The sequence below is a fragment of the Kitasatospora sp. NPDC038210 genome, from assembly GCF_055600605.1.
In genome coordinates, this window is sequence record NZ_JBVJYK010000018.1 from 55,860 (window position 1) to 112,234 (window position 56,375).

The window sequence follows — 56,375 nt, forward strand, 5'->3', positions numbered from 1 at the left end:
GCCTTGCCGAGGATGGGCACGATCTCGTCCGCCCCCTTGCGGGTGAAGCGGTCCAGGAACGCACACCACAGAATCGGCGCGTCTCCGGCCAGCACGGCGGACACAGCCTTGTCGAACTCGGGCCGCTTCACGTCCGACCACGCCGACAGGTTGTCCACCCAGACTTCCCGGACCCGCTTCCCGTTCTTGGCTGCCCATGCCCGGCCCAGTTCCTCCTGGGTCTGCACGGACAGAAGATCGCGCGGGTCCTCCGTGCGGATCCTCTTGGACTTGCGCAGGTAGAGGTCGACCTCTTCCAGGTCGGGCGTCGGGGCTGTGCGGTGCATTGGCCGAGTCTCCCATATCGAACAAACGGGCAGGTCAGGTGGCATCCTTAGGTGTCCACTCGACTGACCAGTACGACCTCGGCATGGAGTACGTCGGCTACGTCGAGCCCGACGGCTACGACCGGGTGGTGTTCCGCGGTGACCCGGGCACCCGCGAGTTCATCGCGTTCTGGCTGTCCGCCGGCCGGGTGCTCGCGAGGATGAACGTCAACGTCTGGGACGTCACCGACCCGATCCGCGAACTGTTCCGCTCGGGGCGGGTGGTGGACGCCGACGCGCTGGCCGACCCGAAGGTCCCGCTCGGCGAGGTCTGAGACACAGCAAGAGCCCTGCTCGTCGAGCAGCCAACCAGGGCCCCGTCCGTTCACCGCTGAGGGATGCACACGGACGGGGCCGGTTCGGCGGTCAGGGCTCCATCCGGCGGGGCCGCGCGGACCGGAGTTGGACAGCACGCGGTCGACACCGACTGGTCAGCGGACCGGCAGCCTCTCTCAACCAACTTGCGCCGGAGTCAGGGGCTCCCGGGGCTCGCCCCGGAAGGGACTGCTCGGCGTGCCACTGCCGGTGCCGGCCCGCGACCGACGGAATCCCCGCCTGCGGGCCGATGACCTGCCGTCCGGCCAACGTCTCGTTCCCCGCACCGCACGAGCGCCCGCATTCACGGATATCCGTGAACCGATGCGGACGTCACGTCCGCCCCTCCTGGAGGTGCGCGAGGAGCCGGGCCGCCGCCCGGTCCAGACTCAGTCGCTCCGAGCGGCCACGACGCCGGTGCGTCAGAACGAGGGCACCCGTGACGACGGGACCGTCCGTGACGGGGATCGCGAGCGCGCTGACCTCGGGATCGGCCAGACCCTCGCTGCGGCTGATCCGCGACGCACGGATCCCCGGAAGAGCGCGGCGGAACTCGGCGACCGCCTCGGAGTCGCGGCGGGCGAGCTCGTCGAGCAGCCCGCTGCGCTCCGCCTCGTCGGTGAAAGCCAGCAGCAGGCGGCCCGCGGCGGTGCGCAGGAGCGGCCGGGCCATGTGCTCGTCGGCGAGCGGCAGGAGGCGGGGTATCTCGTCCTCGCCGCCGCGCGCGAGGTGCACGGCGTCGAGCCCGACCCGCACCGTGAGCAGCACGGGGGTACCCGCGACGCGGCTCAGTTCGTTGAGCTCGGGCTGGCTGATCCGCGGGACGACCCGGCCGGCGATGAGGTTGAGGACGTGCGGAGCGGGCCCGAGCCGGAACCGCCGGTGCTGTTCCAGCAGAAAACCGGTCGCGACAAGTCCGTTGACCAGATCCTGCACCGAACTCGCCGGGGCCTCGGCCGCCTGCGCCGACTCGGCCACGGTCACCCCGCCCGGCGCCCGCGCGGCAGCCTCCAGGATCCACACGACCCGGTCCACCGTACGGTGACGCCGCCGTCGGCCGTGCTCGCTCATCCCGCCCGCCCTGTCCTCGTCGAACGTCGCCGGCCCATCGCGCCGGCACGACCCGCCGATTCTCCCCCACCACCCGAGGAGCCTGAACCCGCTCCTGGTCCACGCCGTCACGTCCAGGATCGTGCGAACGCACGGCGCCGCGCCAAGCTCTACCGTGCCGCGAAGGCTCCGACCTTGAAGTCGGTGCCGCAGACGCTGAAGACGCCGCCCGGCGAGCCGTTCGCCTTCATCACGTTCACCGTGGTGCCCACGTCCTTGGGCAGCGCGACCTTGACGTGGGACGCCTGCACCGGGCAGGTGTAACGGGCCGACGTGGTGCCCTCGCTGTTCACGTCGTTGTACAGCACGTCCGCCACCACCGCGGCGCCCGCCGGGACGTCGACCGCTCCCGAGCCGTCCTTGGAGTTGTCCCCCGAGACCGGGCTCGCCTTGCCCTGGTCGTCGTCGGCGACCACGGTCGTCGGGCCGACGATGGTGCAGGGGGCACCCGAGCTGTTGGTGATCTTGAGGGTGGCTGCGGCAGCCTGCGCGTCACTGGCGTGACCCGAGGACTGGAGGAACGTCACCGAGGTGTTCTTGGTCGTACAGGCCGCGGTGACGCCGCCCCCGCCGGTGCCGGAGGACGGGCTGCCTCCACCGCTCGTGCTCGCCTTGCCCCCGGACGATGCCGAGGCCGCAGCCGACTTCGAGGCCGGAGCCGGCGCCGAGGTCGAGGCCGCAGCCGGCGCCGGTGCCGAGGTGGAACCCGACGGGGCGGCGGTTGATGCGCTGGTGCCGGCGGCGCCACTGTCCTGCGTGCCGCTGCCGTCGTTGCAGGCGGTCAGCGACAGGGCGAGCGTGGCGACGGCGCCGACGGCGAGCAGGGCGGGACGGGTGGTGGTGCGCATGGCTGGTTCCCCCGGTTCTCGTTCGTGGGTCGCGATCCTGCACGAGGTCGTTTCCCCTTACACGAACGAGGGTGTTGCGGCGCGCTGGCAGATCACTAACGAGCGCGGCGGCGGCGCTAACGCGTGGCTAACGCTCCCGGATCCTGGCGTGTGCCGCCGCGTGCCGACGCCGCAGTTCGGGCAGTGCGTCCTGGTCGGCGATGTGCAGCAGGGCATCGAGCGCGGTGACGGCGCCCGCGTCGTAGCCGGTCTGCTCGGCCTCAAGCGCGGCCTGCGCGAGGCAGCTCCGCCCGGCCGCGGTGTCGCCGAGCCCGGCGAGCGCCTCGCCCTGCCAGGTACGCAGGAGCACGCGCCGGGCGACCGCCTCGTGCTCGGGGCCGAGGCCGAGCGCCACCTCGGCCGCCTCGTACGCCTGCCGGTGGCGGCCCGCGCCGAGGTGGATGCGGGCCAGGTGCTGGAGCGCGAGCATCCGGGTGTGCGCGTCGTCGGCCTCGGTGGCGAGGGCGAGGGCTCGGGTGCAGGCTGTCTCGGCGGCGCCGGGTTCGTCGTCGGGGAGGGCTGCGGCGAGGTTGACCAGGGCTGTGGCCTCGCCGAGTACGTCGCCTGCGCGGGCCGCGAGTTCGGGTGCGACGCGCAGGTGCCGGAGGGCCTCGGCGGTGCGGCCCTCCTCGGCGAGCACCCAGCCGAGCAGGGTCAGGACGCGGGCCTCCGCATAGGGGTCGGCGCAGGCGCGGGCGTCGGCGAGGGCGGCCTCCAGGGTGGGCGCCCAGTCGGCGAGGACCCGCCAGACCACGAACGGCCACTGGGTCACGGCGATCCGCCAGGCCCGCTCGGGCCGGCCCTCGGCGCGGGCCGCAGCTGCGATCAGGGCGAGGTCGTCCCGTTCGGCGGCGAACCAGCCGAGCGCCTCCTCGCGGCTGGTGAAGTCCCGCACTGCGGGCGGCTGCCGAAAGTCGTCGGGCTGTACGAAGGCGGGCTCCCCGCCGGGTTCCGCGGCCTCGGATGCGGACAGCGCGGTCGCCACGCAGTGGTCGTACAGGCGCAGCCGGGCCGCGGTACGGGCGGCCGGGTCCTGGCTCTGGCCACGCGCGTAGAGCCGGACCAGATCGTGCAGGACGTAGCAGCCGGGGGCGGTCTCGGTGAGCAGGTGCGCGGCGACCAGGCGGTCGAGGGCGCGGGCCGCATCCGGCGGGGTCGTGCCGGCGAGCGCAGCGGCGCTGAACCGGTCGACGTGTGTGCCGGGGTGATGGCCGAGCGCAGTGAACAGCCGCGCTGCGTCAGCGGGGAGGTGGGCGGTGGTGAGCCGCAGCGCCGAGGCGACGCCGATGTCCTCGGCGGCGAGCAGCGCGAGCCGCTGGCGCTCGTCGGCGAGCCGGTCGGCGAAGGAGGCGAGGTTGAGGTCGGGGAGCTCCACGAGCCGAGCGGCGGCGACCCGCAGCGCGAGGGGCAGACCGCCGCACAACTCGGCTGTACGGCGGGCCGCTTGGGGCTCGGCGGCGGTGCGGTGCTCGCCGAGGACACGGGCGAGCAGGGCCACGCTGTCGTCGGTGGCGAGGACATCGAGGGCGACGACGCGGGCGGCGTCGGAGGCGACGAGACCGGTGAGGCGGGCACGGCTGGTGACGACGGTGACGCAGCCGGGTCCCGTGGGCAGCAGCGGGCGCACCTGGGCGGAGGTACGGGCGTTGTCGAGGACGACGAGCAGGTGCAGTTCGGCGGTGAGCGAGCGGAACAGGGCACCGGCGGCGTCCGCCGACTCGGGCATCCGGCACGGTGGAACGCCGAGAGCGACGAGGAACTCCCGCAGCAGCTCGGCCGGTTCGGGGTCCGAGGTGTCGCTGAACCCGCGCAGATCTGCGTAGAGCGTCCCGTCGGGGAAGTCGGAGCGCCGGACGGCCGCCCAGTGCACGGCCAGTGCGGTCTTGCCGACCCCGGCCGGGCCGGTGACCACGACGACCGGCCCGTCAGGCCCGGCCGCAGCTGCGGTCAGCGCGGCGCTCTCAACGGTGCGGCCGTGGAATCCACGCGGGGTACGAGGCAGCAGATTGGGCCTGGCCTGCATCGGTTCCAGGGCGGGTCGGGGCGCATCGGCCCGGACCTCGGGGGCGCGGTCGGGGCCGAGGGCGCGGGTGAAGGCGGCGGTCAGCTCGGCGCCCGGAGCGACGCCGAGCTCGTCGGCGAGGACCTGGCGGGCGCGGTGGTAGGCGTCCAGGGCCTCCGAGGAACGCCCCGCGTGATGCAGCGCCTCGACCAGCCGGGCGGCCAGCGGCTCGCGCAGCGGATGGGCCCCGGTCTCCGGCCGCAACAGTTGGACAGCACGCTCGTGCTCACCGCCCACGACGTACGTGTCGGCGAGCAGCTCGACCGCGGCGAGCCGCGCCTCGTCCAAGGTGTGCGCGGCGGAGCGCAGCAGCGGCGACGGATAGGCGCCGGCCAGCGCGGGGCCCTGCCACAGGGCGAGTGCCTCGGTGAGCAGCGCGGCCCTGTCCCCGGGGTCGGCGGCGCGGCGGGCAAGCGCCACAAGACCCTCGAAGCGGTGTGCGTCGAGCAGCGTCTCCGGCAGTTCCAGGTGGTACGCGGCGCCGCGCGTGCTCAGCTCGACGCCGTACGCCGACGCGTCGACCCCCGCCAACAGCGCCCGCAGGCGCGAGACATGCCCTTGGATGACAGTGCGTGCGTGCAGCGGGGGTTCATCGTCCCACAGCGCCTCGGTGAGCGTGTCCACGGAGACCGCGACATTGGCCCGCAGCAACAGCATCGCGAGCAGGCTGCGCCGCTTGGCGGGCCCGAGCGGCAACGGCCCGTCGCTCCCGCTGACCGACACGGGGCCGAGGACCTGGAACTCCATGAACCGAACCCTATCTTCCGGGGGCTACTGGGCATCGGGACGTCGAACCGTACGGATACCGCGCTGCCGCGTCACCGACCAGGTCGGGCCGGTCGCCGGCGGAGCCGATGGCACGAGGGATCAGGGCCCGGCGGTGGCTTCGACGCACCGGGCCGGGTGGCGCACCCAGTAGGTGTCGTCACTGCCTTCGTCGCGCCAGGACACAGCCGAGTGGTGGCGAGGCGGACAGGCGGAGCGGATCGTCAGGTCAACCGATCGCGGCGGACATGGCATCGGCGAGGCGGTGCACCGAGGGCACCAGGAGATCCGCCCGACGACGGTGATGTCCTCGGCCCCCGTGCCGGACCGGGGTCGCCGAGAGTGCGCAGCAGCCGGAAGACTATCCCGCCGGTGGACGACCGAGGCATCGGCTCGGCCATGGTCAGCGTGCTCGAAGTCATCCCGGGATGCTCGTTCCCCGCACCGCACGAGCGCCCGCGTTCACGGATATCCGTGAACCGATGCGGACGTCACGTCCACCCCTCCTGCTCGAAGAGCCAGAGCCCGACCTGGCCAGGGCCCGTGCCGCTATCGCACAATAGGTGCGACAGCGGAACACATGTACGACAGCGTGGTGTTCCGCGGTGCCCCGGCCACCCGCGAGTTCATCGCGTTCTGGCCGTCCGCCGGCCGGGTGCTCGCGGGGATGAACGTCAACGTCTGGGACGTCACCGACCCGATCCGCGAACTGGTCCGCTCGGGGCGGGTGGTGGACGCCGACGCGCTGGCCGACCCGAAGGTCCCGCTCGGCGAGCTGTAGCCGTCCGGCGTCACGACCACCCGTGCACCCCGGCGTCCCGGTGCGGTCAGCCCACCGGGACGCCGGGGTTCACCACGCCCCGGCCTCCGGTGACGGTGTTGCCCGCGCCGATCGTCACCGGGCACTTCACCGCGTCGTAGTTCGTCACGTCGATCGCGTAGCGGTCCGCTCCGGTGGCGCCGGTGAGGTCGGAGCGGTTGCCCCGGAAGACCGTGCCGCAGCCCCAGCCCGGCTGGACGCTGTGGGTCTGGTAGCCGTCGTCGGTGGTGCGCCTGCCGGTGTTGTTCTCGATGACGTAGCCGTTGCCCTTCACGTCGACCCAGGAGTCGTCGTAGTTGCGGCCGGTGAGGCCGTCGCCGTCGAAGGAGTTGCCGGAGACCAGGCCGCCGGTGGTGCCCTCCTTGAGGTCGACGTTCTCGGCGCCGATGTTCGGGCCGAAGGTGTTGCCGGTGATCTGCACGTGGTCGCTGCGGTCGGAGAGGGTGCCGGCGGTGCCGACGTACACGCCCTCGCCCAGGCCGTCCCGGTTCAGACCGGTGTCGTGGATGCGGGAGTTGCGCAGCGTGCCGTAGCTGCTGGAGTTGCGGAAGTGCACGCCCTCCATGGTGGTGTGGTGGACCGTCACGCCGTCGATCACCACGTGGTTCGCGGCGTCCGCCATGATGCCCTTCTGCGCGCCGGTGACGGTCAGGCCCTGGACGGTCCAGTAGCTCGCGCCGTCGAGGTGGAGGCCGTAGCCGCCGCCGGTGGGGGTGGTGAGCACGGCCTTGGCGGAGCCGGTGAGGGTGATCCGGGCGTCGGCGGTGCCGGGCACGGTGGCCTTGAAGCTGCCGGAGTAGGTGCCGTCGGCGAGCTGGATGGTCCGCCCGGGCACGGCGGCCGCGAGCGCGGCCTGGAGCTGCTTGGCGGTGCCGACCTTGACGACGGTCGCGGCCGGGGCGGCCGTCGCACCGGGGGCGGTGCCGACGGCGAGGGCGGCGACGGTGGCGACGGCGGTGAGGGTGGCGCCGAGGGCGCGGGGGAACGTCGGCTTCATGGACGGTGCTCCTTGCGGGACAGATGGTGACAGGAACATGCCGTCGATCACACTGGACTGGACCATTCCGAAGCGTCAAGGGTGCCGCCGTCGGGCGATACTGGGATCCGGGGGAGCCTCGGACGGCTTCGGGAAACCATCGGGCGGGGGCAGGGAGGCACGGTGGGCGGGACGGCCGGATTCGCCGTGGTGGTGTTCGGTGCGCTGGGCGGCGTCGTCGCCTACCTCGCCGGAGTGGTCGGGCTGCGCGAGCAACGCCGGCTGCGCCGGGTCGGCGTCCCCGCCTCGGCCCTGGTGCGCGCCCGCATCCGGGGGCCGGAGGACCACGCCCTGCCGCCGCGTCCGCTGCTGCAGTTCGAGACGACCGACGGCCGGGTGGTCGAGATCTTCTCCCCCGTCCCCTCCACCACCCGCCACCCGCTGCCGGACGGCCGCTACGTGCCCGTCCGCTACGATCCGGCCGACCCCCGCCAGGTGCTGGTCGACGGCCGGGAGCGGACGGGCCTGGAGTACGGGTTCCTCGCCCTGGGGGTGCTGGCCGTCCTGGGCTCGATCACCCTCGCCGCCACGGCGCTCTAGGCGGTCGGCGCGCTGCGCCTCCCGGGACGGGCCCTACGGGCGCTCCCGGCCCGCGCGGAGCCCGGCCGGGGTGAGGCCGGTGTGCAGGCGCATGGTGCGGGTGAGGTGGCTCTGGTCGGCGAAACCGCACAGCTGGGCGATGGCGGCGATCGGGGTGTCGGTGGTGAGCAGCGCCCGGCGGGCCCGTTCGAGGCGCAGCCGGACCAGGTACCGGTGCGGGGACTGCCCGGTGGAGGCCCGGAAGGCCCGGGTGAAGTGGGAGGGGCTGACGCCCGCGACGGCGGCGAGTTCGGTCAGTGAGAGCCGGCCGTCCAGGTAGCCGTTCATGTGGTCGACGACCCGGTTCAACCGCTTGGGGGTGAGCCCACCCTCGCGCTCCGGCAGGCGCGTGCCCCGGGTGGCGGCGGTGCGGATCAGGTGGGCGGCGAGCGCCTGCAGCATCGACTGGGCGTAGAGCGGGTCGGCGGGCTGCGGGCCCTCGTACTCGGCGACCAGGCGCTCCACCAGCATGCCCAGGAACGGGTCGGTGAGGTGGTAGCGCGGGGCCAGCTCCAGCGGGCCCGGCAGGTCGCTCTCGGTGGCGAGCTTCTCCAGCCAGGCCGGTTCGAGGGCGACCAGCATCAGCTCGGCATCCTGCTCCCAGCACGGCCGGGAGGCCCAGCCGGCCGGGTTGACCAGTGCCTGGCCGCGGTGGAAGCGCTCGCGACGGGGGCTGCCGTCGGCGCTCCAGCTGAGGTCGGCCGGGTTGCCGGTGTGCACCACCACGACGTGCCGGGTCGGGCCGTCGGCGTTCTCGGCGGCGGCGCCGGCCCGTTCCAGGCCGCGCTCGACCACGCCCTCGTCCAGGTCGGCGCCGCTTCCGGAGAGCCGGAGCAGGTGGGGCTTGATCGCCGAGCCGGCGGACGGCACGAGAGGTGTGCTCGGTGCGGTCGCGGTCGGATCGGTGGGCCGTGCGGGTGTCGCCATGCTCCCGATTCTGGTCCGTCCGGGTGAGGAATGCCGAACGGGCGAGGCCGGAATCCGGCCCCCCGGCCGAGGTCGTGAGCGGTTCGTTCCAGGGCCCGTCGGATTGTTCAATCCCCGGGCGGCCCCCGCGACGGACAGTGGTCGGGCAGACGTCCCACCGAGCTGGGACAACCCCCTCCACCGGCAAGGAGCCGTAGATCATGAGCAACAACCACTCCCTGGCGGGCAAGGTCGTCCTGGTCGGCGCCGGCGCCAAGAACCTCGGCGGACTGATCAGCCGCAACGCGGGCGCGGACGGCGCCAAGGTCGTCGTGCACTACCACTCGGACGGCACCGCGCCGGACGCCGAGGCGACAGTCGCCGCGGTCAAGGCGGCCGGCGGCGAGGCGGTCGCCGTCCAGGGCGACCTGACGGACGTCGCCGACGTGGAGCGGGTCTTCGCCGTCGCGCAGGAGACCTTCGGCGGGATCGACGTCGCGGTCAACACGGCCGGCATGGTGCTGCGCAAGCCGATCGTGGAGACCACCGAGGCCGAGTACGACGTGATGCACGCGGTGAACGCCAAGGCGGCGTACTTCTTCATCCGCGAGGCGGGCAAGCGGCTGAACGACGGCGGCAAGGTCATCACCATCGTGACCTCGCTGCTGGCCGCCTTCACCGACGGCTACTCCACCTACGCGGGCGCCAAGGCCCCGGTGGAGCACTACACCCGGGCCGCGGCCAAGGAGTTCGCCGCCCGCGGCATCTCGGTCAACAACATCGCGCCGGGCCCGATGGACACGCCGTTCTTCTACGGCCAGGAGACCCCGGAGCGGGTCGCCTTCCACAAGTCCCAGGCGATGGGCAACGACCTGACCAAGATCGAGGACATCGCGCCGATCGTCACCTTCCTGGCCACCGAGGGCCGGTGGATCACCGGCCAGACCCTCTTCGCCAACGGCGGCTACACCACGCGCTGACCCTCCGGCCCGCGATCGGGCCCGCCGTGCCCCGGCCTCTCACCCGGCCGCGGGCAGGGCGGGCCCGGTTGCCGTCGCCGCCTTCAGCGCCGTCGTGGCCGTCTCCTGGCCGTCCTGGCCGCTGTGGCCGTCCTGGCCGTTGGGGTCGTTGGGGCCGTCCTGGCCGCTGTGGCCGTTGGGGCCGCCCTCCCGGGCCGCGCCACCGCCCAACGCCTCGACCAGCCGCCGGGCCCGGGTGTCCTCGTCGAGCAGCGCCCGCACCAGCGGGCCGGGGGCCGCGCCCGCCAGGTAGGCCTCGACGGAGCGCGGATCGGCCGGGAGGGCGACCGTCCCGGCGGTGAGAGCCGCACGGGCACGGGCGTAGTCCAGCCCGACCCAGGCGAGCAGCTCGCCGCCGGTGTCGTCCACGTCCGGCTGCGGCCGGTGGCCCAGGACTTCGTGGACGGCGAGGAGGGCCAGCAGGACGTGCTCGGTGCCCGGCGTCCGGCGGCCGAGGCGCAGCGCCTGGTCGTCCGTCTCCCGCCGGATCCAGTCCGCGGACGGCGCCGCCGGGCCGGCCGTACCGGGCTTCAACAGCCGCTTCCAGAGCGGGAGTCGGTGCGTCCGGCGGCCGAGCAGGGCGTCCCGGGTGGGGTGCAGCAGCGGGTCCAGCGCGTCGGAGGCGCCGTCCGGGGCCGTGGCCTCCGGCGCGGGCGGTGCCGTCGGCGCCGGTGGTGCCTGCGGTGCGGCCTTCGACCCGGGGTGCGCCGCGTCCAGCCGGTCCCGGACGGCCTGCGGCGCGACGCCCGCCGCGCGGAGCAGTTCGGCGGCGCGGGTGCGGTCGTCGGCCAGCAGGGCGCGCAGGACGTGCTCCGCGGTGAGCTGCCGCTCGCCGCTGCGCCGCACCGCCGTGACCGCGGCGGACAGTGCGCGGGCCGCGGCGCCGGTCAGGACGAGGTCCGGGGCCCTGGTCGAGCCCAGGACCTCCCCGGCCGGCACCCCGGCGTCGGCCTCGTCGTCCGCGGCCCAGCCCCCGCCGCGCTCGCGGTCACGCAACAGGGTGCGCAGCTCGCTCTCGGTGGCCCCGGCAGCAGCGAGGGCCGCACCGGCCGGGCCGCTCGACCCCACCACCGCGGCCAACAGGTGCTCCGTACCGAGCCGGCCGCCGCCCGTCGTGCCGAGCGTGCGCCAGTCCGCTTCCAGCGTGGTCTCCATCAGGCCCTCCCCGCACAGGTGGCTTTGCCCACACCATACGCTTGCTTTGCCTTCTCTTTGTAGTGGGCCGCCCGCCCGGACGGGCACGGCATCGGGAGCCAGCGGCGGAAGCATCGGCGACGCAGCGTTGTTGGAAAGCGGGAGAACCCGCGCCGGCGAAAAGGGGTGAGCACCGTGGCCGACACGCTCCCCGGGCCCGAGCAGGTACCCGACGGCGGCACGACCGGCCCTGACGGCGGAGCCGCCGAGGCGCTGGACGCCTACTCGCGGATCGTCACCACCGTCGCCGCCGCGGTGACTCCGCGCGTCGCCGCCCTCCAGGTGCCCCGGCGCGGCCGGGGCGGCTGGTTCAGCACCGCGCTCGGCTCGGCGGTGGTCTTCACCGACAACGGCTTCCTGCTGACCAACGCCCACGTCGTCGGCCACGCCGACGCCGGGACCCTGGCCTTCGCCGACGGCACCACCTCCCCCTTCCACACCATCGGCGCCGACCCGCTCTCCGACCTGGCCGTGCTGCGCGCCGACGGCCCGACCCCCACCCCGGTGCGGCTCGGCGAGGCCACCGCCCTGCGGGTCGGGCAGCTCGTCGTCGCCGTCGGCAACCCGCTCGGGCTCGCCGGGACGGTCACGGCGGGCGTGGTCAGCGCCCTCGGCCGCTCGCTCCCGGCCCGCTCCGACACCGCCGTGCGCGTCATCGACAACGTCATCCAGACTGATGCCGCCCTCAACCCCGGCAACTCCGGCGGCGCACTGACCACCGCGACCGGCGAGGTCGTGGGCGTCACCACGGCCGTGGCTGGCAACGGGCTCGGCCTGGCCGTCCCGATCGACGCCACCAGTCGGCAGATCATCGCCACCCTGCTCACCGACGGCCGGATCCGCCGCGCCTACCTGGGCCTCGCCGGCGTGCCCGCCCCGCTGCCGCCCACCCTGCGCCGGCGCACCGGGCAGCAGACCGGCCTGCGGATCGTCGAGGTCGTCCCCGGCGCCCCCGCCGACCGCGCCGGACTGCACGAGGGCGACCTGCTGCTCACCGCCGCCGGCGAACCGATGACCAGCGCCCGCACCCTGCAGCACCTGATGCTGGCCGACGGCATCGGCCGCCCCCTCGCCCTGACGGTGCTGCGCGGCGCGGCCCTGGTCGACGTGATCGCCGTCCCGACCGAACTGCCCTCGGACGACTAGCCCGTGGTCCGAGCGCGACCACGGTGGACTCGACGACGGCGGGTCCGAGGCGTGGACGGCGCCGTCTCACGGGTGGTCGCGCGCATGCGAGAGGTCGGGATCGCCGAGCCCGAACCGATGGGCGTCGAAGCCGTCCGCGCCCGGGACGAGGGCCACCCCGCCCCGGTCGCCCCCGGGGTACTCCTGCACGACGCCTCCTACGCCGACCAGTGGCTTCCCCAGGTGGAGCCGGCCGAGCCGGCCGACGCTGCGGTCTGCGTCTTCACCCCCAACGTGGTCACCGACCCGCACGGCACCTCCCCGGACTACCTCGGCCGGTTCACCTATCGGGCCTGAGGGCCTTCGACCGGGGCTGCCACCGCCACTCGTCGAGGCAGCCGGGCAGGGCGCGCGGAGCGGATCGCCGGGCCGCCCCTGACGGGTGGCCCCGGTCCGAACGTGCGGCCCGCTCCGCGCACCCCGTTTCCTGCGTTCCACCGGTTCGTCGGGGGCTCCGGAGTACCGGCCGGAGCCCCCGGCCTTGCGGTGGGGTCCGCCGCCGGCGCACGGGGGGGCCGGCGGCGGACCGTTCGGGAGCGCCTCAGGGCCGGTGGTCGAGGCGCAGCGTCGACACCCGTACGGTCCGCCGTGGCAGCGCCGCGGGCAGGGCGACCAGCAGGGCGGTGGCGGTGAACACGGCGTAGTGCGCGCTCTCCGGCCAGGGGCCGGACCAGCCGAGTTCGGCGTGGCGGTGCTCGGCGAAGGCGTTGCAGCAGAGCCAGGCGGCCAGGCCGACCACCGGCGCGGCCCGGGGCCGGGAGAAGCCGCCGACCAGACCGCACAGCGCCACGTACGCCACGAAGGCGAGGCCGCCGGAGTGCAGTTCGCCGAGCCCGCCGAGGCCGAGCGCCAGCAGGCCGCCCGCGAGCAGGGCGACCGTGCCCGAGGTGCCGACCGACAGCCGCTCCAGCACGGGGCGGAAGCGGTCGGCACCCGGGCGCGCCGCGTACATCCGCACCGCGGACTACCGCTTCGCCGCGAGGAGTTCGGGCGTCGGGCCGACCGGCAGGTGCCAGCGGGCGCGGCGTTCCCGCGCCTCCAGCTCGTGCAGGTCGTGGAGCAGTGCGGGCACCGGGACGGTCAGCACCGGGCAGCCCGCCCGCCGCGCGCAGTACGCGGACACCGGGCGCCGGAGCCGGCGGCGCAGCAGGCCACCGCTCTGCCCGAGGACCAGCAGGTCGCCGGGCCGGTCGGCGACGTCGATGAGGGCCGGGCCGGTCTCGCCGCGGATCACCACCGGGCGCAGCGGCACCGCGGGGTCGTTGCCGCCGAAGGCCTCGTCGAGGGCCCGGTGCAGGCGCTGTTCGGCGGCGTCCCGGACGGCCGCGAGCAGCGGCGGGCAGGGCGAGCGGCGGTAGCCGTGCTCACCGCCCGGGGGCTCCCAGGCCAGCACGGGCAGGAGTTCCGCGCCCCGCTCACGGGCCTCGGTCACCGCCCGGTGCAGCGCCGCCAGACTGCCCAGCGACCCGCTGACCCCGACCACCACCCTGGGTGTCCCGCCGTCCTCGTGCCGCTCGATGCCGTGCATGACCCGTCCTCGTGTCGTGGTGGCCGCACCCGTGTCCCGGCGGCCGTACTCGTTCACCCAACCGCCGGTCCGGGCGCCCACCGGCACTTCTTGATGGCTCCCTGACGCCCGGTGCGGCGATCCCAACGCACTCCATACGGCGAGGGGCCGGGGTGGCGCGGCTCCCGCAGCCGGGGGCACTGCCCACGGCCCACACGCCGCGGTCCGCGGCCCCCGCAGCCCGCGGCCCGCAGCCCGTAGCCCGCGAGATGAATGGTGCTATTGTCAGTAGCACCATGTTGCTGAAGCTGGACGTCGGGGACACCCGACCACTGCACGAGCAGGTCGCGGGCGCGATCAGACGGGCCGTCGCCGAGGGCGAGTGCGCCCCCGGGGACAAGCTGCCGCCGGCCCGGGAGCTGTCCCGGGCGCTGGGCGTCAACTCCAACACCGTGCTGCGCGGGCTGCGCACGCTGCGCGACGAAGGGGTGCTGGAGTTCCGCCGGGGCCGCGGTGTCACGGTCGCCGCCGGGGCCGACACCCGCTCCGAACTGGTCGACCGGGTCAGGCAGTTGATCGAGGACGCGGCCTTGGCCGGCTACAGCAGGAACGATCTCGTGGACATGATCAGGGGGATGTCGTGACGGACGAAGGATCAGGAACGCACCGGCCAGGGGCCCGGAAGCGTGGCGGCCGGGGCGGCCTCTGGGCCGCGCTCGCCTGGTCGGTGGGGGTGCTGGCCCTGCTGGTCGCGCTGCCGGTGGCGGCCCGCCACCGGCTGCCGGACCCGCTGGCCACCCACTGGGGCGGGCGGGACCCGGACGGTTCGATGTCGCTCACCGGAGCCGTGCTGGTCCCGGCGCTCCTCTGGCTGATCCTGGTGCTGGTCTCCGCGCTGCTGCAGCGGTACTGCGGCGAGCGGACGCCGGGCTGCGGGGCGGCGGCACTGGTGTCCGGAGGGGTGCTGCTCACGGGGGCGCAGACCGCCGTGGTGCACGCCAACCTGGACCGCGCCCGATGGCAGGACGCGGCGCCGATGGGCATCGAGGTGGTCCTGGTCCTGCTGGCCACGGCCGCCGCCGGCGTGCTGGCCTGGCTGGCCGGCCGCCGGTTCGGGGCCCGGACCGAGGCGCTTCCGGCGGCCGGGGCGCCCGTGCTGGACGTGCCGGAGGGCGAGGAGTTCGTCTGGCTCTCCTGGGCGACGAACCCGTGGCTGCAGTTGCTGGCCGCCGTGCTCGGACTGGTCACGGTGGCGGGTGTGCTGGCGGCCGCGAGCGGGCTGGCCGGCCTGGACTGGTCGCTGGTGCTGCCGTTCGCCCTGCCCGCCGTCGCCGTCCTCGCCTGCTCCTCGGTGCAGGCACGGGTGACCGCCCGCGGCCTGACCGTCGGCTTCGGCCCGTTCGGCCGGCCCGCCCGGCACTGGTCGCCCGCCGACCTCGTCTCGGCCCGCGCCGAGCAGCGCACCGCCGCGCAGGCGGGCGGCTGGGGCTACCGGATCAACGGGCTCGGGACCACGGTGATGCTGCGCGGTGGCACGTGCCTGGTGGTGCGCACCCGCCGGGGCACCGACTTCGCGGTCAGCGTCGACGACGCCGAGCGCGGGGCGGCGCTGCTCAACGCGCTGATCGCGCGCGCCGGGCAGCCGACGGGCTGAGCCCGGGCGCCGGTTCGTGCACCCGCGGATCAGTCCTGCCCGCGGGTCGGCCCTGCCCCGCCGATCAGTCCTGCCAGTAGAACAGCAGGGTGTCGACCTTCAACGGCCCGCGCTCGCCGAAGTGGTAGACGCAGAGCCCGCTGACGACGGTGCCCCTGGTGGCCTCGTCCACCCAGCGGAAGCCGGCCCCTTCCAGGGCCCGGCGGACCGGCGAGTCGTCCGTGTCGGTGCCGCCCGCGAAGGGGCCGAGGGTGCTGACGAACAGGGTGCCCTCGACGAGCTCGATCACGTGGTAGCTGCCCTCGCCCGTCCCGTTGTCCTCGCGGGCGGAGAGCGGCGGGTCGAAGTCGATCCCGGCGGCCTCCAACGCCTCGGTTACGCGGCGCAGCCGGCCCTCCACGTCGACGGGCCCGGGCGGATCGGTGCGGAGCGCCTCGACGCGCCAGCGCGGGTCGGTGTCGCGCTCGTGGCGCGCGGCGTACTCGTGGACGATCGCGTGGCGCATCTCCTCGGGCAGGCCGGGGACTTCGACCCGGGGAGAGCCGAGGCGGCGGTCCCAGGCGCGGGCCTCCGCGCCGTCGCCGGTGAGTCGGTGCAGCGCGCAGACCGCCCACAGTGCGGCCTCGACGGGCGGGTCCGAGGCGAGGAGGGCGCGCAGCCGCTCGGGGTCGGCCGCGAGGGTGTGGGCCTGGTGGGCGACCAGGCGGTCCGGGTCGGCGAGGGAGTCGGTGACGTCCTGCCCGGCCCGGTGGCGCAGCCGGTCGCGGGCCAGCCGGTCCTCGGGGCGGGAGTCGCCGAGGTCGGCCAGCACGGCCGCGAGGCCTCGGCGGTCGGCCAGCCCGTCCAGCCCGGCCTCGCCGAGCTCGCGCCAACGCCACCAGGGGTGGGCGGCGAGGGTGGCGAGTTCGGCCGTGGCCGTGCGGTCGCCGAGGACGCCGCGGGCCTTGAGGAAGGCCTGGCACAGCCCGTACTGCCCGTCCTGGCCCCGGTCCGGGTGCCGCAGCCAGGGCAGGAGTTCGGCGCGGTCGGCGAACAGGTCGAGCAGGGCGACGCGCAGTTCGGCGGTCTCCGCGCGGTTCCTCAGGACGTCGAGCAGGGCGGGGGCGTGCTGCTCCGGCACCCGGCCGGCCAGGGCCTCGACGCAGGCGCGGCGGCGGTACCAGTGGCGTCCCGGGTCGGCCGCGTAGCGGGCGAGCTCGTCGGCCTCGCGGGCGCGCAGGGCGGCCGCGTCGTACGGCCGCTCGAAGGGGATCAGGTCATCGATGCTGGTCACCGGGCGGATATTAGGCGGCCGGAGCGCCGTAAACCACTCAAATCAGTGGTGCTTCGAACGCCAATGCGGGTACACAAGTTGACGGCCACTCAGATTCGGGCGGCGCCCCGTCGACACCGCCCCCGTCCTGTCCCCGGTGGCCGAGAAGTCAGCGGGCGCCCGCGCGCCCGCACCCAAGCAAGGAGGCGTCCGTGACTCACGACTCACGCGCGCAGGACTCCCCGGACACCCGGCGGGGCGTCCAGGACCAACGGACGGTCACGTTCCTCCGCCTCGGCGTCGGGCTGATCGGCATCCTGCTGCCGCCGGCCCTGCCGTTCGGCAACTGGCTGGCCGCGGAGGTGACGGGGCGCAGCACGAACGGCTTCTGGCCGGGCTCGATGAGCGCCTCGTACTACACCGACACACGGAACGTCTTCGTCGGCGCCCTGTGCGCGCTCGGGGTGTTCCTGATCTGCTACCGCTTCGACCGCCGGGACGACCGCTGGAGCACGGCGGCCGGGGTCTTCGCGGTCGGGGTGGCGCTGTGCCCGACGTCGCCGGACGGCGCGTCGGACGTCCAGCGCACCATCGGAGTGTTCCACCTGGTCTTCGCCAGCCTGCTGTTCGTCATGCTGGCGATGTTCTGCCTCTACTCCTTCCGCAATCCCCGTTCCACCCAGCCGGCCCGGGTGGGCACGGCCTACCTGGCGGCGGGGGTGCTGATCCTGGTCGCACTGCTGCTCTCCGTCGTGGCCGGGGTGACGGGCATCGGCGACGACTGGTCGGTGCAGCCGCTGTTCCTCTGCGAGTGGCTGGCGACGTGGTCCTTCGGTGCGGCCTGGATCGGGGCCGCGCTCGAACTGGCGGCGCACCGCCGGGGCGGCTCCGAGGCGGCGGCCGTGCCCCGGCAGCCGGGCGGGGCGCTGGTGGAGCCGAGGCAGCCGGAGGCTCAGGCCTGAGGGGCAGGCCCGAGGGCCGGGTCCGAGAGCCGGGCCGAGGGCCGAGCCCGAGGGTTCGTCATATCGTCGCACTGGTCGACCGTTACCATGCGCACCAAGGACCGCCAGCGAGGCGGCCGGTGACGGAGCCCCAGCAACGGGAGGACGAGGCATGGCGAACGAGGCCCGGGCGCATCGCGGTCCGCAGGAGGATTACCCGTCGGTGGACCTGCGGATGGACGTTCCGCACTCCGCCCGGGTCTACGACTACCTGATCGGCGGCAAGACCAACTTCGAGGCGGACCGGGTCGCCGCGCACGCCTCGGTGAAAGCCTGGCCGTCGCTCCCGACCTCGATGCGCACCACCCGCGACTTCATGCAGCGCTCGGTGCGCCACCTCGCCGAACAGTACGGCGTGCGGCAGTTCCTGGACATCGGCACCGGCATCCCCACCTCGCCGAACGTGCACGAGATCGCCCAGGCGGTGGCGGCCGAGTCGCGGGTCGCGTACGTGGACAACGACCCGATCGTGCTGACCCACGGCCGGGCGCTGATGGACAGCACGCCCGAGGGCCGCACCTGTTACGTGGACGCCGACTTCCGCGACCCGGAGTCGATCATCGACAACGCCCGGCTGCGCGAGGTGCTCGACCTCTCGCAGCCGGTGGCGCTGTCGCTGATCGCGATCGTCCACTTCGTGCTGGACGAGGACGACCCGCAGGGCATCGTGCGCCGCTTCATGGACGCCCTGGCGCCCGGCAGCTTCCTCGCCCTGACCGTCTTCACCGGCGACACGGACCCGGTCGGGGTGGGCGGCGTCGGCCGGGAGTACAACGCGCGCGGCATCCCGCTGCAGATCCGCGACAAGGCCGAGACCGAGGCCTTCTTCGACGGCTACGAGCTGCTCGACCCGGGCGTCACGCTGGTGCACCACTGGCACCCGGACGCGGACGCCGCACCCGTCCGGGACCAGGACATCGCGATGTACGCGGGCGTGGCGGTCAAGCGCTGAACCCCTCTCCCACGGCGGCCCCGCAGCAACCCGCGGCGGGCCCGGTCACCCCCGGACGGAGACCAGGCCCGCCTCGTAGGCCAGGATGACCAGCTGCACCCGGTCGCGGGCGTCGAGCTTGGCGAGCAGCCGGGTCATGTACGTCTTGACGGTGGCGATGCTGAGCACCAGCTCGGCGGCGATCTCGGTGTTGGACAGGCCCCGGCCGACCAGCGTGAGGATCTCCCGCTCCCGGTCGGTGATCGCCGCCAGCCGGAGCACGGCCCCGTTCCGCGCGCCGGGACCGGAGGGCCGGCCCGGAAGGGCCCCGGGCAGTCTGCCGTCCCGGGAGCCAGACCAGGAACCGGGCGGACGGCCGACGGCGAAGGCACCGATCAGCCGCCGGGTGACGCTCGGCGCGATCAGCGCGTCCCCGGCGGCGACCACCCGCACCGCGCCGAGGATGTCGTCCAGTGCCATGTCCTTGACCAGGAACCCGGACGCCCCGGCGTGCAGCGCCGCGTAGACGTGCTCGTCCTCGTCGAAGGTGGTGAGCACGACCACCCGGGTCGGACCGTCGGCGGCGGTCACCAGCCGGGTGGCCTCGATGCCGTCCGTCCCTGGCATCCGGATGTCCATCACCACGACGTCCGGGCACAGTTCGGCCGCCAGCCGGACCGCCTCCGCCCCGGTGCCCGCCTCGCCGACCACCTCGATGTCGGTGGTCTCCGCGATGACCATCTCCAGCGCGGCCCGTACCAGCGGCTGGTCGTCGGCCAGGACGACCCGGATCACGCGCGCACCTCGGCCGCGACCGCAGAGACCGTGACCCCGACCGGGACCGGCACCGGGCCCGGCACCGGGCCCGGCACCGGCAGCGTGGCCGCGACCCGGAAGCCGCCGTCGGCGCGCGGCCCGGCGGCGAACTCGCCGTGCAGCAGGGCGACCCGCTCGCGCAGCCCGGCCAGCCCGAAGCCGCTGCCCGGGTCGCTGCCGTGCCCCCGGCCCCGGTCGGTGACCTCGACGGACAGCTCCCCCGCCGTCCGGGAGTCGACCAGGACCACGCAGACGTCGGCGTCCGCGTGCCGGACGACGTTGGTGACGGACTCCTGGATGATCCGGAAGGCCGCGAGGTCGATCTCCGCGGGCAGCGCCCGCTGTTCGCCGTGGTACCGGACCTCCACCCGCACCCCCGCCGCGGTGGTCGCCCCGGCCAGCCGGTCGAGGTCCGCCAGGCCCTGCGCGCCGGTGCCCGGGCCGTCGCCGTCGGCCCGGCGCAGGACGACGAGCATCCGGCGCAGCGCGGCCAGGGTGTCCCGCCCGGCGGCCTCGATCTCGCCGAGCGCCGCCTTCGCGCGTTCGGGCCGGCGGTCGATAACCCGGCGGGCGGCGCCCGCCTGGAGCGCGACGATGCCCAGGCTGTGCGCGACGGTGTCGTGCATCTCGCGGGCGATCCGCAGCCGTTCGGCGGTGACCGCCTCGTCGGCCGCCCGGCTGCTCAGCGCCTCGGCGTGCTCCCGGTTCTGCCGCACCGAGCGCCCGACCAGCCAGGCGACCAGCGCGAGCAGCGCGGCGCCGTCGGCGGAGCCGATGTGGGTGCCGGTGAAGATGCCGACGGTGTTGCCGCGCACCAGGCCGATGTGCAGCACCAGGAACCCCATGACGAGGGCGAACGCGGCCCGCGAGGTACGGCGCGGCCGGGTGGCGGTGATCAGGCAGAGCGCGGTGTCCACGGCCAGCAGCGCGCCGGGCGGCACCTGGGTGCCGCCGGACCAGCCATCGGTCTCGGTCCAGGTGGCGATCAGCAGCAGGACGACCGACAGCAGCGGCAGCCGGCGCACCGACGCGGCGCCCGCGAAGGCCACCGCCGTGTCGGCCAGGGTGAACGCCCACCCGCCGTGCGCGGCGGCGCCGTGGTGCTGCGCGGAGCCACCGAGCCGGACGGCGGGGTAGGCGGCGGCCACGCACCAGGCGAGCCCGACCCAGACCTCGGGCGGGACGCGCCGGAACAGCGGCGGGGTGGGGGTCGAAGGCATGGTCCACGATCGTAACGGCGGCCCGACGAGCCGTCATCCGACCGTGGTTGTACGGCCAGGGGTGACCTGCGCGTACGGCCAGGGGTGACCTGCGCGTACGGCCGGGGGTGGCCCACGCTGTCGACATCGGTCCGATGTGCGGCCGCCGCTCCCCCGGCACCGTGGAGCCCATGATCGAAGTCACCGAGCTGACGAAGCGCTACGGCCGCCACACCGCCGTCGACCGCCTGACCTTCACCGTCCGGCCCGGCCACGTGACCGGCTTCCTCGGCCCCAACGGCGCCGGCAAGTCCACCACCCTGCGGCTGGTCCTCGGCCTGAACGACCCCACCACCGGCAGCGTCACCGTCGACGGCCACCCCTTCCGCGGCAGGCCGCGCGGGCTGCGGCACGTCGGCGCGCTGCTGGACGCGGGCGACGTGCACGGCGGGCGCAGCGGCCGGGCGCACCTGTCGGCGCTGGCCCGGGGCAACCGCATCCCGCTCGGACGGGTGGAGGAGGTGCTGGAGGAGGTCGGGCTGGGCAGGGCCGCCGGGCGGCGGATCGGCGGCTACTCGCTGGGCATGAAGCAGCGGCTGGGCATCGCGGGCGCGCTGCTCGGCGACCCGCCGGTCCTGCTCTTCGACGAGCCGCTGAACGGCCTGGACCCGGAGGGCGTGCTGTGGGTGCGCGGACTGTTCCGCCGCCTCGCCGCCGAGGGGCGCACGGTGTTCGTGTCCAGCCACATGATGGCCGAGATGGAGCACACCGCCGACCGCCTGGTGGTGATCGGGCGCGGCCGGCTGATCGCCGACGAGGGCCTGGCGGAGTTCTCCGCCCGCAACGCGACGACCTCGGTGACCGTCCGCTCACCCGAACTCCCACTGCTGGCCGAAGCATTGCGGACGGAAGGCGCCGACGTACAGCTCCGCGGGCCGCAGTTGGCGATCGTCACCGGGCTGCCCGCCGAACGGATCGGCGAACTCGCCCTGCGGCACGGCGTGGTGCTCGGCGAGCTGACCACCCGCACGTCGTCCCTGGAGACCGCGTTCATGTCCCTGACCGCCGACAGCGTCGAGTACCCGGCGGCCGAACACCCGGCTGGAGAAACCCGATGAGCACGACCCACACCGCCCTCACCCCCCTCGCCCCGCACACCGCCGAACCCGCACCCCGCTTCACCGACCTGCTCGCCGCCGAGTGGATCAAACTCCGATCACTGCGCTCGATCCCCTGGGTGCTCGGCCTGAGCGCCGTGGCCATCGTCGCCGCCAACCTCAAGTCCGCCCTGTACACCCGCGACCACTACACACCGGGCAGCGGCGATCCGGCGGCCATGGCGCAGGCGGCGCTGAACGACGCCTTCACCATCGCCTCCGCCGACATCCTGCTGCTCGTCGGAGGCGGCCTCGGCGCGATCGTCATCGCGGGCGAGTACGCGACCGGGCTGATCCGCACGACGCTGGCGGCCGTACCCGATCGCAGGGCGGTGCTGGTGGCCAAGGCGTGCGTCCTGGCCGCCGTGATGCTCGGTTTCGGCGTGCTGACCGTCGGCGTGTCCTTCGGCCTCAGCCAGGCGGTCCTGTCCGACTCCGGCATCGGACAGTCCCTCACCGACCCCGCCGCCTTCCGCTACGTCGCGGCGGCCACGCTGTTCGGCCCGGTCTGCGCGCTGGTCGGGCTCGGGATCGGCACCCTGATCCGGCACAGCGCGGGCGCGGTGGTGGGCACCGTCGTGGTGCTGTTCTTCCTCCCGTCCCTCGTCACCGAGCGCTACCGCTGGACGGCCGACCTGCTGCACGCCCTGCCACTTCCCGCCTGGCAGCGCCTGGCCCGGACCAGCCTGGCGGGCCTGCGGCCCACCGACTACCCCGCGACCGTCGCGGGCTCCTGGATCACCCTCGCGGCCTGGTCGCTCGCCTCGGTGGCGATCGCGGCACTGGTGATCCACCGCCGGGACCACTGACGGCCGGGGAAGGCCCGAACAGCCGGCCACTGCCCGCCACGACCTGCCACGACCTGCCACGACCTGCCACGGCTCAGAACGCCGCGATGCTCCCCGGTGCCCGCTCGGCCCGGCTGAGCGCCCGCAGCACGCCCACCCACCCGTGCCGCCGGACCGCCAGCCGGGCCAGCAGTGCGGCCACGGAGTCGGCGGTCTCCGGCGGGAGTCCGGGGGTCGGGACGTCCACGCTGACCGCCAGGTCGTCGGCGTGGACGGCCAGTTCCATCGTCCGGGTCGCCAACAGGTCGTCGAGAGTGAGCGACCACGGCCCCCAGAACGGCAGCCGGGCCGGGCGGGTACCGTCCGCCGCCGCCAACGCGGTCGTCAGCTCCGCGACGGCGGCGTCGACCCGGCGGTGCAGGGCGGCCGGCCCGTCGGCGGCGAACGCCTCGCTGCCCTGCCGGATCCGGACGTTGATGTCCGCGTCGAGCTCCGCGCCGACCCACGCGACCCGGGCGTAGTGGTCAAGCAGGCCGATCGTCTGCTCGGTCGGCGGCGCGGCGGCCAGGGCCTCGGACACGCACAGGACCTGGAAGGCCAGGTGTCCGGCCAGCCCGCCGACGCTCCACTCCGCCAACGCGCTCGGCCGCCGCCAGGCCTCGGCAACCTCGGGGGCGCGCAGCAGCTGCTCGGCCGCGCGGGCCGCCGCCAGGAAATCCGCTCGGGAATCGCTCACGATCCGCTCCCTACCGCACCACGGAGGCCCGGAAACCGGACCCCACCGACCCCACCGACCGCACCAGACCGCACCGCCGACCGCTCCACCGCCGCACCACAGCCGTTCACGAGCCACCGCCGCCCGGTCCGCCGGACCCACCGGCCCCGTCCGACCCACTCGGCGGTGGCGCTCCCGCCACGGTGTCCACCACCGCCACCAGCAGAGCCGTCAGCACCAGCCCCGCCGCGACCGCCACGCCCAGCTGGAAGGCCGTCGCCCAGTCCGGGTGGCGACCGCGCGCGTGGGCGAAGAACACCGACCCGACGACCGCGATGCCCACCGCCGAACCGACCCGCTGCGCGGTCTGCAGCACACCGCCCGCACTGCCCGCCCGGGCGACCGGCACCTGCTGGAGGGTCAGCGTCTGGTTCGGGGCGATCACCAGCCCGCTGCCCACCCCGGCGACCAGCAGCGGCAGCGCCGTCGTCCAGCCCACCCGGGGCCCCGACCACAGCTGCACCGCGAGCGCCGCGGCCAGCAGTCCGGCCAGCACCAGCAGCAGCCCCACCACCACCAGCCGCCTGCCGAGCCGGCTCACCAGCCGCCCGCCCACCGCCGCGGCCGCGCCCGAACCGATCGCGAACGGGGTGATCGCCACGCCCGCCGCAAGGGCCGAGTAGTGCAGGCCGACCTGCAGGTACAGCGTGAAGATGAAGAAGATCGCGGTGAACCCGGCGAAGTACGCCAAGGACAGCAGCACTCCCGCCGCGTACGGGCGCACCGCGAACAGCGCCATGCTCACCAGCGGCTCGTGCCGCCGCCCGTAGTGCACCTCCCAGCCGACGAAGGCCGCGAGCAGCACCGCCGAGACCGGCAGCAGCAGCCACCGCGCCGGGCTGTGCCACTGCTGTGCCTGGACGAACGGCAGCAGCAGCGCGACCGTGCCGGCGCCGAGCAGCACCACGCCGACCGGGTCGAAGTCGCGGTGCCCGGCGCGCTCGGCGGCCGGCGGGGGCGCCGGGAGCAGCCGGTGGGCGATCGGCAGGGCGGCGACGCCGATCGGCAGGTTCACCAGGAACACCCAGCGCCAGCCGTCCTGCGGGCCGGACAGGTGGATCAGCAGCCCGCCGAGCAGCGGCCCGACGGCGGTCGACAGCCCGATGGTGGCGCCGAGCGCGCCGAAGGCCCGGCCGCGGTCGGCGCCCCGGAAGAGGGTCTGGATGAAGCCGGACACCTGCGGGACGAGCACGCCACCCGCCGCGCCCTGGAAGAGCCGGGCCAGCACCAGCCACTCCTGGCTCTGCGCCGCGCCGGCCAGCGCGCTGGCCGCGGTGAACAGGGCGAGTCCGGTGAGGAAGACGGCGCGCCGACTGCGCGCGTCGCCGAGCCGTCCGGCCGGGACGAGCACCAGGCCGAAGGCCAGCGCGTAGCCGCTGAGCACCCACTGCAGGCCGCTCTCCGACATGTGCAGCCCGGCCCGTACGGTCGGCAGGGCGACGTTGACGATGCTGACGTCCAGCAGGGTCATGAAGCCGGCGACCAGGCAGACCGCGAGCGCCCGCCAACGCCGCGCGTCGGCCCGGCCGCCCGCGGCGGAAGCGCCGGGCGGGTCCGGGTGCGCGGTGGCGGACGGGGCGTCGGGGGTCATGGGAGCCTCTTCCCGGTGTCCGGGGCGGCTTGCTCGCTGCCCGGCCGGTGGTCGGCGGGCTTCGCTCGGCTCATCGTCGCCCCGCCCTCCGGGTGCCGCCACCCGGGTCGTACCCGGGCAGCGCTCCCTTCCGCTCCCCCGGCGGCCTCACCCGGCCGCCTTCCCCGCAGCCTCACCCGAACGGTCGAACCGGATCGCGATCGGTGCCCGGACCCCAGAGGCTGACGGCATGACCGTCGCCACCGAGAACCCGCCGCTCGCACCACCGGTGCTGGACGTTCGGCAGCGGAACGTCGTCTTCGCCACGATCGTGCTCGGCATGCTGCTGGCCGCCCTCGACCAGACCATCGTCGGCACCGCGCTGCCCACCATCGTCGCGGACCTCGGCGGGGCCGCGCACATGTCCTGGGTGGTGACCTCCTACCTGCTGGCCGAGACGGTGGCCACCGTGCTGGCCGGCAAGTTCGGCGACCTGTACGGACGCAAGCTGATCTTCCAGATCTCGGCGGTCGTCTTCGTCGCGGGCTCGTTCCTGTGCGGGCTGGCCACCGACATGACGCTGCTGATCGCCTGGCGGGCGGTGCAGGGCGTCGGCGCGGGCGGGCTGATGGTCACCGCCATGGCGCTGATCGCGGACGTCATCCCGCTGCGCGAGCGCGGCAAGTACCAGGGCGCGATCGGCGCGGTGTTCGGCGTGGCCACGGTGATCGGGCCGCTGCTGGGCGGGCTGTTCACCGACCACCTGTCCTGGCGCTGGGCGTTCTACGTCAACGTGCCGCTCGCGGTCGTGGTGGTGATCGCGGCCGCCCGGACCATCCCCTCGGTGCGCTCGGCGACCCGGCCGGTGATCGACTACCTGGGCATCGCGCTGGTCGCGGTCGGCGCCGGCGCGCTGATCCTGGCGACCAGCTGGGGCGGCAACCAGTACCCCTGGGGCTCCGGGGTGATCATCGGCCTGTTCGTCGGCGGCGCGATCGCCCTCGGGCTGTTCTGCTGGACCGAGACCCGCGCCGTCGAACCCATGCTGCCGATGCGGCTGTTCCGCAACCCGGTGTTCACGGTCTGCTCGGTGCTCAGCTTCATCGTCGGCTTCGCGATGCTCGGCGCGCTCACCTTCCTGCCGACCTTCCTGCAGTACGTCGACGGTGACTCGGCGACGGTCTCCGGCATCCGGATGCTGCCGATGGTCATCGGCCTGCTGCTCGCCTCGATCGGCAGCGGCACCGCGGTCAGCAGGACCGGCAAGTACCGGGTGTTCCCGATCGTCGGCACGGCCGTCATGACCCTCGGCCTCTACCTGCTCTCCCGGCTCGAACCCGGCACCGGCACCGCGCTCGCCTCGCTCTACATGTTCGTGCTCGGCGTCGGCATCGGACTGAGCATGCAGGTGCTGACGATCGCCGTGCAGAACACCGTCGACTACGCGGACCTCGGCACCGCCACCTCCGGGGTCACCTTCTTCCGCACCATCGGCAGCTCCTTCGGCACCGCGGTGTTCGGCACCATCTACAGCAACAGCCTCACGACCGAACTCCGCGAGGGCGTCGCCACCGCCGCCCGGCTCACCGGCGCCGACCCGGCCGTGGTCGCCCGCGCCGCCGAGAGCCCCCAGAGCCTGCACGGGCTGCCCGCCGACCAGGCCGCGCCGATCGTGCAGGCCTACTCCGACGCGCTGCACACCGTGTACCTGTGGACGATCCCGGTGGCCGTGATCGGCTTCGTCGTCGCGCTCTTCCTCAAACAGGTACCACTGCGCGACACCGCCCGGTCCGGCTCCACCGACATGGGCGAGGGCTTCGCCCAACCGACCACCGCCGACGCCGACCCGCACCTGGAGTACTCGGTCTGCAAGATCATCCGCGGTGTCGACCTCGACACCGTCCGGACCATCGTCTCCGGTGCCGACACCCGGGTGGACCTCGCCGGCGCCTGGGCACTGATGGAGGTCGCCCAGCACACCAAGGTGATCGGGCACGCCGACCTCGACCTCATCGCCGCCCGCAAACGGATCCCGCCCGAGGTCCTGGAGCCCGTCTTCGACCGGATGGCCGCCGAGGGCTACCTCGTCCGCGACGGCGACGCCCTCGCGAACACCGAGACCGGCATCCGCGAGGTCCGGGCCCTCGCCCGTGCCTGGTCCGACTGGCTCAACGCCCGCCTCGACGCCGACGCCGGCCGACCGCGCAGCCCGCAACTGCGCACCGCCGCGGACGCCATCGCCTGGCGCCTCCTGGTCGAGGACCTCGCCAACGGCCTCCCCGCGAAGGCCCGTTCGACGGACAGCGCACGGGTCTAGACGGTCCGCCGGCGGCTACAGGCGGGTGGTGTCGAGATCGAGGTCGAAGGGCTCCGGGAGGTGGACGGGCGTGCCGAACGGGTGCGGGCCGCTCTCACGGGCGTACCCGAGGCGGGTCGGTTCGCTGTACAGCGTGCAGCTGCGGTCCTGCCGGTCGACGAGCAGGTGGAGCGGCGCACCGTACTGGCCGTAACGGCGCCGCTTGACGACCCGGTCCGTTTCCGCGTTCGACGGGGAGCTGACCTCCACGATCAGGAGGGTCTGGTCCGGCAGCAGCGCGCCCTCGGTCTTCTCGGCGAGACCGACGGGCACCACCGCGAGGTCCGGAACGTACCAGTTCTCGCTGCCCGGCAGGTCGAGGTTGCCGGAGCCCGACACCAGGTCGAGCTGTTCCACGCGCGGGGTGATCTGACGGCGGACGGCCTCGGCAGCGGACTCGCGCGCCCATGACCGCGACACGGGAGTGATGACTCCCTCGATGATCTCGGTGCGGCCGCCCGCGATGTACCGGATCGCGTACTTCAAGGCCCGCTCGGGGTCACTGATGATGCTGTAGTCGCCGGGGGTCCGGGGGGCCGCACTCACAATGTGTCTCCTTCCCGTGTGGCATCGTCTCCCGGACTACCCGGCCGCCCGGCCTCGCGCGGCCGATCCGACGGATCCCGGCCGTCCGGGGGCGCGACCCGACCGGACCTCCCTGCTTTCCGTTCGTCACGGGATCGATCGGGTTTCGGGGCGTCGGCTGCGCCGTCGTGACGCCGCGTCGTTCGGGCGACGCGGTCGGCGTCAGCCGGCCAGCCAGGGGGCCTCGGGGAGCTTGGCGGCGGCGTCGTGGCCGGAGAAGTCCGCCGTGGTCGGCGTGCCCAGGCCCGCCATCCGCATCGTCACCCGCCGCAGCGCGCCGTCGCCGTCGACCCAGTACGTCAGTGGCGAGCGCCCGCCGTCGGCAGCGGAGCCCTGGGCGCGCGGGCCGGCGATGCGGTCGTAGCCGCGGCCGTCGATCCGGTCGCGGCCCAGCCAGCGCGCCCCGGACTGGGCGAGCAGCAGCGGGTTGTCGGGGCGGTCCGCGCCGAGCTGGACCACCAGGCTGAGCCCGGAGTCCAGGGGGTCCGCGGTGTAGGAGCGCGGCGACCAACCCTGCCGCGGCACGTGCTCGGCCTGCTGCCACGCCGGGCCGTCGACGCCGGCCGGTTCCGGGGCCAGGCCGAGGCCGCCGGTGTCCCAGATGATCAGCCCGTGGTCGAGCGGGCCGCTCGCCCCGGTCGTCCGGTAGCGGCCCACGCCGCGGTGGGTGCGGTAGTCGACGACGCCCTCCACCCGGATGGTGACGCCTCCGCCCTCGGCGGCCGTGAGCGTCACCCCGACCGGAGCGGCCTGGTAGAGGTTCAGCCGCGACAGGGCCAGCCGGGAGGCCTCGTCGCTGGTCACCGGCCGCTCGTCGGCCTCGTCGGAGACCGTCCGGTAGACGACCAGACCGCCCGCCGCGGTGCCGCACACCGCGATCGCGGCCAGGGTGAGGAGCCAGCGGCTCCGCCACGGCCTGCGGGTGTCGTCCTTCGTCCTCCGGGCCATGCGGATGCCTTCTCTCGTGGGTCGGTGTGCGGTGGGTGAGTGGTCTGCGTGGAACCGGTTGCCCGTGACGTGGGCCGTCACGACAGTCGGGCGGGTTCGGGGACCAGTGGTCCGCGAACCCGCCCGATCCGGCACCGGCACGGATCGCCGGTGCCGGTCCGCCCGGCCGGGGGTTAGCAGCCCCGGCCGGGGGTTACCAGCCGTGGCCGGGGGTTGCTAGCCCTGCCGGAGCGCCCTGCGCCTACGGACCAGCAGCACCAGCGCCGCACCGAGGGTGATCAGCGCCGCCGCTCCCGCCACGGCGAACGGGATCGCCGCGCCCGCACCGGTGTCGGGCAGGTGCCCGGGTCCGGGAGCCGGCGGGGCCGGGGGTGCCGGGACCGGGGCCGACGTCGCCGGCGGCGTCTCGGTCGGTGTCGACGTCGGGGTGGGTGTCGGCGTCGGCGTCGGGATCAGCCGGTTGACGGCCGTCACCTCGACCCCGTCGTCGAGGTTCCCGCTGGTGAGCACCAGCGGCCCGAGCACCGTGACCTCCGGCGCCGAGTAGCCCGCCGGCGGGCTCAGCTCCTGCCAGTAGTACGTGCCCACGACGCCCTTGCCCTGGCAGAGCCCGTCGGCGCCGGTGGTGCACGGTTCGCCCACCTTGGTGTCGGGCTTGTCGCCGGTCGGCTGCAGCCCGTCCGTGCCGTTCGTCTCGTGCCACAGCTGGAACTTGGCGCCCGCCAGCGGCTTGCCGTCCTGGTCGTGCTTGACCAGGCGCAGCGCGCCCTCCTGCTGGCGGAAGCCGAAGTCGTAGGTGTGATCGTTCTGGCCCGGTCCGCCGGTGGTCAGCCCCCGTTCCGGGTACTTGCCGCCGGCCGGGACGATGCCCTTGGAGTCGATGAAGTGGTTGTCACCGACGTCGTGTTCGGTGGGCACCCACTGGAACAGCGGGCCGTCCTTGGCGTAGTCGGCCGGGTTGTCCAGCTTGATCGTGTACTTGGTCCTCGGCTTGAGGCCGCCCTCGACGTTGCTGTCGTCGAAGTAGTACTCACCGCGCGCCGTCGTCTTCGTCGTACCGACGAGCTTCCCTGACTCGTCGTACAGGTGGACGGTGACACCCGGCACCGGGCGCTGGCCCGGCAGCTGGAGGCCGCTGCGCTCGGGGTCGTACCAGACCCGGTTGCCGATCTGCAGCGGCGCCTGGTCGCAGAGCACTTCGAGGTCGCCCATCGCGGCGCCCTTGCCGAACGGCGGGATCGGCCCGACCGGGTTGAGGCGCAGGCCTCCGTCGGCCTTGCCGTCGCGCTTGTCGAAGCCCGCGCCGTAGCCGTAGGCCATGCCGTTGGTGTCGTAGCCCGAGGTCGCGATGGAGTCCTCGACCTTGGAGAACGCCATCCCGGCGTTCAGGGCGTTGTTGTGGCCGATGCGGTTGTTGTCGAAGAACCGGGTGCCCCGGGTCGTGGCCCCGCAGCCGTTGTTGGTGTCCAGCACGTAGGTGCCGTTCACCAGGCAGGCCTTGTTGAGGTCACCGCCGGGCAGGACCTTGGCCATCGTGCCGCCGGTCGGTGCGGCCGCCGACTGGTCGCCGAAGCGGTCCCGGAAGGCGAGCACCATCGAGCCGTCGGTCTCGAACGCGATCTCGGCCAGGGCCGGCTCGGGGTTGGCCAGGTAGTCGGTGCAGGCGTGGCCGTTCTGCGTGGTCGGGAAGGTGTCCTGCCACGGGAACCAGCCGGTGCCGGGGCACGCGGTGCCGACCGTGCTGCCGCGCGGGTAGTCGAGCTTCTGGTCCAGCACGGCCTTCCTGAACGTGCCGGTGTCCGGGTCGAAGGGCAGCACCACGGCCCGCAGGTCCGCGGTCTTGCCGGTCGACTCGCCCGAGCAGACGCCGCCGAGGTAGCCGGTGCCGTCCTGCAGGCCGAGGCCGTACGGGCGCCAGTCCCCGGCCGCCGGGCAGCCCGGGTCGGGGATCGGGTAGGCGGCCTTCGGCTCCGCCGCCGTCGGGCCGGTGGCGTCGTAGCGGTAGAGCTTGCGGTCGTGGAGGTTGACGACGAACAGGTCCTTGCCGTCGTCGGAGATCTTGACAGCGCCCAGGCTCTCCTTGCCCACCGCGGGCAGGAAGGCGTCGTCGTTGTCCGGGCCGTGCGGCGTGCTGCCGGCGTCCGGAACGGTCGTGAAGAGGGCGGTCGTCTTCTTCACCGGGTCGGTCACGTAGATCGCGCCCGGGCCGCCGGGGCCGTACGCCGTGGTGCGCTTGGCCGAGGCGGCGGAGAAGATCCGCTTGTCCGCGCGGTTCCACGCGATGCCGTAGATGTTGCCGGTCTGCTCGGCCGTGGCCAGGTCGGTCACGGTCGCGTCGGTGCCGGCCACGCCGCGGGCGCTGTACGGGAAGGAGACCAGCGTGCGCGCCGATGCGCCTTCCCGGGGCGCCGGCTGGCAGGTCGACACCAGCGGCGCGTTCTTCTGGCAGTAGTCACCCGGGCTCCACAGGCCCGTGGTGAGCTCGACCTTCTTGCCGCCGCCGAGGTCGACGAACTCCTCGTTGCTGCTGAGCTGGTTCGGCGCGCCGGTCAGGCCCTGGCGCGAGGCGAAGGCCGGGAACAGCACGCCCGGCTTCGGGTTCACCACCTGGATCCGGTACTTGCCGCCGGTCGCCTTGCTGGCGGCCGGTGCCAGTGTCACCGTGCCGTCGGCCGCGGTGGTGCCCTCGATGCCGACACCCGCGTCGTCGGTGAGCGTCACCTTCACGCCCGCGATCCCGGGTTCCAGCACGGGGGTCCACACCCCGGTGGTGTCCACGGCCCGGATGACCCGGACCGTTACGGTGCCGTCGCCCGTCTGCGGAAACGCCGACGGGGCCGCGGCCAACGAGCAGGCGCCGATCGCGACGGCGACCGCCGCCGCGCCGCCTGCGGTGCGACGGCCGAGCCGAGCCGGTCGCCACCGGTCCGGGTCGCGCGCCGCGCCGACCGTTCGTTCACTTGTCGTCGTCATCCCTGCTCTCATCGTCACGTTGGGCATGCGTCCGGTGGGGGCCTGCCGCCCGACCTCGCTCGGGGGTTCGCGAGTGGCGGAAAGCCGCCATTGTTAACGGGAGCTTAAAGCGGACGCGAGAAGTTCGCAGGAAAACAAGGAACCTTGACGAGGCGTCAGACGTTTCGACGGCGGTCGCACCAACGCGCCGCCCTTCCGGAAGCAGGCCGCCGACCTGCACGGGAGCGCCACCCGGGGGTTCGCCACTCCCCGAGAAGCATTGCATGAACCTGTCGACAATCGAACACAGTTCCTGCCGAACCTGCACACACCGTGACCCGAATCGCCCACCCCACCGACAACTTCCGCACCACCCCGGCCTCCCCCATCCGGCCGAAACCCCCCTGGCGCAACGGCCCCCCACCGCCCCCGCTCGACTGGGCGCAGCCCGGGCTGCGCCCAGTCGGGCGGGGGCGGCCCCCGAACCCGTCCCGCGCCGCGCGTCAGCCGGCCATCGGCGGGTTGAGGCGGGCGAAGGCGGCCTGGCGGCGGTACGGGAAGTACGGGTACGGGGCGGTGCGGGCGCTGGCGGTGTCGAGGCGGGCGATCTGGTCGTCCGTCAGCGACCAGCCGACCGCGCCGAGGTTCTGGCGCAGCTGCTCCTCGTTGCGGGCGCCGATGATGACCGAGGAGACCGTCGGGCGGCGCAACAGCCAGTTGATCGCGATCTGGGGGACGGTGCGGCCGGTCTCGGCGGCGATCTCGCCGAGGGCGTCGACCACCCGGTGGAGCAGCTCGTCCTCGACCGGCGGGCCGTAGTCGGCGGTGTCGTGCAGGCGGCTGCCGGCCGGGAGGGGCTGCCCCCGGCGGATCCGGCCGGTCAGGCGGCCCCAGCCGAGCGGGCTCCAGACCAGGGCGCCGACGCCCTCCTCCCGGGCGAGCGGCATCAGCTCCCACTCGTAGTCGCGGCCGACGAGGGAGTAGTAGACCTGGTGGGCGGCGTAGCGGGGGCGGCCGTGGCGGTCGGCCAGGGCGAGGGACTTCATCAGCTGCCAACCGGAGAAGTTGGAGACGCCGGTGTAGCGGATCTTGCCGGCCCGGACCAGGTCCTCCAGGGTGGCGAGCACTTCCTCGATCGGGGTGTCCGCGTCGTAGGCGTGGAGCTGGAAGAGGTCGAGGTAGTCGGTGTCGAGGCGGCGCAGCGCGTCGTCCACCGAGCGGACCAGGCGTGCGCGGGAGGTGCCCGCGTCCTGCGGGCCGTCGCCGGTGGGCAGGCCGGCCTTGGTGGAGACGAGGACCCGGTCGCGGCGGCCGCGGATCGCCCGGCCGAGCACTTCCTCGGAGGCGCCGTCGGAGTAGACGTCGGCGGTGTCGAAGAGGGTGACCCCGGCATCGATGGCGATGTCTAGCAGGCGGCGGGCCTCGTCGGCGTCGGTGGTGCCCCAGGCGCCGAACAGCGGGCCACGGCCGCCGAAGGTGCCGGTGCCGAGGCTGAGCGCGGGGACCTTGAGTCCGGACGCGCCGAGTCGGCGGTATTCCATGTCGGTGGTGGCGATGCCCATGACGTTCTCCCCTCGAAGCCCCTAATGGGACTCCCGTTCCGTTAGGATGCTCTGAACCTAGCAGACCCCTCGCGACTAATGGAACAGGAATCCCGTTAATGGCTGCCAGATCCGTCGACCCCGGCGAGTCCGTCGACCCCGCCGAGCCCGCGGGCACTCCCGAGTCCGTCGGCCCCGCCGAGCCCGCGGGCACCGCCGAGCCCTCGACGCCCGGTACCGTCCGCCCCGGCGGCCGGACCGCCCGGGTGCGCACCGCCGTCCTGCGGGCCGTCGAGGACGCCCTGGTCGAGCACGGCTTCAGCGGTCTCGACCTCGGCGACATCGCCCAGCGGGCCGAGGTCGGCCGCACCACGGTCTACCGCCGCTGGGGCAGCACCACCGCGCTCGTCGCCGACCTCCTGGCGGACATGGCGGAGCAGTCGCTGCCGCGCACGCACACCGGCTCCCTCGCCGAGGACCTGCGGGCCAACGCCCGGCTCGTCCGGCGCACCCTGGCCGACCCCCGGCAGGGCGCGCTGTTCCGCGCGGTGATCGTGGCGGCGAACTGCGACGCGGACGCCGCCGAGGCGCTGCGGCACTTCTACCGGCGCCGGGTGGAGGAGTGGGCGCCGTGCGTCACCGAAGCCGTCGAGCGCGGCGAGCTCCCGGCGGACACCGACGCGTCAGAGGTCGTCCGGGCCGTGTCGGCACCGCTCTACTACCGGATGCTGACCACCGTCGAACCGCTGGACGAGGCCTCCGCCGACCGGGCCGCGGCCGCCGCCGAGGCCGCCGCCCGCGCCGGGGCGTACCGGATGCAGGGCCCCTGAGAACGCGAACGGCCGCACAACGCCTGTGCGTTGTGCGGCCGCCGGGTGCGGAGGGGACGGAGAGGGTCAGTCCTCGTCCAGTTCCTCGTACTCCTCCCGCAGGTTCACCGCGATCTGGCACCAGAGGTCCGACTCGTCCGGCCCCTGGCCCAACTGCTCGACCAGGGCCTCGAACTCGTCGAGCGCGGCGTTCGCGTCGCCGCCGACGACCCGCTCCTCGAAGCCGGCCAGCAGCCCCAGGGCGCCGATCACCGCGGGCAGCGAGTCGGCCGCCCAGCCGCCGTAGCCGCGCGCGTGGTCCCAGCCGTCCGCGTTGTAGATCTTCACGGCGCCGGATCCGGCGTCGACCATCAGGTGCCACTCGTCGAACGTCCCGACGCAGTACCCCCAGTTGCTCGGCGGGGTCTCGTCGTCCGGCGTGCGGTTGCCGAACAGGTCGTCCAGGTCCGCCTCCCACATCCCGCGCTTGGGAAGGTCCGTCGCGTCGAAGCCGACGAAGTCGAGCCCGACGGCCGGCAGGCCGACCTCGGTCAGGAACGCCCGGGCGGCGGGCGACTCCAGGCGCTCGGGCAGCACCTCGGGCCGCCACAGCGTGCCCGGGCCGAAGCAGGACTCCAGCCAGGCCGCGGTGGGATGGCGGGCGGCGTCGAGCAGCTCGGCTTCGGACGTGGTCATCGGTGCGTCTCCCCCGGTCAGAACGTGTGGCGACGACCATTCAAACGCACGGCACCGACAGCACGGGCCGCCGGGGTGGTCCCCGACGGCCCTTCAGGAGCTGCGCTTCCCCGCCGCCTGACGGCTCGCGCGGCGGTTCGGCCGACGACCTAGAAGAGGCCGTCGTCCTCGTAGTAGTTGTTGACGACGACCTCGGGCCCGTCGTCGTCGAAGGCCTCGTTGAGCAGAGCGCCGCCGACCAGGCCTGCCGCGCCCGCACCGATCAGCGCACCGGTGCCGAAGCGCCGGCCGCCGCCCTGCGCCGGCTGACCGGGCGCCTGCGGGTAGCCCTGCTGCGGGTAGCCCTGCTGTTGGACGGACTGCTGGACGGGCTGCGGGTACCCCTGCGGCGGGGTGTAGAACGGCGGGACGGTCGTCTGCACCCGCTGGGCACAGGCGGCGCAGGTCTCGATCTGGCGGGGCACGCCCCACTGCGGCGACCACAGCACCGCCGTCGTGCCGGCGCCGTGCGAGGGGTCGAAGAAACACGTCACGGGGGAACTCCCTGTTGCCGGTGGGGTCTGCGGTACGGGGGGCAGTGCGGCGGGCGCCGCAGGCGGGGCGGCCGGCACGGCCGGCTTCACCGGAGCCGGAGCCGGCGCCGACGCCGGAGCGGGCGGGACCGCGGGAGCGGCAGCGGGCTGCAGGACGTCGACGCCGAAGTCCGTCGCGATGCCCGCGAGCCCCGCGGCGTACCCCTGCCCGACCGCCCGGAACTTCCAGTCCGCGCCGTGCCGGTACAGCTCGCCGAACACCATCGCGGTCTCGCTGCCCGCCACGGACGCCACGTCGTAGCGGGCCACCTCGGCGCCGCCGTCCGGGTCGGTGACGCGGACGTACGCGCCGCGGACCTGCCCGAAGTTCTGCCGTCGCTGCGCCGCGTCGTAGATCGCCACCGCGAAGACGATCTTCTCCACGTCGGCGGAGACCTCCGCGAGCCGGACCTCGATCTGCTCGCGGTCGGGCCCGCCGCCGGAGCCGCCCTGGTGGCGGACCGAGCCGTCCGGGCTCCGCAGGTTGTTGAAGAAGACGAAGTTCCGGTCCGAGCCGACCTTCCCGTCCGCCCCGCACAGCAACGCGCTGGCGTCCAGGTCGTACCCGGCCGCGGCCGTCCAGCCGAGGCCGATCCGGACCACCTGCAGTCCGGGTGCCTGCTTGCCCAGGGAGACGTTGCCGCCCTTCGTCAGGGCCACACTCATGGGACTTCCTCCACGACCGTACGAGTACCGCTGTTCGACTACGACAACGCTGTAGAAGTCGAGCCGGTTCCCGCTCCCGCCGTCAGGATCGCGTCAGCCCCGGACTCCCCCGGGAGCGCCCCCGAGCCGTCCCGGCTCAGTACCGGACGGGCAGTTCCAGCAGGCCACGGGCCCGCAGGGTGGGCCGGTGGCGCAGCTGCTCGACCGGCACGTCCAGGGCCAGGTCGGGGAAGCGGCGCAGCAGGGCGTTCAGTGCGACCGCGGTCTCCATCCGGGCCAGCGGCGCGCCGAGGCAGTAGTGGATGCCGTGGCCGAGGGCCAGGTGGCCGGTCTCGCGGCGGCGCAGGTCGAGGCGGTCGGGGTCGGTGAACTGCGCGGGGTCGCGGTTGGCGGAGCCGAGGGCGAGCAGCACGGTCTCCCCCGCCGGGACGGTGACGCCACCGATGGTGACGTCCTCGCGCGGGAAGCGGCGGATGGCGAGCGGGGCGGGGCCGTCGAAGCGGGCGAACTCCTCGACGGCGCCGTCGATCAGCTCCGGTTCGGCGCGCAGGGCGGCGAGTTGCTCGGGGTGGGTGAGCAGGGCGAGGACGGCGTTGGCGATGAGGTGGACGGTGTTCTCGTAGCCGGCGAAGAGGATGAGGAAGGCGAGCGAGGTCAGTTCGTCCTCGGTGAGCCGGTCACCGCCTTCCGCGCCGCCGCGGACGGACTCGTCACGCACCGCGGTCAGGTCGGACAGCAGGTCGTCGCCGGGCTGGGTGCGCTTGCGCTCGATCAGGCCGGTGAAGAAGCCGAGCATCGCCTTGACGGCGGCGCGGGTCGCCTCCGGGCGGTCGGGGTCGGGGGTGATGAGGCTGTCGGTCCAAGCGCGGAAGTCGTGGCGGTCGTCCTCGGGGACGCCGAGGAGGTCGCAGATGACGGTGATCGGCAGCGGCGCGGCGTAGGCGGCGAGCAGGTCGGCACGGCCGGCCGGGGCCATGGCGTCCAGCAGTTGCCCGGCGACCTTCTCGATCGGGGCGCGCAGTGCGGCGATCCGGCGCGGGGTGAAGGCCTGGGAGACCAGTCGGCGGATCCGGGTGTGGTCCGGCGGGTCCATGTTGAGCAGGTTGGCGTCCAGCGCGGGCGGCAGGGCGAAGCCGCGGTAGTTGCCGGGCGCGGCGTGTGCCTTGTCGAGGGCGAGCCGCGGGTCGGCGAGGGCCTGGCGGACGTCCGGGTAGCGGGTCACCAGCCAGAAGGGCAGGCCGTCCGGGCCGACGACGCGGTGGACGGGCGCGTCGGCGCGCAGCCGGGTGTAGCCGCCGTACGGGTCGGCGATCAGGGAGGCGAGGTCGAGGTCGGGCGCTGTCACCGGGCCAGCCTACGGGCATCGCGACGGCACCCTGGCGGGGTGTCAGGTCTGAACCTATTGTCAGGTCACATGACATTACTTCGCCGTACCGCCGGACTGGCCGCCGCCCTCACCGGGACGCTCGCCGCCCTGCTGGCCCCGGTCGCCGCCCAGGCGGACCCGGCCGGCTGCCGCACCGCCGCCACGGTGCCGCTCGACGCCGAGCAGGCCCGTCTCCAGGACGCCCGCACGGCCGCCTTCACCGAACGGTCCGGCCTTGGCGACCTGCTCCGGGGCTTCCCGGCCGCCCTGTGCTCCGCCCGCACCGCCCACCGCGCCGAACGGGTGGTGGACGCCTGGGGCCGGGCGCTGTGGCAGGCCGGCGTGGACCGCGCCCAGGGCCGCCGGCCCGGCGGCGAACTGCCCGCCGCGGACGACCGCCCGCTGTACTGGACCAGGCTCGCCATGACCGTCCGTCTGGCGCAGTGGCAGCCCGGGTTCGCCGTCGACCGGGCCGGGCTGCGGGCCCGCTTCGAGGACGCCTCGCGCGGCCTGGCGGACGGCTTCAGCGCCGCCCACGGCCTGCGGCGGATCTTCGTCAGCGGCTTCGACCCGTACGGCCTGGACACCGAACCGCGCCGCGCCAACCCCTCCGGCTCGGCCGTCCTGCAGCTGAACGGGCGGCGGATCACCCTCGCCGACGGCAGCACCGCCGAGGTGCGGGCCGTCGTCCTGCCGGTCCGCTACGGCGACTTCGACGGGGGGATCGTGGAACGCGCCTTCGGCCCGCACCTGGTGCCCGGCCCGCAGTCCGCCGACCTGATCACCAGCATCAGCCAGGGCTACCCCGGAAAGTTCACCCTGGAGGACTGGGCCGGGCGCGCCCGCTCCGCCGACCCGGCCACCGACAACGTCGGCGCGCTCTCCGGCGGCACCACCCGGCACCCGGTCGACGCCCCCGGGCTGGCCGCCGGGCCCCAGTTCGTCCGCACCACCCTGCCCACCGACGCCATGACGGCGGTGCAGCAGCCCTACCCGGTCCTGCTCAACACGCCCGTCACCGAGATCCCCGCGGGCGCCACCGACCCCGTCGTCCGCGCCGACGGCCCCACCCCCGGCTCCCGCGCGGTCGCCGGCGGAGGCGGCGGCTACCTCTCCAACGAGGTCGCCTACCGCTCCAACCGCCTGCGCCTCGACCTCGCCCCCGGCCTGCCCGGCGGCCACCTCCACACCCCGGTCCTCACCGGCCTGCCCGCCGACGGCGACCTGCTCACCGCACCGGAGTTCGAGCAGAACGAGGCCGCGATCGCCGACCAGGTCCGCACGATCCTGAGCAGCGCCCGCCTCTGAGCAGCACCGCCTCCGAGCAGCACCGCCTCCGAGCACCCACCGGGGCGGGCCGACACCCGCCTCCGGCGGCCCGCCCCGCACGCCCTCGTCCGCCGCCGTCCCGGCCGCGCGCCCAGCCCGCGCGCCCGTACGCCGCACGCCCCCGGTCCGCTTCCTCACGCCGGCCACGCCGGGTCTGCGAAGCACGTCCCCACGGCCCGGAGCCGCGACGCCGCGATCTCGGCGTGGGCGGCCTCGCGGTCCGCCCAGTGCGAGCCCTCGACGGACTTGCCGCGCTCAAGGTCCTTGTACACCTGGAAGAAGTGGGTGATCTCCAGCAGGTCGAACCCGGGCAGGTCCCCGATGTCCTGCAGGGCCGCGTAGCGCGGGTCCCTGGCCGGGACGCAGAGCACCTTCTGGTCGGGGCCCCGCTCGTCGCGCATCACCCACATGCCCACCGCCCGGCAGGTCAGCACGCAGCCGGGGACGGCCGGTTCACCGCCGAGCACCAGGGCGTCCAAGGGCTCGCCGTCGCCGCCCAGGGTGCCCTCGACGTAGCCGTAGTCCGCGGGGTAGCGGGTGGCGGTGAACAGGGTGCGGTCGAGACGGATCCGGCCCGCCGCGAAGTCCATCACGTACTTGTTCCGCGACCCCTGCGGGATCTCGATCATCACCTCGAACTCCACCGCGGCCTCCTCCTCGACTCCGGGGGAGAACCCGGGCTCCCGGAGAAATTGTCGGCCGTTCGGACGCGCTCCGAAACAACGCTCCGAAAACAGCCGCCTCCGTTCGGCGGAGTCCACCGGGCGGAGTCCGGCGGGACGTACCCGACGGTTCGCGTCGCGCCCGGCGGGGGTTGTCGGACACGCCCCACCATCCGGACCACGGGCCGCCGGCCCGGCGGGACGGGCACCGCCTCACCGGCTCGCTGCGCCACACGGCTGACCGCCTCGACGTGACCCCGGTCGAGCGCCACCCGACCCGCACGGGCTCGTACACCAGACACGCCCGGACCCTCGAACTGCACCCGCCGCAGCCGGCCCGGAACCACTCCCCACCTCGCCAGGTCTCGATTGGGCAGCGGAACTGACGGGGCGACAATCCGTCGCCCGCGATTCCCCTACGGTGACGCCTACCTGCACGAATCGTCACCTGCAAGAGGGGGCACTCCATGTCCCGGAGCCGGAAACTCCACCGCCTCGGCAACCCCGACGCCGACGAACGCCGCGCCCAGCGCGTGCTGTTCCGCCACCTGCGCGACGACACCAACGCCAACCGCGGCCGGATGGCCAGGCGCGTGCGCGAGCTCCAGCTCCTCATGGCGATGGACCCCGTCGAGTTCGAGCAGCTCGTGGCCCGGCTGATGGAGGCCATGGGCATGAAGGTCGAACTGACCGCCCGCTCCCGGGACGGCGGGGTGGACGTCCGCGGCATCGACACCGACCCGTTCCGCGGCGGGAACGTGATCGTGCAGGTGAAGCGGTACCGCGACACCGTGCCGCCCTCGGCGGTGCGGGACCTCTACGGCACGCTGCGGCACGACGAGGCCGCGACGAAGGCCGTCCTCGTCACGACCAGCAAGTTCGGCCCGAGCGCCCACCAGTTCGTCACCGGCAAGGCGGTCACCCTGATCAACGGCGCCGAGCTGGTCGGGCTGCTCAAGCACCACGGCTTCCACGAGGTGTTCACGGCCGCCCAGGAGGACGCCTCCGCCGAGGCGGCCGGCCTGGACGGGCTGCCCGCGATCGAGGTCGCCGCCGAGCCCGCCCGGCTCCTGCTGCACTGGACCGGCGCGGAGGAGTACGACATCGCCGCCCTGGTCTGCCGGGGGAACGTCGCGGTGTCGGACGACCACCTGGTGTTCTACAACAACGCCTCCACGCCGGACGGTTCGGTGCGGCTGGTGACCGGCTACGAGGACGCGAACGCCTGCCTGATGGTCGACTTCGACGCCCTGCCCGCCGACGTCGACCGGCTCGTGGTCATCGCCGCGGCCGACACCGGGAACCACCCGGGCTCCACCATGGCCGGATTCGCCGGACCGGCGCTGATCCTGGAGACCGGCACCGGCCAGGACGCCGCCGTGATGCACCTGGCGGACGGCGCGGAGACCAACACCGCCATGCGGCTCGGCCGCTTCGACCGCGACGCCCACGGTGACTGGGAGTTCACCCCGGCCCTCGCCGGGTACCCGGGCGGGCTGCACCAGGCCGTGGTGGCGTACGGCCTGGAGGTCGACGACGCGTAGCGGCGCGGGCCGGCCCGGCCCGCCTCACCGGACGGTCGGCCGCCAGGGGCCGTCCTCGGGGCGGGCCTCACCGTCCGTACCGGGCCAGGGCGGCACGGTGACGGCGGTGATCCGCAGCGGCCCGTCGGAGTCCTCGTCCGCCCGGAACTGGAAGGCGGTGCCGAGCGATATCGACGCGGCGGTGCCGGGCGCGAGCCGTACGGTCTCCTCCCGTGCGCCCTGGCGGCGCCACAGCGCGCCGCTGCCCGCGGTGACCTGCCACAGCTCCTGGACGGTGGCGTGCGACACCGCGTGGGTCACCTGCCCGGGAGCGAGCGTGAACACCGCGAGGCTCCCCCGCCCCTCCAGGACCAGCAGTGGGTACACCGCGGCTCCGTCCGGCGCGGTCACGACGGGGGCGTCCGCGAGGCGCGCGGTGCGGAAGGGGTCGTGCTCCGGTTGGCTGCTCATCCGACGACCTGGCCTCTCCCGCGACCGGTCCCGTGACCGCTCGCGTGACCGAACGACGTGTTCCCGTCCCCCACCGTCGATGGGAACACGGGCACGCGGCGCCCGCCAGGGCGCCTCACCCCGATGCGGCCCCGAGCCGGTCCTGCCCGTCGCCGAAGTCGCGCACGGCTTCGGCGACGATCGCCTCCAGTCGGGCGTGGTGGGCACCGCGCCAGTAGGCCTGGCCGCACTCGGTGCACTGGGCGAAGGCGTCGTAGGAGCGCTCGGTGCCGTCCCGCAGCTGCTCGCGCACCGAGGTCTTGGTGACCGTGCGCAGCGTGCCGTTGCAGGTGGTGCAGCGGCTCCAGGGGGCGAGCGGCGGGGCGAAGCGCGAGAGCACGTCGCGCAGTTGCTCGGCGGGGCGGTGGCTGTAGACGTAGGCGCCGGCCCAGAGTTCGCGGCGGCGCAGCAGGCCGCGGTCGCGCGAGAGCAGGACGCGCTGCTCGGCGGCGGAGCGGGCGGCCAGCGCGGCGTCGCCGATGTCGGGGTTCTCGTACGCGGCGTCCACGCCGAGCAGGCGCAGGCGGCGGGTGAGGGTGCCGAGGTGGACGTCCAGGAGGAAGCGCGGCGGGGTGGCCGAGGGCTGCGGCCTGGTCACCGCGCGGACGTCGATGTGCTCGCCGTCGGCCGGGACGTACGCGTCGGGCACGGCCCGGCCGTCCACCAGCAGGGCGCCGACCTCGGTGAGCGGGACGCCCAGCGACTCGACGACGTGGCCGAGGGTGGAGGTGCCGTCCGTGTGCAGCGCGGTGCGGCCGGCCCGCCGGGGCGCGGAGACGAAGAGGTGCAGCTCAGGGGCGAAGTCGAGCCATATCCGGGGTCTGTCCACGCGGCCAGCATGCCAGTGGGCGGCGGGCCGGTGCCAGCGGTTTCCGGACCGTCCGGCTGCTCGCCCGCCGCACCCCGGGGGGCTCCGCGCGCCGACCCGGCCGCCGCTGCGCCGCTTCGGCCGTCACGCCGCTTCAGCCGCCGCGCTGGCCGTGCCCGGCGTGCCGACCGTGCCGTCCGTGCCCGTCCCGACCGGCGCGACCGGCGCGACCGGCTCCGACGGTGACAGCGCGTGACCGCGGTCCCGCTCCGCCCAGCGGGCCACCGGCCCCATGGCGAACCCGGCCGCGAGGAACACCCCGCCGAGGACCAGCCAGCCCGCCAGGCCCCCGTCCAGCAGCAGCGCGGTGAGCAGCAGCGGCCCGAGGGTGCGGGCGACGGCGACGCCGGTGCCGAAGAAGCCCTGGTACTGCCCGATCCGGTCCGGCGGAGCGAGGTCGAACCCGATCTGCCAGGAACCCGCCGACTGCCGCATCTCGCCGGCCACCTGCAGCACGGACGCAGCGACCAGCAGCGCGCCGACCGCCCACACCGGCACGTCGAGCGCGGACAGTCCGAAGACCGCGCAGCAGGCGAGCAGCAGCACCCCGGCCGAGCGGACCGCCCGCGCCGCCGAGTCCAGCCCGGTGACGCCACGGGCCGCCCGGACCTGGAAGGCCAGCACCGCAAGGGTGTTGAGCACGAACAGTGCCGAGCCGAGCCAGCCGATCCCGGGGGCGCGCTGGGCGATCCAGAGCGGGATGACCAGGCTGAGCAGCGGCATCCGCAGCAGCAGGACGGCGTTGACCAGGGTGACGGCGGCGTACCGCCGGTCGCGCAGCACGGCCAGGCGCGGTCCGGTGCCGGACTCCTGGGCGGCGGGCGGGACTTCGGGCAGTCGCCGGAGCACCAGCGCGCCGACGAGGAGGCCGATCGTGGTGACGACGAAGGCGCCCAGGTACGCGGCCCGGGTGCCGACGCTCAGGGCGATGCCGCCGACGGCCGCCCCGACGGCCAGGCCCCCGTTGAGGGTCGACTGCAGGTGGGCGAGCAGACCGGTCCGCTCGCCGGGCGGCACCAGACCGGCGACCAGAGCCTGCCGGGCCGCGGTCAGTCCGGACTGCGCGGTGGCGTAGAGGCAGACCGCCAGCAGGAACGACGGATAGGAGCGGATCACCAGGAAGGCGACGACCACGGCCGCGGCCGCCAGCCCGAGCGCCACCGCCGTGCGGCGCGGGCCGCGCCGGTCGGCGAGGTGGCCGAGCGGGACGGCGGCGACGGAGCCGAGCGCCCAGCCGATCGCGAGGCCGAGGCCGAGGGCGGTCGGTGACATGCCGACGACGCGGGTGAAGTAGAGCGCGGAGCAGGTGTAGTAGGCGCCGTCGCCCACCGCGCTCGCCAACTGGGCTGCGGCCAGGGTCCGCTGGGGGCCGGCGGGCGGGAGGAGGCTGCTCCGCCGGGCGGCTCGGTCGGTCGGCACGTCTCTCCTCCACGGGGTGACCGGCCGTCACTGTCCGCCCGACGGCTGACCGTCCACCCCCGGACGGGCGACATCACCGATTCGACGAGCGGCGCGCGGGCCGGGAGTTCACAACCGTCGGCGACGGTTCGGCTCCTACCCTAGGCCGAAACTGGCCCATCCGACAGGTCCAATGATCAAGGAAGTTCTTGGGCCACTTCCGCGGGTCGCCGCACCGCCGACCGAGCGCTGAACCCTCGTACGACAGAGGGTCGTTGGGCTCGCCAGGCCCTTCGGGAACGTTCCGGCCGAGCCGTTCCCGCGCCCCCGCAGCGCCGTCCGTACCCGTTCCGAATCCGCGCCCACCGAACGTTGCAAAAGCCCGATCGCCCAAGCCGGGGGCCAACTTTGACCGTGTTGACCCGTCAGTAGCGCCCTTTTATGCTCAACGGCGTTCGCGATCCGGCACCGGGGCCGGGGCCGCCGTGCCCGCCCGATCCGGCGCCGCCTCCGGCACGAAGGGTTCCTCCCATCAGTACCTCCGTCGCGCCCTCGGACTCCACCGGCCACCCGGGCGATGCCGGACCCTCCGCCGAACCCGCCGGCCGCCGCCGCTTCCTCACCTACCTGCTGGCCGCACCCACCCTCACCGTCGCCGCCCGCCTGGGCCTCGACGCCACCGACCCCGCCACCGCGCGGGCCGCCACCCCGGGCGCCGGGCAGGCCGCCGCGCAGGCCGTCCACGCCGCCGCGGCCGCCGGGTCCGCCGCGCCCCCGCAGCTGCTCGGCCTGCCCGGCATCCCCGACATCGTCGACCTCGGCGACGCGATGATCCTCGCCGGGCTGCCGACCTCGCACCTGCTGGTCCTCGAACTCACCCCCGCCGGACGCGCCGTGCTGTACCTGCCGCGGCTGGAGGTCGGCCAGGGCCTGACCACCGCGATCGCGATGCTGGTCGCCGAGGAGCTCGACGCGCGGCTCACCGACGTGGACGTACCGCTCTCCGACGGCCGTCCCGAGCTGCTCTTCAACCAGCTGACCGGCGGATCCAACTCCATCCGCTCGCTGTACGACCCGGTGCGCGGCGCGGCCGCCGCCGCCCGGGCCCGGCTGGTGACGGCCGCCGCCAGGCGCTGGAACGTTCCGGCAACCACGCTGCGCACCGCCGACTCCGCCGTCCTCGCCCCCGACGGCCGCCGGCTCGGCTACGGCGACCTCGCCGTCGACGCCGCCGCCGTCTCCGCGCCCGCCGTCCCCGCCGTCCCGAAGGCCGCCGACCGGCCGCGCCTGGTCGGCAGGCCGACCGGCCGCATCGACGCCCGCGACATCGTCACCGGCCGCGCCAAGTACACCGGGGACCTGCAGATCCCGGGCGCCGTGCCGACCGTGGTCGCCCGCCCCACCACCGTCAACGGCACCCTCAAGTCCCTGGACGCCTCCGCCGCCCGCGCCATGCCCGGCGTGCTCGGCGTGGTGCAGGTGCCGAGCGGCGTCGCGGTCCTCGCCGAGACCTTCGACCAGGCGCTCAAGGCGCGCGACGCACTGCGCACCACCTGGAACCCGGGCCCGGTCGCCGGGCTCTCCACCGACGACGTCAGGAGCCGGCTGCGCGCCGCCCACGCGCCGTTCCTCCCCCCGCCGCTGCTCGCCCAGCACCTGGACGCCGAGTTCGACTTCGCCTTCGTCAACCACGCCCCGATGGAGGTGCTCACCGCCATCGCCGACGTCCGGCCGAACCGCGCGGAGCTGTGGTTCGCCGCGCAGAGCCCGATCGTCGCCCAGCAGACCATCGCCGCCGAACTCGGCCTGCCGCAGAACGCCGTCACCGTCCACGTGGTGCGCGGCGGCGGCTCGTTCGGCCGGCGGCTGTTCTTCGACGCCGCCCTGGAGGCCGCCCGGATCTCCAAGGCCGCCGGCCGCCCGGTCAAGCTGATGTGGACCCGCAACGACGACATGCGCCACGGCCGGATGCGCCCGGCCAGCCACCACCGGATCCGGGCCGTCTACGGCCTCGACCACGTGCTCGGCTGGGAGCACCGCGCCGCCGGCGTGCAGACCGACTTCGGCCACGGCCTCGGCGAGGCCCTCACCGCCGCCGGCTACAACCTCCCGCTGGCCGGGCTCACCGCCTCCGAGGCGTTCTTCCTGCTCACCGAGAAGAACCCGTACGACGTCGGCGTCCCCGTCCAGTTGCTCGCCGAGGTCCCGCTGGAGCTGCACACCGGCAGCTGGCGGTCGGTCTACTCGGGCACCGTCCGGGTCTCCGACGAGATCGTGATGGACGAACTGGCCCGCCGGATGGGCCAGGACGAGGTCGCCTTCCGGCGCGCCCGGCTGCGCAGCGCCGCCGGCCGGGCCGTCCTGGACACCCTCGCCGCGAAGGGCGGCTGGGGCCGTCCGATGCCGCCCGGCCAGGCCCAGGGCGTCGGCTACCACGAGGAGAACGGCGGCACCGCCGCCTACCTGGTCGAGCTGGACGCCACCGACCGGGCCAACCCCCGGGTCACCAAGGCGGTGATCGCCGCCGACGTCGGCCGGGTGATCAACCCCACGGGACTGGAGGCCCAGTTGACCGGCGCGCTGGTCGACGGCATCTCGGTGATCCTGCAGGCCGGCAACCACCTCGACAACGGCGCCTTCCGGGAGGGGAGTTACGGCGACTTCCACTACGCCCGGCAGCGGCACACCCCGCCGGTGGTCGAGATCCACCTGATGCCGCCGAGCGGACCGCCCGGCGGCGCGGGCGAGTTGGGGGTCCCGGCCGCCTCCGCCGCGGTCGCCAACGCCTACGCCCGCGCCACCGGCACCAGCCCGCGCTCCTTCCCCGTCAACTTCTGACCGCCCGGAACCGCGAACGCCCGGCACCGCATCCGCCCTGAGCCACGAACGTCCGGCACCGCGAACGTCCGGCGCCGCCCCCCGACCACCAGAGCCGAGGATCCCGACTCCCCATGTCCACCCACACCTTCGTCCTCAACGGGCAGCCCGTCACCGTCGAGGCCCCGGACGACATGCCGCTGCTCTGGGTGCTGCGCGACAAGCTCGGCGTCACGGGCCCCAAGTACGGCTGCGGGGTGGGCGTCTGCCGCGCCTGCACCAGCCACCTCGACGGCCAGGAGTTCCAGCCCTGCACCCGGTCCGTCAAGGACTGCGCGGGCCGCACCGTCACCACCATCGAGGGCCTCGCCGACGGCGACACCCTGCACCCCGTCCAGGAGGCCTGGCTCGCCTGCGACGTCGCCCAGTGCGGCTTCTGCCAGCCGGGGCAGATCATGGCGGCGGTCGCCCTGCTACGCCGCACCTCGGATCCGACGGACGCGGACATCGACCGGATCCAGAACGTCTGCCGCTGCGGCACCTACCCGCGGATCCGGGAGGCGATCAAGCAGGCGGCGGTCGCGCGGCCGGCGAAGCCCTGACCGTGGTGCGCCCCCGCCCGGTCGCGGGCGGGGGCGCACGCACCCGTCGGCCGGTCCGCCGCCCCCGCGCTACCCGGTGACCGGCGCCGCCGGATCGCGCCCGAAGAACGCGGCGAGCCGGTCGTACGGCGGCGCGTCCTCGGGCACGGCGACGGCCGGGCCGAAGGCGTGGTGGTCCTCCTCCGTGCCGCGGTACTCGGGCTTGAGCGCGCCCTCGGCCCAGGCCAGCGCGGCCAGCGCCACCTCGTGGTCCAGCCCCTCGGTGGACTGGTCCGATGACCGCGCCAAGTCCCATCCGTGGACGGCGAATTCGGCGACCTGCTGGTCCACCGGGAAGCGGGCCGGCAGGGTGCCGAAGCCGGGGACCTCCAGCGTGCCGCCGAGGTCCCCGGCCGCGCGCCAGGCGTCGACCAGTTCCTCGGCCCCGGCCTCGAAGGCGTGCAGCCAGTCCTCCTCGACCCGCGCGAAGGGCTGCGACCAGTCCGGCTGCCCGCCCTTCGCCCGGACGGTGAACTGCCGCAGGTCGTGGAGCAGATGACTGACCAGGTCGCCGACGTCCCAGGAGCGGCAGGGCGTCGGGTGGCCGGCCAGCTCGACGCCGGTGCCGTCGATCAGCCCGGCGGTCTGCGCGAGGGCCCGGGCGAGCAGTCCGATCGGGTCTTCCGCTGCGGTCATGGCACACCTCTCGGTCGGGGCACATCGGTCGGGGCACGGGTCGTGCCGGGCGATCGTAAGCGCGTGCGCCGACGACCGCCCGGCACGACACCGCGCCGGCCCCCGCTCCGACCGGGTGCCGGACGCCGGCCAGCCGGCCACCAGGGCCGTCAGGCCCCGACGCCGCCGTCCACCGCCAGCTCCGCACCCGTCACGTAACGGCCGTCCTCGCCCACCAGGTAGGCGACCGCGGCCGCGACCTCCGCGCCGGTGCCGAAACGGCCGAGCGCGGTGAGCCCGCGCTGGAACTCCGCCGACGGGCCGTCGGCCGGGTTCATGTCGGTGTCGATCGGGCCCGGGTGCACCAGGTTGGCGGTGATCCCGCGCGGGCCGAGCTCGCGGGCCAGCGCCTTGGTGAGCCCGATCAGCGCGGACTTGCTGGTCGCGTACAGCGTGGCGCCGGGGAAGGCGACCTGCTTGGCCACGCAGCTGCCGATGGTGACGATCCGTCCGCCCTCGGCCAGGTGCGCGGAGGCCGCCTGCGCGAACAGGAAGGGCGCCCGGACGTTCACCTCCAGCACCCGGTCGACGTCGTCCAGTGCCACCTCGCCGATCGGGCCGACGGCGCCGACGCCGGCGTTGTTGACCAGGACGTCCAGCCGTCCGAACCGCTCGACGACCGCCGCCACCACGGCCTGCACCGCCTGCGGATCGGCGCTGTCCGCGCGGACGGCCCAGCCGGTCCGCCCCATCGAGGTGATCTTCGCGGCGACCTCCTCGGCCCGCTCCGCGCCGCCCTGGTAGGTCAGCACCACGTCGGCGCCGTCCTCGGCGAGCCGCAGGGCGACCGCCGCTCCGATCCCCCGGCTGCCGCCGGTCACCAGGACCACCTTGCCGTCGAGCACCGCGGTTCCGTTCATCGTCATATCTCCAGAACTCCTCGTTCCGATCTCGGACATGACTCGATCCTGGTCCGCGGCGCCGCGGACCTCCGGCGGTATTCGGACGTTGCGTTGAACCTTCAACGATGCCACGCCGTACCCCCCGCCCACGCCGTACCCCTCGCCCGCGCCGCGCGCCCCGGCGTGCGCGCCGGCTACCGGTAGTACGAACCGACGGCCGGCTGCCCCGTGTAGTTCGGCCCGGCGCCCGGGTCGGCCCCCGCGTAGACGAAGGGCAGTTCGACCGGCCGGCCGCCGTCCAGGACGAGCAGGTGCCGCCGTGCCCGGTACCCGAACCCGGCCGCCCGCAGCGCCGCCACCACCGGGCGGGCCGCGCTGCTCCCGTCCGTCCGGCGCACCGACTCGGGGTCGAAGTGGGCGACGAACCGGCCGTCCGGAGCCAGCCAGGAGGCGGCGCGGGCGATCGCGCCGAGCTGGTCGCCGAGGTAGTGCAGGCCGTGCACACAGGTGATCAGGTCGTACGGCCGGTCCGGCGCCCAGTCCGAGACCGCCGCGGTGACCAGCCGCAGGTGCGGCAGGGCCGCCCCGTCCGGCGGCGGGGCCATCGGGCCGACCAGGTCGACTCCGGTCAGCTCCGCACCCCCGGGCGGCAGCTGCCGCGCGGCCTCCGCCAGCGCCAGGCCCTCACCGCTGCACAGGTCCAGCCAGCCCGGCACCGCGGCGTCGCGCTCCCGCAGCCAGGCCAGCGGGTCGAAGCCGAGCGAGCGGGCGTAGCTGTTCACCCCGCTGAGCCCGCGCTCGCGGTTCATCGTGCTGTTCGCCACCACGGAGGTGGCGATGAGCTCGTCGTCACTGATCAGTCGGACCATCAGCCGACCCTACCGGCGCCCGAGGTGTCATCAGGAGGCCGGGAAACGCGTCGCGCCGAGCGGCCGCCCCGGGCAGGGGGCGGCCGCTCGGCCGAGTGGTGCGGGACTCCGCCGGAGGCTGGGTCAGGCCCTCGGCCGAGTGGTGCGGGACTCCGCCGGAGGCTGGGTCAGGCCTTCCGCCGGATGGTCGGGCTGCGTCAGACGGTCAGGGTCTGGCCCGGGAAGATCAGGTCCGGGTTGCCGCCGATGACGCGCACGTTCTTGCGGTAGAGGCCGTCGGTGTCGACGCCGAACTTGGCGGCGATGTCGCTCAGGGTGTCGCCGCTCCTGACGGTGTAGCTCCCGCTCGCGCTGTTCTTCTCGGTGGACGGCGCGGACTGCGCCGGCTTGGCCGACGGCCGGCCCGCTGCCGGGTCGGCGGCCCTGGGCGCCTGCCGCCCGGCCGCCGCAGCGAACGTGTCGACGGGCTTCGCCGCCCGCGTCGCCGGCTTGGCGGGCTTCTCGGCCGGCTTGGCCGCGGGCTTGGCGGCCGACGGGGTGTCGACGGCGGCCGGGGCGCCGCCCCTGCTCAGGCCCGCCCTCTTCGAGCAGACCGGCCAGGCGCCCGGACCCTGCGAGGCGAGGACCTTCTCGGCGACGGCGATCTGCTGCGCCCTGGTCGCCTGGTTGGCCTGGGGGGCGTACGCGGTGCCGCCGTACGCCCTCCAGGTGCCGGCGGAGAACTGCAGTCCGCCGTGGAACCCGTTACCGGTGTTGATGCTCCAGTTGCCGCCGCTCTCGCACTGGGCGACGGCGTCCCAGACGGAGGCCGGTGCGGCGGAGGCCGAGGTGGCCGTGACGAGGCCGACCACCGGCAGGACCGCGACGGCGGCTCCCGCGACGACCGCCAGCCGCACGCGGTTGCGCTGGGTGGTGGTCTCGGTGGCAGCGGTGGTCTCGTGACGGGGATTCATGCGGATCCTCTCGACAAGCCCCGGGCGGGCAGGCGGAACCAGGCCCGGGACATGGGCCGGTGGTGTCCGCTCACCTCACTCGACGGGCGGCCGGGCACGCGTCGGACGTGCCGTGCCGCCCCGGTCACCTCCGCTCGCCGACGGGGCCTGGACGAGCCGGCCTGCTCGGCGGGCACCGCCCTGGCGCCGTGGGTCAGTCGGCGGGCGGTGCGTCGGGGTGAACCCGGGTGGCGCTCGTTGCGCCGCCAATGAAGCTAGGGGCAACCCCGGGGCTCAGCAAGCAATTCTTGGACGTCGCAGGTCAGTTGACTGTTACCGGCGGTATCGATCAAGAAAGGGTGACCGGTTCGACCAGGTTTGACCGTATTTACAAGATCTAACGATCAACTCCCGTGCCCTCACTCACATCTGTCCGTTCGTCAGAGACGGCACACCATCAACTCATCGCAACGGATCACTGACGGACCGTCACCACGGCATCCGGAGTTCCCCGCTCCGAGCGGCCGCCGAGTGGTGTCCGCCACACCCGCTACTTGACGTGAGCACACGAACGCGCTCAGTTCCGTCCGTCGAGCTCCGCGTCACGCGCCAGCAGCGCCGCCTGGACCCGGTTCTCGCACCCCAGCTTGGCCAGGATCCGGCTCACGTAGGTCTTCACCGTCGCCTCGCTCATGTGGATCCGGGCCCCCGCGTCGGCGTTCGACAGGCCCTCCCCGAGCAGCGCCAGCACCTCCAGCTCGCGCCCGGTGAGCACCTCCAGCCGACGCCGGGCCGCGGCGCTGCGGGCGGCCAGCGAGCCGCTGCGCCCGGCCGCCAGCGAGTCGACGATGTGCCGGGTGGCCGCCGGGGACAGGAAGGCGTTGCCGCCGGCCGCCGCCCGGACGGCCTGGATCAGCTCGTTCGGCGCGGTGTCCTTGAGCAGGAAGCCGGCGCCGCCCTCGGTCACGGCGCGCAGGACGTTCTCGCGCTCCCCGAAGGTGGTGAGGATCAGCGCCCGCGCGCCGGGGGCGATCCTCGCCAGCTCCCCGAGCGCCGTCAGCCCGTCCATCACCGGCATCTGGATGTCCAGCAGCACCACGTCCACCCGGTGCGACCGCGCGAGCTCCAGCGCTTCCCGCCCGTCGGCGGCCTCGGCGACCACCTCGATGTCGTCGGCGGAGCCGAGGATCATCCTGATCCCGGCCCGGATCAGCGGCTCGTCGTCGGCGACGAGGACTCGGATCACGCTGGTCATTCCCCTCGTATCGAACAGTGCTTCGGCTGCGGCACCATCCTCACATCTCCGCCGACCGGCCCGGACCACCCGTCCGGGCCGGGAGGGGTCCGCCCGGAAGGGGTCGGTCCGGGCCGGGTCGGTCCGGGCCTGGCCCACGGACCGGGCCCGCGCGATCAGCTCTTGGCGACGTAGTCCTGCTTGTCCACCAGCACGCCGTCCTTGAAGCAGAACCGCGCCACGTGATCCTCGTCCCAGGCCTCGCCGGCCGAGCCGGCCAGCAGGTACCACCGGCACTGCGCGCCCTCCGGCGGGGTCGGGCCGCTCTTCCGGTAGTCGTCGGTGAAGAAGCCGTTGCCGGACGGCAGCTCTTGCAGCACCGCGGCCTCGGCCGTGCCGGCCTCGATCCGGTCGTACACCGGCCGGCGGACCGTGGCGTCGTGGTTGCCGTCGATCAGGGCCACGATGCCCCAGACCACCAGGCCCAGCAGGACCACCCCGACCGCCGCCACGCCGACCGCGCAGCCCATCGCCGGGCTCCGCCGCTTGTCGGCCACCTCGTCGGCCGACGGCAGGCCCTCGAACATCCAGTCGTCCGCACCGGCATCGGCGGCGGCGCCCTCCTGGCCGCCCTCCGCCCCCTCGTACGGCAGCACGGCGGCCAGCCGGAAGCCCTGCTCGGGCGTCGGCCCGGCGTGCACCATGCCGCCGACCAACCGGGCGCGCTCCCGCAGGCCGGTCAGGCCCTGGCCGCCGCTCACGGCCTGGCCCGCTCCGGAGCGCACGCCCACCAGCTCCGGCGCGCGCGTGTTGGTCACCTCCACCACCAGGGCGTCCGGCTCGTACCGGAGCGCGACACCGATCGGCGCACCGGGGGCGTGCTTGTGCGCGTTGGTGAGCGCCTCCTGCACGATACGGTACGCCGCGTGGTCGACCGCGGCCGGCAGCGGGCGCCGCTCGCCCTCCCGGTTGAGCGACACCTCCGCGCCGGCCGCCCGGGAGGACTCCAGCAGCCCGTCGATGCCGTCCACCCCGCCCCGGGCGGCGGCCGCGGCCGCCGCCCCCACCGGGGGCGGCGCCGCCGTCGACTCGTCGTGCAGCACGCCGACCACCTCGCGCAGTTCGCGCATCGCCGCCACCGCCGCCTGCCGCAGCACGCCGACGGCCTCCCGCTGCCGGTCGGTGAGGGCGCGGTCCACTTCCAGCGCGCCCGAGTGCACCGAGATCAGCGCCAGCTGGTGGCCCAGGCTGTCGTGCATGTCCTGGGCGATCCGGTGCCGCTCGCGCAGCCGCGCCTGGTGCACCAGCATCGCCCGCTCGCGCACCAGCTGGTCGTTGCGCTCGCGCAGCGCGTCCAGCAGCGCACGCCGCTGCGCGCGGTAGCGGCCGTAGAGCGCGGGCAGCACGGCGAGCACCAGGTAGCCGCCCAGCGACAGCCCGAGGACCAGCTTGGGCGAGGCCGTGGAGGCGTCCGCCAGCACGCCGGTCACGGTGAACAGCACCCAGCCCGCGACGAAGGCGGTGACCAGCGACCAGACCCGCTGGATCCTCGCCCCGGCCGCCCAACCCGCGCAGACCAGCAGCAGCACCGGCCCGGCCGACCACCCGGCGGCCGCCGAGGCCGCCAGCAGCACGGTGGTCGGCAGCCCGCGCCGCAGCACCCACAGCACCGCGACGCCCAGGCCGAAGGGCACCGCCAGGCCGGTGCCGGTGGCGGCCTCCAGCAGCGCGGCCAGGCCACCCATCAGCAGGGCGAGCAGGGCCTGCCCCACCACCCGCCGGGGCCGCCAGGGCCCCGGCAGTGCCGTCCGTACCGCCTTCTTCCAGGCCCGTGCGATCGCATTCACCCGTCGAGGCTAACCGGCCGGTCGGGACGCCCGCCGTCCTCCTTCGTCGCCACCGGCGCCGACGAAAGTCTGAGGCCGGCGACGTCGGCAACCAACGGCGACGGCGACCGCAACGACGCGGTGGCTCAGCCGAAGGCCGTCAGCAACAGCGCCACGTCGTCCACCCGGCGGGTCGAGCCGACCTCCTCCAGCAGCCGCTCGGCCGCCTCCTCCAGCCCCTCCCCCTCCGGGCCGCGGGCCATCGCGGCCCGCAGCCGGTCCACGCCCTGGTCGATCGCCACCGCCGGGTCCTCCACCAGCCCGTCCGTGTACAGGGCGAGCACCGCGCCCGGGCGCAGCCGCAGCTCGCCGACGGGGTACTCGGCCCCTTCGTCCACCCCCAGCAGCGGCCCGCCCGCCATGTACAGCGCCTCGGCCCACCCGTCCGGGTGCCGCAGCACCGGCGGCATGTGGCCGGCCCGGGCGATCCGGGCGGTGCCGTCGGCCGGGGTGAGCCGGACCAGGCAGCAGCTGGCGAGCAGTCCGGGGTCGAGGTCGAGCAGCAGCCGGTTGGTGTGGGCGAGCACCTGGTCGGGCGGGTCGCCGCCGGTCGCGAAGGCGCGGACGGCGCTGCGCAGCTGGCCCATCGTGGCGGCGGCGCCGACGCTGTGGCCCTCGACGTCGCCGATCACCAGGGTGACGTCCCCGTCGGTCACGATCGCGTCGTACCAGTCGCCGCCGATCTCCATCCCCTGGGTGCCGGGCAGGTAGCGGGCGGTGATCCGGATGCCGGGCACCTCGGGCAGCCGGTGCGGCAGCAGCGCCTGCTGCAGGCCGCGGGCCACCGTGAACTCCGCGTCGTACAGCCGGGCGCGCTCCAGCGCCTGGGCGATGAAGCCACCGAGCGCGGTGAGCAGGCCGCGCTCCTCGACGGTGAACGGGCGGGGGTGGTCGAAGCCGAGGATGCAGCTGCCGACCGGGCGGCCGGAGGCGATCAGCGGCAGGAAGGCCCAGGCCCCCATCTCGTCGAGGGCGAGGCCGGGGTAGGCGGTGGCGAGTTCGCGCACCGACTCGAAGAAGATCGGGGTGCCGGTGCTGAGCGCCTCCGCACCGGGGACGCGGGCGTCGGTCGGGGTGCCCTCGAAGCCGTCCAGGAAGCCGTCCGGGTAGCCGGTCTGCGAGACGAGCTGCAGCCGCTGGTCGCGCACCGTGTAGATGGCGAGTTCCTGGCCGCCGAAGGCCGGCAGGATCTCCTCGGCCACCGCCCGGCACACGTCGCGCACGGTGACCGCCTCGGTGAGCGCGCTGGCCAGCTGGAGCAGGTGGTGGGTGCCGCCGACACCGGTGCGGGTGACGGGCGGCGGCGAGGCCGGCGGTTCGGCGGCGCCCGGCGGGGGCTCGGCGGCGACCACCCGGCCGGTGACGCCGTGCCCGTCGGGGTAGAGCGAGAAGGCGAGCCAGCCGTCCGGCGGGCGGGCGGCCAGGAAGGCGGTGGGGCGCTGGGAGAGCAGGGCGGCGCGGTAGCGGTTCTCGTAGAAGGGGTCGGCGAGCCAGGGCAGCGCGTCCCAGGGGTGCCGGCCGACCAGGTCCTCGCGGCGGGCCCGCAGCAGCGGTTCGGTGGCGTGGTTGGCGTAGCTGATCCGGCCGTCCAGGTCGAGCGAGAAGACGCCCTCGCGCAGCCGCTCGACGGCGGCCGCGGCGGCGGTCAGGCCGCTGACGTCGAGCACCGCGCCCACCAGGTGGGTCCGCCCGTCGGAGATCGCCGCGGGCACCCGGGCCCACAGCTCCACGGGGTACGGCAGGCCGTCCGGCCCGAGCACCCGGACCCGGGCGGACAGCACCTCGCCCTGCTTCAGCGCGGTGCGGGCGGCGGCCCGGAACTCCGGCAGGTCGCCGGGGGCGATGCGGCGGTTCAGGGCGGTCACGGTGCCGTCGAACTCGCCCGGCCCGAAGCCGAAGATCTCGCGGAAGTGCTCGTCGGCGGAGAGCGCCCCGGTGGCCACGTTCCAGTCGAACAGCCCGACCCGGGTGATGGGCACCGACGGCGACGGCAGCTCGACCACGGCTGTCTCCCCGCCCGGCTCCACCGACTGCCCGGCCTCCTCCAACTCGGCCAGCCCGTCGCCCAGTTCGGCCGCGGCAGCAGCGAGCTGCGGGCCAGACGACTCCGGCACCCCGTCGTCCGAGGCGGGCCACAGCACGCTCAGCACCCCGAACCGCTCGCGGTCGTGCTCCACCGCCACGCAGGCGGACGCGAAGTCGTACGGCAGGCCGACCGCGAGCTGCGGGAAGCGCCGCATGGTGTCCTCGCCGTCGGAGAGCACGATCGCGTGCCCCGTCCGGAAGCAGACCGCGACCGGCAGCGGCCCGGCCGCCGCGACCCGCCGGAACGGGCTCATCACCGACAGCGGCACCCCGGCGACCGTCCGCAGCACCAGCGACCTGCGGTCCCGTGACCGCAGGTGCACCATCGCGCCGTACGCCCCGGTGGAGCGGAGCACCCGGCGCACGGCGTGCGCGATCAGCTCGTCCCGCCGGTACTCGGCCGGCCGGCCCTCCCGGGGCCCGGCACGCGGGCCGCCCCGGCGCGCCTCCGCGTCGGCCCCGGGCTCCCGCGGCCGGTCCGACCCCGGGCGCGCCCCAGAGGCCCCACCGGTCGCGTGCGGATGGTGCATGCTCTTTTGCTACGCCGGGCCCGGAACCGTGTCAAGGCGGGGCCGCCCCCGGCCCGAGCTGCCCGGCCACCCCGCTTGCACCACCATGGACGACATGCCCCGCACGAGCCGCACCACCGTGGTCAACCTCAAGGGCCACCGCGACGACCCCGACTACCGGGACGTCGTCTACGTCGGCCGCGCCGCGCAC

The 56,375-nt window shown here is 74.6% G+C and carries 47 protein-coding genes and 4 pseudogenes (2 of these 51 cut by a window edge); 19 read left to right on the forward strand and 32 right to left on the reverse strand.

The genetic code is table 11. The features are described from left to right. A protein-coding gene (locus ACZ7KX_RS30545) for a recombinase family protein (RefSeq protein WP_470329287.1) crosses the window boundary here: on the reverse strand, positions 1-326 show its 5' portion. The gene continues 1,234 nt to the left of window position 1, outside the view; 326 of the gene's 1,560 nt are visible here — the first part of the coding sequence; its start codon is at positions 324-326; its stop codon lies beyond the left edge, outside the window. Between the two features lie 62 nt (positions 327-388). Between ACZ7KX_RS30545 and ACZ7KX_RS30550 the strand changes: the two are divergent. Continuing rightward, positions 389-640, forward strand: a pseudogene (locus ACZ7KX_RS30550) (oxidoreductase C-terminal domain-containing protein); the annotation flags it as partial. A 373-nt stretch (positions 641-1,013) separates the two neighbouring features. Here ACZ7KX_RS30550 and ACZ7KX_RS30555 read toward each other — a convergent pair. The 3 genes from ACZ7KX_RS30555 to ACZ7KX_RS30565 form a co-directional block, all read right to left on the reverse strand. Then, positions 1,014-1,751 (reverse strand): IclR family transcriptional regulator domain-containing protein, encoded by a 738-nt coding sequence (locus tag ACZ7KX_RS30555; protein WP_470329288.1) that lies wholly within the window; start codon positions 1,749-1,751, stop codon positions 1,014-1,016. A gap of 149 nt (positions 1,752-1,900) precedes the next feature. Next, on the reverse strand, positions 1,901-2,638 hold the full coding sequence (locus ACZ7KX_RS30560; RefSeq protein ID WP_470329289.1) for a DUF4232 domain-containing protein: 738 nt from the start codon (positions 2,636-2,638) through the stop codon (positions 1,901-1,903). 127 nt (positions 2,639-2,765) lie between these two features. Further along, the gene (locus ACZ7KX_RS30565) at positions 2,766-5,486 is read right to left on the reverse strand and encodes an AfsR/SARP family transcriptional regulator (protein ID WP_470329290.1); all 2,721 of its coding nucleotides are present in this window, start codon (positions 5,484-5,486) and stop codon (positions 2,766-2,768) included. Between the two features lie 574 nt (positions 5,487-6,060). Between ACZ7KX_RS30565 and ACZ7KX_RS30570 the strand changes: the two are divergent. After that, a pseudogene (locus tag ACZ7KX_RS30570) lies at positions 6,061-6,285 on the forward strand (oxidoreductase C-terminal domain-containing protein); the annotation flags it as partial. A gap of 46 nt (positions 6,286-6,331) precedes the next feature. On the opposite strand, the gene ACZ7KX_RS30575 reads toward ACZ7KX_RS30570, so the two are convergent. Further along, positions 6,332-7,321, reverse strand: coding sequence for a right-handed parallel beta-helix repeat-containing protein (locus ACZ7KX_RS30575; RefSeq protein ID WP_470329291.1), 990 nt, complete (start codon positions 7,319-7,321; stop codon positions 6,332-6,334). A 162-nt stretch (positions 7,322-7,483) separates the two neighbouring features. Here ACZ7KX_RS30575 and ACZ7KX_RS30580 point away from each other — a divergent pair, with 162 nt between their 5' ends. Next, positions 7,484-7,900 carry a DUF3592 domain-containing protein gene (locus ACZ7KX_RS30580; protein WP_350521014.1) on the forward strand — a complete coding sequence of 139 codons (417 nt, stop codon included), beginning with the start codon at positions 7,484-7,486 and terminating at the stop codon, positions 7,898-7,900. A 33-nt stretch (positions 7,901-7,933) separates the two neighbouring features. On the opposite strand, the gene ACZ7KX_RS30585 is transcribed toward ACZ7KX_RS30580, so the two are convergent. After that, on the reverse strand, positions 7,934-8,866 hold the full coding sequence (locus ACZ7KX_RS30585; RefSeq protein WP_470329292.1) for a helix-turn-helix domain-containing protein: 933 nt from the start codon (positions 8,864-8,866) through the stop codon (positions 7,934-7,936). A 200-nt stretch (positions 8,867-9,066) separates the two neighbouring features. Here ACZ7KX_RS30585 and ACZ7KX_RS30590 point away from each other — a divergent pair, with 200 nt between their 5' ends. After that, on the forward strand, positions 9,067-9,825 hold the full coding sequence (locus tag ACZ7KX_RS30590; RefSeq protein ID WP_470329293.1) for an SDR family oxidoreductase: 759 nt from the start codon (positions 9,067-9,069) through the stop codon (positions 9,823-9,825). A 39-nt stretch (positions 9,826-9,864) separates the two neighbouring features. On the opposite strand, the gene ACZ7KX_RS30595 is transcribed toward ACZ7KX_RS30590, so the two are convergent. Further along, a complete protein-coding gene (locus tag ACZ7KX_RS30595; RefSeq protein ID WP_470329294.1) occupies positions 9,865-11,019 on the reverse strand; it encodes a Clp protease N-terminal domain-containing protein in 1,155 nt (384 codons plus the stop codon). A gap of 174 nt (positions 11,020-11,193) precedes the next feature. On the opposite strand from ACZ7KX_RS30595, the gene ACZ7KX_RS30600 reads away from it, so the two are divergent. Together ACZ7KX_RS30600 and ACZ7KX_RS30605 are read left to right on the forward strand one after the other, a co-directional pair. After that, positions 11,194-12,204: a S1C family serine protease gene (locus ACZ7KX_RS30600; RefSeq protein WP_470329295.1), complete on the forward strand. Its 1,011-nt coding sequence runs from the start codon at positions 11,194-11,196 to the stop codon at positions 12,202-12,204. Between the two features lie 84 nt (positions 12,205-12,288). Continuing rightward, a complete protein-coding gene (locus ACZ7KX_RS30605; RefSeq protein WP_470329296.1) occupies positions 12,289-12,540 on the forward strand; it encodes a hypothetical protein in 252 nt (83 codons plus the stop codon). A 244-nt stretch (positions 12,541-12,784) separates the two neighbouring features. On the opposite strand, the gene ACZ7KX_RS30610 is transcribed toward ACZ7KX_RS30605, so the two are convergent. After that, on the reverse strand, positions 12,785-13,201 hold the full coding sequence (locus ACZ7KX_RS30610) for a hypothetical protein (RefSeq protein ID WP_470329297.1): 417 nt from the start codon (positions 13,199-13,201) through the stop codon (positions 12,785-12,787). 6 nt (positions 13,202-13,207) lie between these two features. Then, the gene (locus ACZ7KX_RS30615) at positions 13,208-13,771 is read right to left on the reverse strand and encodes a universal stress protein (RefSeq protein WP_470329298.1); all 564 of its coding nucleotides are present in this window, start codon (positions 13,769-13,771) and stop codon (positions 13,208-13,210) included. A 275-nt stretch (positions 13,772-14,046) separates the two neighbouring features. On the opposite strand from ACZ7KX_RS30615, the gene ACZ7KX_RS30620 reads away from it, so the two are divergent. Beyond that, positions 14,047-14,394: a GntR family transcriptional regulator gene (locus tag ACZ7KX_RS30620; protein ID WP_350521020.1), complete on the forward strand. Its 348-nt coding sequence runs from the start codon at positions 14,047-14,049 to the stop codon at positions 14,392-14,394. Further along, positions 14,391-15,404 (forward strand): DUF1648 domain-containing protein, encoded by a 1,014-nt coding sequence (locus ACZ7KX_RS30625; protein WP_470329299.1) that lies wholly within the window; start codon positions 14,391-14,393, stop codon positions 15,402-15,404. The genes ACZ7KX_RS30620 and ACZ7KX_RS30625 overlap by 4 nt, the downstream gene beginning before the upstream one ends. 64 nt (positions 15,405-15,468) lie before the next feature. Here ACZ7KX_RS30625 and ACZ7KX_RS30630 read toward each other — a convergent pair whose 3' ends face one another. Then, on the reverse strand, positions 15,469-16,677 hold the full coding sequence (locus tag ACZ7KX_RS30630) for a hypothetical protein (protein WP_470329300.1): 1,209 nt from the start codon (positions 16,675-16,677) through the stop codon (positions 15,469-15,471). Positions 16,678-16,868: 191 nt separating this feature from the next. Between ACZ7KX_RS30630 and ACZ7KX_RS30635 the strand changes: the two genes are divergently transcribed. Next, on the forward strand, positions 16,869-17,618 hold the full coding sequence (locus tag ACZ7KX_RS30635; protein WP_470329301.1) for a hypothetical protein: 750 nt from the start codon (positions 16,869-16,871) through the stop codon (positions 17,616-17,618). Positions 17,619-17,769: 151 nt separating this feature from the next. After that, the gene (locus ACZ7KX_RS30640; protein ID WP_470329302.1) at positions 17,770-18,609 is read left to right on the forward strand and encodes an SAM-dependent methyltransferase; all 840 of its coding nucleotides are present in this window, start codon (positions 17,770-17,772) and stop codon (positions 18,607-18,609) included. A gap of 45 nt (positions 18,610-18,654) precedes the next feature. Here the strand turns inward: ACZ7KX_RS30640 and ACZ7KX_RS30645 are convergent, their stop codons facing one another. Beyond that, positions 18,655-19,329: a response regulator gene (locus ACZ7KX_RS30645; RefSeq protein ID WP_470329353.1), complete on the reverse strand. Its 675-nt coding sequence runs from the start codon at positions 19,327-19,329 to the stop codon at positions 18,655-18,657. A 50-nt stretch (positions 19,330-19,379) separates the two neighbouring features. Then, positions 19,380-20,624, reverse strand: a complete 1,245-nt coding sequence (locus ACZ7KX_RS30650) for a sensor histidine kinase (RefSeq protein WP_470329303.1) — start codon at positions 20,622-20,624, stop codon at positions 19,380-19,382. A gap of 170 nt (positions 20,625-20,794) precedes the next feature. Here ACZ7KX_RS30650 and ACZ7KX_RS30655 point away from each other — a divergent pair, with 170 nt between their 5' ends. Both ACZ7KX_RS30655 and ACZ7KX_RS30660 read left to right on the forward strand, forming a co-directional pair. After that, complete coding sequence (locus tag ACZ7KX_RS30655) at positions 20,795-21,721, forward strand: ABC transporter ATP-binding protein (RefSeq protein WP_470329304.1); 927 nt, start codon at positions 20,795-20,797, stop codon at positions 21,719-21,721. Further along, complete coding sequence (locus tag ACZ7KX_RS30660; RefSeq protein ID WP_470329305.1) at positions 21,718-22,569, forward strand: ABC transporter permease; 852 nt, start codon at positions 21,718-21,720, stop codon at positions 22,567-22,569. Before ACZ7KX_RS30655 ends, ACZ7KX_RS30660 begins: the two co-directional genes overlap by 4 nt. Positions 22,570-22,642: 73 nt before the next feature. On the opposite strand, the gene ACZ7KX_RS30665 is transcribed toward ACZ7KX_RS30660, so the two are convergent. Beyond that, positions 22,643-23,284: a maleylpyruvate isomerase N-terminal domain-containing protein gene (locus tag ACZ7KX_RS30665; protein WP_470329354.1), complete on the reverse strand. Its 642-nt coding sequence runs from the start codon at positions 23,282-23,284 to the stop codon at positions 22,643-22,645. A gap of 109 nt (positions 23,285-23,393) precedes the next feature. Continuing rightward, positions 23,394-24,914, reverse strand: a pseudogene (locus tag ACZ7KX_RS30670) (MFS transporter); the annotation flags it as partial. Between the two features lie 229 nt (positions 24,915-25,143). Here ACZ7KX_RS30670 and ACZ7KX_RS30675 point away from each other — a divergent pair. Continuing rightward, positions 25,144-27,210 carry an MDR family MFS transporter gene (locus ACZ7KX_RS30675; protein WP_470329306.1) on the forward strand — a complete coding sequence of 689 codons (2,067 nt, stop codon included), beginning with the start codon at positions 25,144-25,146 and terminating at the stop codon, positions 27,208-27,210. Positions 27,211-27,225: 15 nt separating this feature from the next. Here ACZ7KX_RS30675 and ACZ7KX_RS30680 read toward each other — a convergent pair whose 3' ends face one another. The 4 genes from ACZ7KX_RS30680 to ACZ7KX_RS30695 all read right to left on the reverse strand — a co-directional run bounded on the left by ACZ7KX_RS30680 (position 27,226) and on the right by ACZ7KX_RS30695 (position 33,275). After that, the gene (locus ACZ7KX_RS30680; protein WP_470329307.1) at positions 27,226-27,795 is read right to left on the reverse strand and encodes a Uma2 family endonuclease; all 570 of its coding nucleotides are present in this window, start codon (positions 27,793-27,795) and stop codon (positions 27,226-27,228) included. Between the two features lie 201 nt (positions 27,796-27,996). Beyond that, positions 27,997-28,782, reverse strand: coding sequence for a hypothetical protein (locus ACZ7KX_RS30685; protein ID WP_470329308.1), 786 nt, complete (start codon positions 28,780-28,782; stop codon positions 27,997-27,999). 216 nt (positions 28,783-28,998) lie between these two features. Next, entirely contained in the window at positions 28,999-31,755 is a 2,757-nt protein-coding gene (locus tag ACZ7KX_RS30690) for an SdrD B-like domain-containing protein (RefSeq protein WP_470329309.1), read from the reverse strand. A gap of 482 nt (positions 31,756-32,237) precedes the next feature. Beyond that, positions 32,238-33,275 carry an aldo/keto reductase gene (locus ACZ7KX_RS30695; RefSeq protein ID WP_470329355.1) on the reverse strand — a complete coding sequence of 346 codons (1,038 nt, stop codon included), beginning with the start codon at positions 33,273-33,275 and terminating at the stop codon, positions 32,238-32,240. 119 nt (positions 33,276-33,394) lie between these two features. Between ACZ7KX_RS30695 and ACZ7KX_RS30700 the strand changes: the two genes are divergently transcribed. Continuing rightward, on the forward strand, positions 33,395-34,105 hold the full coding sequence (locus ACZ7KX_RS30700; RefSeq protein WP_470329310.1) for a TetR/AcrR family transcriptional regulator: 711 nt from the start codon (positions 33,395-33,397) through the stop codon (positions 34,103-34,105). Between the two features lie 66 nt (positions 34,106-34,171). On the opposite strand, the gene ACZ7KX_RS30705 is transcribed toward ACZ7KX_RS30700, so the two are convergent. From ACZ7KX_RS30705 to ACZ7KX_RS30715, 3 genes and pseudogenes are all read right to left on the reverse strand, one after another. Continuing rightward, positions 34,172-34,780: an SUKH-4 family immunity protein gene (locus ACZ7KX_RS30705; RefSeq protein ID WP_350521036.1), complete on the reverse strand. Its 609-nt coding sequence runs from the start codon at positions 34,778-34,780 to the stop codon at positions 34,172-34,174. A gap of 686 nt (positions 34,781-35,466) precedes the next feature. Then, positions 35,467-36,018 (reverse strand): annotated as a pseudogene (locus tag ACZ7KX_RS30710) (TerD family protein); the annotation flags it as partial. Between the two features lie 136 nt (positions 36,019-36,154). Beyond that, a complete protein-coding gene (locus ACZ7KX_RS30715) occupies positions 36,155-37,363 on the reverse strand; it encodes a cytochrome P450 family protein (protein WP_470329311.1) in 1,209 nt (402 codons plus the stop codon). A gap of 69 nt (positions 37,364-37,432) precedes the next feature. Here ACZ7KX_RS30715 and ACZ7KX_RS30720 point away from each other — a divergent pair, with 69 nt between their 5' ends. Further along, positions 37,433-38,692 carry a pyroglutamyl peptidase gene (locus tag ACZ7KX_RS30720; RefSeq protein ID WP_470329312.1) on the forward strand — a complete coding sequence of 420 codons (1,260 nt, stop codon included), beginning with the start codon at positions 37,433-37,435 and terminating at the stop codon, positions 38,690-38,692. A 155-nt stretch (positions 38,693-38,847) separates the two neighbouring features. Here ACZ7KX_RS30720 and ACZ7KX_RS30725 read toward each other — a convergent pair whose 3' ends face one another. Then, positions 38,848-39,357: an inorganic diphosphatase gene (locus tag ACZ7KX_RS30725; protein ID WP_470329313.1), complete on the reverse strand. Its 510-nt coding sequence runs from the start codon at positions 39,355-39,357 to the stop codon at positions 38,848-38,850. A 485-nt stretch (positions 39,358-39,842) separates the two neighbouring features. Here ACZ7KX_RS30725 and ACZ7KX_RS30730 point away from each other — a divergent pair, with 485 nt between their 5' ends. Then, the gene (locus ACZ7KX_RS30730; RefSeq protein ID WP_470329314.1) at positions 39,843-40,919 is read left to right on the forward strand and encodes a restriction endonuclease; all 1,077 of its coding nucleotides are present in this window, start codon (positions 39,843-39,845) and stop codon (positions 40,917-40,919) included. Positions 40,920-40,943: 24 nt separating this feature from the next. Here ACZ7KX_RS30730 and ACZ7KX_RS30735 read toward each other — a convergent pair whose 3' ends face one another. The 3 genes from ACZ7KX_RS30735 to ACZ7KX_RS30745 all read right to left on the reverse strand — a co-directional run bounded on the left by ACZ7KX_RS30735 (position 40,944) and on the right by ACZ7KX_RS30745 (position 43,695). Continuing rightward, the gene (locus ACZ7KX_RS30735) at positions 40,944-41,369 is read right to left on the reverse strand and encodes a cupin domain-containing protein (protein ID WP_470329315.1); all 426 of its coding nucleotides are present in this window, start codon (positions 41,367-41,369) and stop codon (positions 40,944-40,946) included. A gap of 115 nt (positions 41,370-41,484) precedes the next feature. Continuing rightward, positions 41,485-42,237, reverse strand: coding sequence for a Mut7-C RNAse domain-containing protein (locus ACZ7KX_RS30740; RefSeq protein ID WP_470329316.1), 753 nt, complete (start codon positions 42,235-42,237; stop codon positions 41,485-41,487). A gap of 123 nt (positions 42,238-42,360) precedes the next feature. Next, the gene (locus ACZ7KX_RS30745; RefSeq protein ID WP_470329317.1) at positions 42,361-43,695 is read right to left on the reverse strand and encodes an MFS transporter; all 1,335 of its coding nucleotides are present in this window, start codon (positions 43,693-43,695) and stop codon (positions 42,361-42,363) included. 420 nt (positions 43,696-44,115) lie between these two features. On the opposite strand from ACZ7KX_RS30745, the gene ACZ7KX_RS30750 reads away from it, so the two are divergent. Together ACZ7KX_RS30750 and ACZ7KX_RS30755 are read left to right on the forward strand one after the other, a co-directional pair. Next, complete coding sequence (locus ACZ7KX_RS30750; RefSeq protein ID WP_470329318.1) at positions 44,116-46,512, forward strand: xanthine dehydrogenase family protein molybdopterin-binding subunit; 2,397 nt, start codon at positions 44,116-44,118, stop codon at positions 46,510-46,512. Between the two features lie 113 nt (positions 46,513-46,625). Continuing rightward, positions 46,626-47,093, forward strand: coding sequence for a (2Fe-2S)-binding protein (locus ACZ7KX_RS30755; RefSeq protein WP_470329319.1), 468 nt, complete (start codon positions 46,626-46,628; stop codon positions 47,091-47,093). Positions 47,094-47,162: 69 nt separating this feature from the next. On the opposite strand, the gene ACZ7KX_RS30760 is transcribed toward ACZ7KX_RS30755, so the two are convergent. The 7 genes from ACZ7KX_RS30760 to ACZ7KX_RS30790 all read right to left on the reverse strand — a co-directional run bounded on the left by ACZ7KX_RS30760 (position 47,163) and on the right by ACZ7KX_RS30790 (position 56,185). Further along, the gene (locus ACZ7KX_RS30760; protein WP_470329320.1) at positions 47,163-47,768 is read right to left on the reverse strand and encodes a TIGR03086 family metal-binding protein; all 606 of its coding nucleotides are present in this window, start codon (positions 47,766-47,768) and stop codon (positions 47,163-47,165) included. 149 nt (positions 47,769-47,917) lie between these two features. Beyond that, positions 47,918-48,673: an SDR family NAD(P)-dependent oxidoreductase gene (locus tag ACZ7KX_RS30765; protein WP_470329321.1), complete on the reverse strand. Its 756-nt coding sequence runs from the start codon at positions 48,671-48,673 to the stop codon at positions 47,918-47,920. Positions 48,674-48,843: 170 nt separating this feature from the next. Continuing rightward, positions 48,844-49,518 (reverse strand): class I SAM-dependent methyltransferase, encoded by a 675-nt coding sequence (locus ACZ7KX_RS30770; protein ID WP_470329322.1) that lies wholly within the window; start codon positions 49,516-49,518, stop codon positions 48,844-48,846. Between the two features lie 197 nt (positions 49,519-49,715). Beyond that, a complete protein-coding gene (locus ACZ7KX_RS30775) occupies positions 49,716-50,471 on the reverse strand; it encodes a transglycosylase family protein (protein ID WP_470329323.1) in 756 nt (251 codons plus the stop codon). A gap of 556 nt (positions 50,472-51,027) precedes the next feature. Next, a complete protein-coding gene (locus ACZ7KX_RS30780; protein WP_350521083.1) occupies positions 51,028-51,696 on the reverse strand; it encodes a response regulator transcription factor in 669 nt (222 codons plus the stop codon). Between the two features lie 164 nt (positions 51,697-51,860). Beyond that, on the reverse strand, positions 51,861-53,531 hold the full coding sequence (locus ACZ7KX_RS30785) for a sensor histidine kinase (RefSeq protein ID WP_470329324.1): 1,671 nt from the start codon (positions 53,529-53,531) through the stop codon (positions 51,861-51,863). 125 nt (positions 53,532-53,656) lie between these two features. Then, positions 53,657-56,185, reverse strand: a complete 2,529-nt coding sequence (locus tag ACZ7KX_RS30790; RefSeq protein ID WP_470329325.1) for a SpoIIE family protein phosphatase — start codon at positions 56,183-56,185, stop codon at positions 53,657-53,659. Positions 56,186-56,279: 94 nt separating this feature from the next. Between ACZ7KX_RS30790 and ACZ7KX_RS30795 the strand changes: the two genes are divergently transcribed. Continuing rightward, a protein-coding gene (locus tag ACZ7KX_RS30795) for a DUF4326 domain-containing protein (RefSeq protein ID WP_350521052.1) crosses the window boundary here: on the forward strand, positions 56,280-56,375 show its 5' end (the start). 234 nt of this gene lie beyond the right edge of the window; the window shows 96 of its 330 coding nt (coding positions 1-96); the start codon lies at positions 56,280-56,282; its stop codon lies off the right edge, out of view.

Coding starts and splice junctions, on each gene's coding strand:
- ACZ7KX_RS30720 (WP_470329312.1), top strand. CDS start 37,433: ATGACATTACTTCGCCGTACCGCCGGACTGGCCGCCGCCCTCACCGGG.
- ACZ7KX_RS30790 (WP_470329325.1), bottom strand. CDS start 56,185: ATGCACCATCCGCACGCGACCGGTGGGGCCTCTGGGGCGCGCCCGGGG.
- ACZ7KX_RS30765 (WP_470329321.1), bottom strand. CDS start 48,673: ATGACGATGAACGGAACCGCGGTGCTCGACGGCAAGGTGGTCCTGGTG.
- ACZ7KX_RS30775 (WP_470329323.1), bottom strand. CDS start 50,471: ATGAATCCCCGTCACGAGACCACCGCTGCCACCGAGACCACCACCCAG.
- ACZ7KX_RS30755 (WP_470329319.1), top strand. CDS start 46,626: ATGTCCACCCACACCTTCGTCCTCAACGGGCAGCCCGTCACCGTCGAG.
- ACZ7KX_RS30650 (WP_470329303.1), bottom strand. CDS start 20,624: ATGCCTTCGACCCCCACCCCGCCGCTGTTCCGGCGCGTCCCGCCCGAG.
- ACZ7KX_RS30655 (WP_470329304.1), top strand. CDS start 20,795: ATGATCGAAGTCACCGAGCTGACGAAGCGCTACGGCCGCCACACCGCC.
- ACZ7KX_RS30700 (WP_470329310.1), top strand. CDS start 33,395: ATGGCTGCCAGATCCGTCGACCCCGGCGAGTCCGTCGACCCCGCCGAG.
- ACZ7KX_RS30645 (WP_470329353.1), bottom strand. CDS start 19,329: ATGGTCATCGCGGAGACCACCGACATCGAGGTGGTCGGCGAGGCGGGC.
- ACZ7KX_RS30620 (WP_350521020.1), top strand. CDS start 14,047: ATGTTGCTGAAGCTGGACGTCGGGGACACCCGACCACTGCACGAGCAG.
- ACZ7KX_RS30605 (WP_470329296.1), top strand. CDS start 12,289: ATGCGAGAGGTCGGGATCGCCGAGCCCGAACCGATGGGCGTCGAAGCC.
- ACZ7KX_RS30695 (WP_470329355.1), bottom strand. CDS start 33,275: ATGGAATACCGCCGACTCGGCGCGTCCGGACTCAAGGTCCCCGCGCTC.
- ACZ7KX_RS30735 (WP_470329315.1), bottom strand. CDS start 41,369: ATGAGCAGCCAACCGGAGCACGACCCCTTCCGCACCGCGCGCCTCGCG.
- ACZ7KX_RS30660 (WP_470329305.1), top strand. CDS start 21,718: ATGAGCACGACCCACACCGCCCTCACCCCCCTCGCCCCGCACACCGCC.
- ACZ7KX_RS30595 (WP_470329294.1), bottom strand. CDS start 11,019: ATGGAGACCACGCTGGAAGCGGACTGGCGCACGCTCGGCACGACGGGC.
- ACZ7KX_RS30705 (WP_350521036.1), bottom strand. CDS start 34,780: ATGACCACGTCCGAAGCCGAGCTGCTCGACGCCGCCCGCCATCCCACC.
- ACZ7KX_RS30565 (WP_470329290.1), bottom strand. CDS start 5,486: ATGGAGTTCCAGGTCCTCGGCCCCGTGTCGGTCAGCGGGAGCGACGGG.
- ACZ7KX_RS30575 (WP_470329291.1), bottom strand. CDS start 7,321: ATGAAGCCGACGTTCCCCCGCGCCCTCGGCGCCACCCTCACCGCCGTC.
- ACZ7KX_RS30640 (WP_470329302.1), top strand. CDS start 17,770: ATGGCGAACGAGGCCCGGGCGCATCGCGGTCCGCAGGAGGATTACCCG.
- ACZ7KX_RS30560 (WP_470329289.1), bottom strand. CDS start 2,638: ATGCGCACCACCACCCGTCCCGCCCTGCTCGCCGTCGGCGCCGTCGCC.
- ACZ7KX_RS30730 (WP_470329314.1), top strand. CDS start 39,843: ATGTCCCGGAGCCGGAAACTCCACCGCCTCGGCAACCCCGACGCCGAC.
- ACZ7KX_RS30760 (WP_470329320.1), bottom strand. CDS start 47,768: ATGACCGCAGCGGAAGACCCGATCGGACTGCTCGCCCGGGCCCTCGCG.
- ACZ7KX_RS30685 (WP_470329308.1), bottom strand. CDS start 28,782: ATGGCCCGGAGGACGAAGGACGACACCCGCAGGCCGTGGCGGAGCCGC.
- ACZ7KX_RS30770 (WP_470329322.1), bottom strand. CDS start 49,518: ATGGTCCGACTGATCAGTGACGACGAGCTCATCGCCACCTCCGTGGTG.
- ACZ7KX_RS30590 (WP_470329293.1), top strand. CDS start 9,067: ATGAGCAACAACCACTCCCTGGCGGGCAAGGTCGTCCTGGTCGGCGCC.
- ACZ7KX_RS30750 (WP_470329318.1), top strand. CDS start 44,116: ATGCTCAACGGCGTTCGCGATCCGGCACCGGGGCCGGGGCCGCCGTGC.
- ACZ7KX_RS30555 (WP_470329288.1), bottom strand. CDS start 1,751: ATGAGCGAGCACGGCCGACGGCGGCGTCACCGTACGGTGGACCGGGTC.
- ACZ7KX_RS30690 (WP_470329309.1), bottom strand. CDS start 31,755: ATGACGACGACAAGTGAACGAACGGTCGGCGCGGCGCGCGACCCGGAC.
- ACZ7KX_RS30585 (WP_470329292.1), bottom strand. CDS start 8,866: ATGGCGACACCCGCACGGCCCACCGATCCGACCGCGACCGCACCGAGC.
- ACZ7KX_RS30615 (WP_470329298.1), bottom strand. CDS start 13,771: ATGCACGGCATCGAGCGGCACGAGGACGGCGGGACACCCAGGGTGGTG.
- ACZ7KX_RS30675 (WP_470329306.1), top strand. CDS start 25,144: ATGACCGTCGCCACCGAGAACCCGCCGCTCGCACCACCGGTGCTGGAC.